The following is a 57,671-nucleotide window of genomic DNA, read 5'->3' as shown; positions in this document are numbered from 1 at the left end:
TTTTATATTTGATTCAATATGTTTTATTATATATGGTTTCCCGAAATAAGGTTCTTTGCTGTTTTTATCTAAAATATTTGCTGATAGATACGGGAAGTTCGCAGTAGAAATAGCATTGTTTAATACGCCCATTCCATAATTAAATTCATGATTCCCAATCACTGCGGCATCATAACGTAAATAGTTCGCTAATAAGGACATTGGATTTTTCTTATCTTTTTCATATGTAGCGTAATGATAAGTGAAGGGTGTTCCTTGTATGAAGTCACCATTATCAATTAAAAGGACGTTTCTATTTTGGGAACGTTCTTTTTTTATAAGAGTAGAAATTTTAGCTAAACCAATTTCAGCTTCGGAGTTATCTTGGTAGTGAATTGGATAAACAGTACCATGTATATCACTTGTTAATAAGATGTTTAAAGTTACAATTTGATTTTGATTCAATATCATTCACCTTTTCTATTGTTATCTACAAGTTAAGCATATCAAATATATGAAGGGAATTTTAATGAGAATGTATAGAATGTGTAAAGATTCTGTAAATAAGCAATTATTAATAAAAATGTGTGATATATTTCTTCATGTTTACGGAAGGAAATTTATAACAATAAAAATGGAGGCATTAATATGTTGAAAAAAGTTTTTGCAATGAGCACGACAGTTGTACTGGCGGCGGGATTATTAAGTGGCTGTGGAACGAAGGAATCAAGTGCAAGTAAAACTGAAGATACGAAAAAAGGTTATGTACCGAAGACTTTAAATGTTCAATTTGTTCCTTCTCAAAATGCAGATACGCTAGAGGCGAAGGCGAAACCATTGGAAAAGCTATTAAGTGATAAATTAAATATTCCGGTCAAAGTTAGTATTTCAACGAATTACAATACAATTGTAGAAGCGATGGCATCTAAGCAAGTAGATGTAGGCTTTTTACCCCCAACAGCGTATGTGTTAGCGCATGAGAAAAAGGCTGCAAACGTAATTTTACAAGCACAACGTTTTGGAGTAGATGATGAAACAGGAGCTCCTACAAAAGATTTAGTAGACTTTTATAAATCTGAGTTTGTAGTTAAGAAAGATTCAAATATTAACAGTGTAAAAGATTTAAAAGGTAAAAAAATTGGTTATCAAGATGTAACGTCATCAGCGGGATATGTATGGCCTGCGGCAGTATTGTTAAAAGAGGGAATTGATCCGCTAAAGGATGTGAAACCTGTTACATTAAAAGGTCACGATCAGTCGCTTATTGCGCTTTTAAATGGTGATGTAGATGCAGCTGTTGTATTCCAAGATGCTCGTAATATTGTGAAAAAAGATTATCCGAATATATTCGCTCAAACGAAAATAGTGAAATTTACGGAGAAAATTCCAAACGATACGATTTCGGTACGTTCTGATTTAGATGCAGAGTGGAGTAAGAAATTACAGGACGCTTTCATTGAAATAGGAAAGAATGAGGAAGGTCACAAAATCATAAAAGAAGTATATTCACATGAAGGCTATATTAAATCTGATGATAGTAAATTTGATATCGTCCGTGAATATGGAAAGAAAGTAAAAACGCAATAATACATATGGAAATGGCAGCTAACTGGAATGATATGTTTTCAGTTAGTTTGCCGTTTTGAATACATAGAAGGTAGGTAAGATATGTGATAGAGTTTCGAAATGTCTCCAAAGTGTATCCGAATGGTACAAAAGGATTAAATAATATAAACTTGAACATTCAAAAAGGTGAATTTGTTGTAATGGTAGGGCTGTCCGGGGCTGGAAAGTCTACACTCCTCAGATCGGTAAATCGACTTCATGAGATTACAGAAGGCGAAATTATGATTGAAGGGGAGTCTATTACTGCTGCGAAAGGAAAAGGCTTACGACGCATGCGTCGAGATATTGGTATGATTTTTCAAAGCTTTAACCTTGTAAAGCGATCAACGGTATTGAAAAATGTATTAGCTGGCCGTGTTGGTTATCATTCGACACTGCGTACAACGTTAGGTCTATTTCCAAAAGAAGATTTGGAGCTTGCCTTTCAATCGTTAAAAAGGGTGAATATTTTAGAAAAAGCATATGCGCGAGCGGATGAATTATCAGGAGGACAACAGCAACGTGTATCGATTGCTAGAGCATTAGCGCAAGAAGCAAAAATCATATTGGCAGATGAACCTGTTGCATCGTTAGATCCACTAACAACAAAGCAAGTATTAGATGATTTGAAAAAAATCAATGAAGATTTTGGAATTACAACAATTGTAAACTTACATTCTATTGATTTAGCTAGGCAATATGCGACACGCATTATTGGGTTACATGCAGGAGAAATTGTTTTTGACGGTTCAGTAGAAGAGGCAACGGATGAAAAATTTGCTGAAATTTATGGAGACGTAGCGCAGAAAAGTGAATTGTTAGAGGTGGCAGTTAAATGAGTGACGTGACGATATATTCGAAAGCGATACCGAAGCCGCCGAGTAAGTTGAAACATATGTTAACGTTTATTCTAGTCATTTTACTGTTGTGGGGAAGTAGTGTACAGGTCGACGCATCATTTTCAAAACTAGTAATTGGTTTTCCTAATATGATGGATTTATTAAAAGAGATGGTGTCGCCAGATTGGAGTTATTTTCAAGTTATTACAACAGCGATGTTAGATACAATACGTATGGCGATTATTGGGACGACTTTAGGAGCGATTTTAGCTATTCCACTGGCACTATTTGCGGCAAGTAATGTGTTTACTAGTACATTCTTGTACGGTCCAGCTCGATTGGTTTTAAATTTTATCCGAACGATACCAGATTTATTATTAGCGGCGATTTTCGTAGCTATTTTTGGAATAGGACCACTTCCAGGTATTTTGGCTCTTACTTTTTTCTCAATTGGGCTCGTGGCAAAATTGTTGTATGAGTCAATTGAATCGATTGATCTAGGTCCATTAGAAGCGATGACAGCAGTAGGAGCAAATAAAGTGCAATGGATTGTGTATGGGGTAATTCCGCAAGTGAAAGCACATTTTGTCTCCTATGTTCTTTATACATTTGAGGTGAACGTACGTGCAGCAGCTGTTTTAGGTTTAGTAGGAGCAGGTGGTATTGGGTTGTATTATGACCGTACACTTGGATTTTTACAATATCAACAAACTGCCTCTATTATTATTTATACCCTTGTTGTTGTATTGTTAATTGATTATGTAAGTACATTGTTGCGGGAGAAATTATAATGAGTAAAACGACGTTAATCGTACCAAAACCGAAGAAACCGAGTATGTATCGCTGGTTTATTTTTATAGCACTTACATTTGTTTATGTATGGGCTTTTTCAGGAGTACCGTTAGAGGGAATTAAGGATACGGCAGGAGAAATTACGAAAGCAATTATGACAGGTGTATTGAATCCAGATTGGTCGTATGTATCTTTGCCAGATGGTGAAGATTTATTACATGGTTTAATTGATACGTTGGCAATTGCGATATTAGGTACATTTATCTCTGCCTTTTTATCTGTTCCATTCGCTTTTTGGGCGGCAACGAATATGAGCAGTGGAAAATTAACTTCAGGAACTGGGAAATTTGTACTTAGTTTTGTTCGTACATTTCCGGAATTAGTTATGGCACTTTTATTTATAAAAGCTGTTGGACCAGGCTCTTTTGCTGGAGTTCTAGCTTTAGGATTACACTCTATTGGGATGTTAGGAAAACTATATTCAGAAGGAATTGAAAATATAGATAAGGGACCGACGGAAGCGTTAATAGCAACAGGCGCGAATCGCTTTCAAATACTTTGGTATGCAGTATTGCCGCAAGTATTACCGGATTTTCTATCGTATACGTTATACAGGTTCGAAATTAATGTGCGATCCGCTGCTATTTTAGGTGTTATTGGAGCAGGTGGGATTGGTACGCCTCTAATTTTTGCACTGAGTTCACGCAATTGGTCTCGTGTGGGTATTATTTTATTGGGCATCATTTTAATGGTCATTATCATTGATTATATTTCAAGTTCGATACGGAAGAAAATTGTATAATTTATTTTAAGCACCTATAAAAGGTGCTTTTTTTATAATAAGAATAATAAATGTGAGCAATAGGGGGGATAATTTGGCTTTACAGCATGAGTTTGTATTTGTTTCAAATGAAAAAAGATTAGATTTTAAAGGTATAGATTGGATTGAACTTTGTTTTCTATATAAAGAAGAGGCAACGATAGATGAGTGTGTTGTATTAAGTGATGAGCTAATTGTATATCTATTAGATTTCATCCATTGGATTCCGACCTATTATCCAGCGAAAAGAGAAGAAGGATTCGGAATTCACTATTATGGTATTACGAAAATAGAACAGCAAGGGGCAGTGATAGCAGAACAGTTATTTTGTTCGCTCGTTAGCATGTTTTCTTTAGCGCCAGAAATAATCGAGTTGACAGGACAATTTCAATGGGAAAATGATAATAATACGGATGGAGAATATGAAAGATACGTATTTAATCGAGATAAAGTATGCCAAGATTTACAGTCGCTTATTCGTTTGCTTCGTAGAGTGAAAAATGGGGAAGGATATATTGTGCATTATGGAATTTAAAATTGATGAATAAATATACAGATAATTCCCTTTCTTTTTAAAATAAAAACAATGAAAAAGTATGTCATATTGAATGCCCATACATTCCCGAAATCATTGATTTTTTTATGAAAAACCAAAAAAATATCAACATATTTGTCGATACATGTTGTATAATCTTGCGTGGGAAGCTATCATATAAATGTATAAAACGTTTACTAATATAAGCGAAGGGAAGAATAGCATGTCACATTCAATCGAACAACTTTCTATCAACACGATTCGCACATTATCCATCGATGCGATTGAAAAAGCAAACTCTGGTCACCCAGGAATGCCAATGGGTGCAGCACCAATGGCTTATACATTATGGACTCAATTTATGAAACACAATCCAAATAACCCAACGTGGTTTAACCGTGATCGTTTCGTATTATCTGCAGGTCATGGTTCAATGTTATTATACAGCCTACTTCACCTATCTGGTTATGATGTAACAATGGATGACTTAAAGAACTTCCGTCAATGGGGAAGCAAAACTCCAGGACATCCTGAGTACGGTCATACAGCAGGTGTAGATGCAACTACTGGTCCACTTGGACAAGGTATTGCAACTGCTGTAGGTATGGCAATGGCTGAAAGACATTTAGCTGCTAAATATAACCGTGATGCGTATAATGTAGTAGATCATCATACATACGCTATTTGTGGTGATGGAGATTTAATGGAAGGCGTTTCTGCTGAAGCATCTTCATTAGCTGCTCATTTACAATTAGGTCGTCTTGTTGTGTTATACGATTCAAACGATATTTCATTAGATGGTGATTTAAATCGTTCATTCTCTGAAAGTGTAGAAGATCGTTACAAAGCATACGGATGGCAAGTAATCCGTGTTGAGGATGGAAACGATATTGAAGCTATCGCGAAAGCAATCGAAGAAGCGAAAGCTGACGAAAAACGCCCAACGCTAATTGAAGTAAGAACGACAATTGGTTTCGGTTCTCCAAACAAATCAGGAAAATCAGCTTCACATGGTTCTCCACTTGGTGTAGACGAAACAAAATTAACGAAAGAAGCATACGCTTGGACTGCTGAGCAAGACTTCCATGTAGCAGAAGAAGTATATGACAACTTCCGTAAAACAGTACAAGATGTTGGTGAAACTGCGCAAGCAGCGTGGAATACGATGCTAGGTGAATATGCACAAGCATACCCAGAATTAGCAAACGAACTGCAAGCAGCAATGAATGGTCTTCTTCCAGAAGGTTGGGAGCAAAACTTACCAACTTATGAATTAGGATCAAAAGCAGCAACTCGTAATTCTTCAGGTGCTGTAATTAATGCAATTGCAGAGTCTGTACCATCATTCTTCGGTGGATCTGCTGACCTTGCTGGTTCTAACAAAACATACATGAATAACGAAAAAGACTTTACAAGAGCTGATTACAGCGGTAAAAACATTTGGTACGGTGTACGTGAATTCGCAATGGGTGCAGCAATGAACGGTATTGCACTACATGGTGGTTTAAAAACTTACGGTGGTACATTCTTCGTATTCTCTGACTACTTACGTCCAGCAATTCGTCTTGCGGCATTAATGCAATTGCCAGTAACGTATGTATTTACACACGACAGTATCGCTGTTGGTGAAGATGGTCCAACACATGAACCAGTTGAGCAATTAGCAGCGCTTCGTGCAATGCCAAATGTATCTGTTATTCGTCCAGCTGACGGTAACGAATCTGTTGCGGCTTGGAGATTAGCTTTAGAATCTACAAAAACACCAACTGCTTTAGTATTAACTCGTCAAGACCTTCCAACATTAGAAGGCGCAAAAGACGATACGTATGAAAAAGTAGCAAAAGGTGCCTATGTAGTTTCTGCAAGCAAGAAAGAAACAGCTGATGTAATCTTACTTGCATCTGGATCTGAAGTAAGTCTAGCTATTGAAGCACAAAAAGCTCTAGCAGTAGACGGCGTTGACGCAGCTGTTGTCAGCATGCCATCTATGGATCGCTTTGAAGCTCAAACAGCTGAGTACAAAGAATCTGTATTACCAAAAGCAGTAACAAAACGTTTCGCAATCGAAATGGGTGCTACATTCGGATGGCACCGTTACGTGGGTCTTGATGGAGATGTGTTAGGTATCGATACATTCGGTGCTTCTGCTCCTGGTGAGAAGATTATGGAAGAGTATGGATTTACTGTAGAGAACGTTGTTCGTAAAGTAAAAGAAATGCTTTAATGATTTTAGAAAAATCTCTCCGGCATGGAGAGGTTTTTCTATGTAAATGAGTTTTTTCGACAGAAAAAGTTTTTTATCTCTCCGCAGTCAGACAATCATTGCAAAATTTCTTCTATATAATGAAGGGAAAAGGTTGTCCAGATTGGGAGGCGAAAGATGAAAACGTATGAATTGTATTTAATTCAAGAGGATATTGCGAGAGCTTACTTTGGTCGTGAATATTTGTTTTTTGATTTATTTGCTCGATTTTCAGAATCTGGGTCCCTTTCAGAGAAAAAAGTGTTATATAAACAAATGATGTATATAACGATGCCATTACAAGTAATGAAAATTCATCATAAATTAGAACAAGCTTTGCGCGTTCTTGGTAAATATGATCGAACACATCATACACATACACTTTATACAGGAGCCGAATACGGCGAAATAATGGTGAAACCGCACTATATTCGCATGAATACCTCTGGAAACGTTTCTATGGAAACGACTTTCTTTGAGGTGTTAAGAAAGTGTGAATTAACATTTTTAGCTATGGATTATGAAAATACAAAGTACGGATGGCTGAATCCTCTAAAACAAGTACGAACATATGTGTAAAAAATGTCGAATTGTATCTTGTCTTATTGAAAAGGTTTTAGTACACTGTAAGGTAGACAACATGAAGGAGGAAAATATATGCCGATTTGGTTAGGTATTCTAGTGGGCGTAGTAGCACTAGTAGCAGGCGTGGCGTTAGGATTTTTCATTGCCCGCAAATACATGATGAACTACTTAGAAAAAAATCCACCAATTAATGAACAAATGTTAAAAATGATGATGATGCAAATGGGACAAAAACCTTCCCAAAAGAAAATCAATCAAATGATGAGCGCGATGAGCAAGCAACAAACAAAATAAGCGCTAAAGGGCACTCGATAAGAGTGCCCTTTCCTATTGGATTTTTTAAGTGTTTAAAACTTTTAAAAATTCAGTATTTTTGGTAAACTGAAAACATCGCTCATTTTAAGGGAGGAGGATAAAAATGAAGGTATTTATTAATTTAGCATGGTTTTTTAAACAAGAAAAACGAGCGTACATAATCGGAATTATTATGTTATTTGGTGTCGCGCTTCTTGAACTCGTAGCCCCGAAAGTACTAGGTATTGTAGTAGATGAAATTAATAATGGAACATTAACATCTGACAAATTGTTGAAGTGGGTTATTCTGTTAGTAGTTGTAGGGGTTACTATGTACATATTACGTTATTTATGGCGTATTATGATCTTTGGGTCTTCATTAAAATTAGCCCGTCAATTACGAAAGAATTTATATGAACATTTTACAAAGATGAGTCCATCTTTTTATCAATCACGTCGTACTGGAGATTTGATGGCGCATGCGACCAATGATATTCAGGCGATTCAACAAACTGCTGGAGCGGGGGTTTTAACGCTTGTTGATTCATTAGCGGTAGGGGGGTGTGTACTCGTAGCGATGGGCTTTACAATTAGTTGGAAGTTAACATTGTTAAGCTTAATTCCAATGCCGATTGTAGCGATTTCGACAAATTATTATGGAACGTTATTACATAAAAGGTTTCATAAAGCGCAGCAAGCGTTTTCGGAAATCAACGATAAAGTACAAGAGAGTATGAGTGGGATGAAGGTAATTCGATCACTTGGACAAGAGAAAGAAGATTTACAAGCATTTCGAAAAAAATCAGAAGATGTCGTACATAAAAATATGTTAGTCGCACGTATTGATTCGTTGTTTGATCCGACAATCTCTCTTATCGTTGGATTTTCTTTTTTAATTGCAGTATGTTACGGGTCAGTATTAGTTGTGAGGGGTGAATTAACTGTAGGTGATCTCGTTACATTTACAACGTATTTAGGTACCCTCGTTTGGCCAATGTTAGCCTTTGGATGGTTGTTCAACATTATGGAGCGTGGGCGTGCTTCGTATGACCGTGTAGAAAAAATTCTCTCGCAAAAATCAGATGTAGTAAATAGAGAAGATGCTGTGCATACAATAGCGAGCGGTGATGTTACATTTGCGGTTGATTCATTTTCATATAAGAAAAATGAATTGTCACAGCTAATAGATGTTCACTTTGATTTGAAGAAGGGTGAAACACTAGGAGTTGTCGGCCGTACAGGTGCGGGGAAAACGACGTTATTAAAATGTTTAATCCGTGAGTATGATCATTTTAATGGTGAATTAAAAGTTGGGGAGCGGGATATTCGTGATGTAACACTTTACGGTGTTCGTTCTGCCATTTCATATGTGCCGCAAGATCATTTTTTATTTTCAGCGAGTATAGGGGAGAATATTGCCTTCGGAAAGGCGGATGCTACATATAATGAAATTACCCGGGCTGCAGAGATTGCTTGTATTCATAATGACATCCTCCAATTTTCAGAAGGGTATGAAACAGTAGTAGGAGAAAGAGGCGTTTCGTTATCTGGAGGTCAAAAACAGAGAATTTCTATTGCGCGTGCTTTATTAACAGATGCTGAAATTTTAATTTTGGATGATTGTTTATCAGCAGTAGATGCAAAAACAGAAGAAACGATTTTAAATGCATTAAAGAGGGAAAGAGCAGGAAAAACAACGATTATTACTGCTCATCGTTTAAGTGCAATTCAACATGCCAATCTTATTCTTGTTGTGGATGAGGGTAGAATTGTGCAACGAGGTACACATGAGCAATTAATGGAAGAAAACGGTTGGTATAAAGACATGTATGAGAGCCAACAGTTAGAAGCATTAGTCGAGAAAGGAGGCGTATGATGACTAAGAAGAAGCGGAGTGATTTAAGTAGATTACTTTCTTATATGAAGCCATATAAAGGATTGCTATCTTTAGCATTTATCTTTTTAGTTGGTGCAACTGTCACTGAAATGATGGGGCCTTTTTTAATTAAACAATTTCTTGATGAACACTTAGTACCACGTAACTTTGATCAATCAGCACTTGTTACACTATTTGTAGTGTATCTTATTGCTCATTTATTAAAGGTATTATTTACGTATTTAGACCTATTGTATTTTCAAAATATCGCTTTTAAAATTGTTCAAGATATGCGTGTTGAAGTATATGATCATGTTCAAAAGTTGTCATTAAGCTTTTTTGATCGTACGCCGATTGGTACGCTCGTATCGCGCATAACGAATGATACGGAAGCAATTAAAGATTTTTATGTAAGTGTATTGTCCACATTTGTCAAAAATGTAGTCTTTTTAATAGGTATTGTAGTAGCAATGTTTTTATTAAATGTAAAATTAGCTCTATTTTCTCTCGTATTAATTCCGATAATGTTTGCAATTATGGTGCTATATCGTCGGAAAAGTGCAGCCTTTTATTTAGAAGTACGTAATCAATTAAGCGTGTTAAATGCAAAGTTAAATGAGTCCATTCAAGGAATGAATATTGTTCAAGTGTTCAGACAAGAAAAGCGTATGAGAAAAGAGTTTGAAGAAGTGAATAATAAACATTATAGTGCAGGGCGGCGGACGTTAAAGTTAGACGCGTTACTGTTACGTCCAGCAACTGATTTAGTTCATATTGTGGCTATTGCGTTAGTACTTGGTTTATTTGGAATTGATGCTTTGAAGAGTCCTGTTGAAGTAGGAGTTCTATATGCGTTTGTTAATTATATACATCGTTTCTTCCAGCCTGTAAATGAGATGATGATGAAATTATCATTTTTCCAACAGGCACTTGTTTCATCATCACGTGTATTTCATTTAATGGATGAGAAAGATTTAGCACCAGTTCAAAAAGGGGATGGGAATCCTCAAGTCGTTAATGGAGAAATTGAATTTAAAAATGTTACTTTTTCGTATGATGGAAAACGTGATGTTTTAAAAAATGTATCTTTTCACGTGAAACAAGGGCAAACGGTTGCTTTCGTTGGGCACACTGGTAGCGGAAAAAGTACCATTATGAATTTGTTAATGCGATTTTATAATATTAAGTCCGGAAATATTGTAATAGATGGTGTAGATTTAGAGAAATTTGAAGAACAAGAAATTAGAAAGAAAATAGGACTCGTATTGCAAGATGCATTTTTATTTGCGGGAAATGTAAAACAAAATATACGTATGTATAATGAAGAAATTACGGATGAAGAAGTAAAAGAAGCGGCACAATTTGTGCAAGCGAATACGTTTATTGAGAAATTACCAGAGCAGTATGAAACGGAAGTAGTAGAAAGAGGAGCCGCTTTTTCTAGTGGTCAACGACAATTAATTGCCTTTGCTAGAACGATAGCAACGAATCCGAAAGTATTAGTATTGGATGAAGCAACAGCTAATATTGATACAGAAACAGAAGATGCGATCCAAACCGCATTACAGCAAATGCGAAAAGGGAGAACGACTATAGCAATTGCGCACAGATTATCTACAATTCAAGATGCAGATCAAATTTTTGTTATGCATGATGGAGAAATAGTAGAAAGAGGTACACATCAAGAATTACTGAGTGAGCAAGGGTTGTATTATAATATGTATTTGCTTCAAAATAAAGGAAGTTTACAAAAGGCCTTGTAGAATTACAAGGTCTTTTGACTGTGCGCGAAATTTTTACAAAAAATATACGAATAACATAGTATAATGTAGTAGAAATGTGTATGGAAAATAGTAGGGAATGAAATAAAGGAGAAAAAATATGGATTATGTGCTAATAGGTGTAATTTTATTATTATTAGCTGCAGTATTCGTGCTGTTTTATAAAAATAAACAGCTAGAATCAGAGAGTCAGCAAGTAGAATTTGAAAAGAAACAAGCAATTGAAACGTACGAAAATGAAATTGCAGCTACGGTTACAGAACATAAAGAACAACAAAATACATTGAAAAATATGGAACAGAAGAAATACAATGATTTACAAATAAGTGCAGCTAGAGAACTTGAAAATATGCGTATGATGAAAAATCAATTAGCTGTGCAACATAGTAAAGAACGCAGTGAAATGCAAGAAAAACATAGTAACGAAATACACATGTTTCAAGAGTTAATTGCAGATTTGCGAGAGTATACGAAAAACGGAGCTGAAGTGAGTACACACGAAACATTACAATATATGAAACGTGGTTTCGTAGAGCAAGGCATAATACTACATAATGAATTTCATATTATGCCGAATGTTTTTATTAGAAATCAGCATGGAGGAAATGATCTTCGAATTCATCATCTCGTCTTAAGTAAAACGGGTATGTATGTACTTGAGACGAAAGAATGGACAGGGAAATTAATTCACGGCTTAACGAAAGAAAATGCTAGTATATATTCATTTATGATTGATGAAATTGGCAAGTATCAACAAGAGATGGAGAAAGAAGAGACGTTTGCATACATTACAGGTGAAGATTCATTAACGATACAAGTGAAAAATGAAGGGAATCCAGTATATAGAGCGAAGAAACTATCGCATATTCTATGCAATTGTTTGAAAGAAGTGCAAGTTGATATTGTAAAGGAAAACGTAAAACCGATTGTATATTTTTATAATGAGAGCGGGAAAGAAGTGCTGGATCTTTCTGAAGAAAAAACGCCGAGATTAAAAGATAGAGAGCAAATTGTAACGTTCTTCAGAAATGAGATCTTAACAGGGAAAGTAATATATACAGAGCAAGAGTTAGAAAAACTTCGAGAAACCATTAAACGAATGAATTATATAATGAATTAAAAAGAGGTGGGCTTTCTGAGTGCTATATTAAGGGGGATTTTGTATGTTTACTTTTGTTTGTATGTACTAATGTATATTGCGTTTATTTTTATTATTGATATGGTACATACGTCATTAAGTGTCACGAGCATTTTGGTAGTAGTCATGCCATTTGTTTTATTAGTTATGATTCAAAAGTCTATCTTATATATTTCTAAAAATCGTAATGAAGAAAAGAAGCAAATGTCGGGAATGGTAATAGTAGCACTCCCGACATTAATAGTGTGTACTGCACAATTGAGTATGAATACATACACTTCAAAGTTTAATCAAGATCGGTGGTTACATGCCGAAGAGAAACGGGTACATATGGTAGATAATCTAATACAAAAATATAAATTAACAGGAAAATCAAATGAAGAAATTACAAAATTATTAGGAACGCCTACTGAAATGAGAAATGGAGAAGACGGGGTTATCACTTCGTACTATCTGGGAACTGAACGTGGCTTTATTCCTATAGATAGTGAACATCTTGTTTTACAATTTGATAGAGATGGTAAAGTTATGGAATATAAGGTGCAAAGAGATTAAAGAACCGTAGAGAAGCTATATATTATAGCTTCTTTTTTATATTCCAATATAGTAAATGTAGGCAAATAGTAGTGATTCCTATCTATACGAATTGGGATGAGTCTGTTATATTGTAAATGGTTATGTTACTTAATAGTTTACTAGATAACCTATATTTTGGTTGAGGAGGGGGAATTTAACACGAATTTAATTACGGCGTGTTAAGTATTATGATGAAAAAAAGATTTTATAATGTTTTAGCTGCATCGATTGTATTTGGTACGGTAACGATTCCAAATTATTCCTATGCTAATGAGCTTGAAAAAACAGTAGCAGTTTCAATTGATGAACAAGCTTTAAAAAGTATTGAAAACCATATGAAGGATGAAGATGGTCGTGGAGAGGATAAGGGAGTAATAAATGAAGTACAAGGTGAGTTTCTGGTACATATAGTGAAAGAAGTACCTTTATACGATTCTAGTAATTTTCAAAAAGAGACAGGGGTTCACATTTCGAACCAAGTTGTAAAAGCTGAGAAGAGAAAAGGAAACGCTTACTATGTTCGAACTTCATCTGGAACTGGGTGGATAGAAAATAGTGAGGGCAATGTAGAAATTAAAGAAATTCACCCTTTATCAAATGAAAAGTTGATTATTAATGAAGAAACCTCTACTTACTCTGAACCATTTACTTCATACAAAGAAGGGTATGTATTGGAGCCGCAAACTATCCAAGTAATTGGACAGGCTGGAGAATGGTTCCAAGTAAAAATAAATAATGAGATGAAATGGATTTATTCACCTTCAGCAAAATTTGAAGGAACAAAGGCTTCGCTTATTCAAGAGGTGGCACCAACACGTACAAAACGTGCAGCAGTTATGTATGCTGCACCAATAGAAGAGAAAACAACGGATATTTATGGTGTAACTTTAAAAGAAATGATTGTGCCGAAAGGAAATGAAAATATTCGTCCAGGTTATGCGATGAAGCCAAAATATATTACGATTCATGAGACAGATAATTACAGTGTTGGGGCAAATGCTAGAAATCATGCATTATATTTATATAACCAAGCAACGGGAACGGAAGATCGTTCAGCGTCTTGGCACTTTACGGTAGACGATAAAGAGATTTATCAACACCTTCCATTAAACGAAAATGCTTGGCATGCCGGAGATGGAGCAGAAGGAACTGGAAATCGAGAATCCATTGCGATTGAAATTGCTGTAAACGAAGATGGTGATTATAATAAAGCTGTTGAAAATGCTCGCAAATTAGCAGCTTATTTAATGGGGGAATTACATATTCCTATACAAAATGTGAAGAAGCATCAATTTTGGAGTGGTAAAAATTGCCCAGCTATTATGATTAAAAACAATGCGTGGGAACCATTTTTACAAGGAACAAAAGCTTATTATGATGCGAACCATAAGGATGATATAACAGGTGGTTGGTACGAAGCAGACATTCGTGAATTAGATAAACGTGGTATTATGGTTGGAGACGGGAAGGGTTCTTATTGGCCAGAGCGTCTTGTAACACGTGGCGAATTTGCGAATTTAATTTCAAGATCATTGCAGTTATCTGAAGGATCATCGAATTTTACTGATTTAAATACAGCACATCCATCGCTAATCGACGGTATTAATCGTGCAGCAAGTGCCGGGATAATAAGTGGTCGAGGAAATGGGACATTTGCTCCAAATGATACGATTAAACGAGATGAAGCTGTTATCATGATTGACCGTGCACTGCAATATAAAAAAATTAAAGGTAACTTAGTTACGTTACCATTCTCGGATCAAGATTTAGCATATGATAAACAAGCTGTGCAACGTGTTTATGGATTAGGTATTGTAAAAGGAAATGAAAATAATGAATTTATGCCGAAAGGTTCTGCAACGCGTGGAGAATCGGCAGCATTTATTAATAGAATGTTAAAAGTAATAGAAAGTAAATAATGAAAAAGCATTCGCGATTGCGAGTGCTTTTTTATTTTTCAATACGTTACGGAAGGGAGAGACGAGTTTTAGGGGGAATAAGGAATGAAAGCGGAGGTGATGCATATATATAGATGCATTGGGTGATTTTTACCGTGCATAAACGGGTAGCTCATTTATAATCAGTGCGGAGTGGACCAAATCGCTACTGATTAAAGTTTCACGGTATCATATTGTATAAAAGAAAAGGAGGTAAGACGGTGAAAACTATACCGACTGAAGTCCTGAGTAAAGAATTGATGGAAAGAGAAGGGGTTATATCTATTACAGTAAAGGAATTTGAAAAGATAGAAGTAGCTGGAGTAGTAGTCGCTGGCCCTGCGATAATTTTGATTAATCAAGACTAAGTACATAGTATCAATTTAGAAAAGTATGAAAAGCATCCGTCCAGGGTGCTTTTTATTTGTATGGCTTTGAAGTGTTCACCAATTATGACACCTATGCTATTGATGGAATAAAAATAATATAGCAAACTAATATGTTTTACGAATGAATTATGTAAGTAATTCATATTTCCCATATAAAAGGATTTGCTTTAATATAATGAGTGTAAAGTTCGAGTATTCGAAGTACTACTTGAATTATATCCCTATCCCTTTTCTAAAAATGCGAACAAGTTTTGCCCTATTCTATTCAATAATTAATTGCATAGAAATATATTGTTCGATGACCATTATGGAACGTACATAATGGGGAAATCCCGATCCTTAAAGAGGATGCCCCTAATCTTCATGTGAAAATATGATCGGATAAGAAAGCTGACCAATTTATGGTCGGCTTTCTTTTTGTTCAAAAGTTATTTCTTCTTTAATTTCTGTTTGCAATAATAAAGCTTTTCCGAAACGACGTTTACATTCCGCACGCACTTTTTCAATGGCTAGTAGCTGAGTAGTGGCGGGAACTGTTACGATAGCTTGGCGAGGTTTTCGATTTTCTTCACAAAAGACACATTCCACAACATATTTAGAAATCATATTTTCATCCTTCCGTTTTTCATTTCTAAGAAGGGATTGCCTTTGAAGTTGATGTAATCTTTCGTCATTGTTTTACTATTTCCCTCTTTTTTTCAAGGGGAAAATAAAAAAGAAGACGAATAGTAGTAGGGGAGGGATGTATATGGAAAGATGGATAGGTTGTGCAGCAGTATGTGTAAACGAAGGAAATGAAGTTCTAATGGTGTTACAAGGACAAAAGGGTGAAGAAAAAAGGTGGTCTGTTCCAAGTGGAGGGCTTGAAAAGGGAGAAACACTAGAAGAATGTTGTATTCGAGAAGTTTGGGAAGAAACAGGTTACGATGTGGAAGTTGTAAGTAAAATATATGAAAAAGAAGGTATTACATACGGGGTTCCTGTATATGTTCATTATTATGTCGTTAAAAAAATAGGCGGTAGTATGAAAATCCAAGATCCTGATGAGTTAATATATGAAATTGCTTGGAAAAAGATAGATGAATTGAAGGGATTAACGCTATCTTTTCCGGAGGATTATGAAATTTTAAATAAATATATACATAAAAAAGCGAGTGTTTAAGCACTCGCTTTTTTAATGTATCCACGATAAGAAAAGCGGAACGATAACTAAACTAGCTCCCGCTGTTAAAAGCATAGATAAACTTGCAATCGTTCCTTCTACAGGGCCGATTTCGAATGCTTTTGATGTACCGGTTCCATTTGCGCTCGTGCCTAACATAATGCCTTTTGCGAGTGCGGTTTTAATACGACATATGCGAATGAGAGAAGGACCGAGCAGTGCTCCTGTTAACGCAGTTAAAACAACAAATACGGCTGTTAATTGTGACATACCACCAATCATTTCTGAAATAGCCATTGCAATTGGTGTCGTTACAATATGAGGTGCTAAACTATGTTCTAACGATGAATCAATTTGAAAATAATTTGCTAGTAGTGCTGAAGTAATAACTGATAAAAATGAACCGACAATGACATTAAGTAAAATAGCTATTCCATGTTTCTTAAGTAAATCAAAGTATTTATAGATTGGCCATGCAAAAGCAACTGTTGCAGGTTTTAATAATTCTGTTAACCATTGACCACCTGTTTCATATGTTTCATAAGGTGTATCTAGTCCGAGTAATAAAGCAATTAAAATAATAGGGCAAACGAGAAGAGGAGAAAGTAAGCTCCAATTCCAGCGTTGATACATTTTCTTCGATATCCAATATGTGAATAGTGTTAATAATAAACAAAGAAAGCCGATCATTGCACGGATCCTTTCCGCTTTAGTAGCAATTCTGTTAAGAGTCCTGTAACGAGAGTGACACAAAGTGTACTAATCATAATAATTAAAATGAGATCGATTCCATATTGTGATAGTGTATCTTTGTAGCGTATGACAGCGACTGCAGAAGGAATGAAAAATAAAATAAGTTCTTTTAATAAAAAGTCTGATCCGTCCTGTATCCACTCTTTTTTCACCAGGTTAAATTTTAATGAAATTAACAATAAAAAAATACCGATTATACTTCCTGGAACTGGGAGGTGTGCCTGTTTTGCAATCCATTCACCTGTCCAAGCGAAACAAAATAATAATAAGATTTGTCCGCTTAATTTACACCATTTCATACAGTAACCACCTCTTTCTTTTTTTACATAAAAATTGTAAAAAAGAATTAACAATTTCTACTATACGTTCATTCAAAAAGTTTGTCTAATATATAAATTATATGTTATTAATATATTAGATATATTAATCGAAAGTGAAAAGGGTGTCCAAAATGGAATTACGGCATTTGCAATATTTTGTTGTAGTGGCAGAGGAGTTACACTTTGGACGAGCCGCTGCTCGTTTACAAATGACACAACCACCGCTTAGTCAACAAATTCAGCAATTAGAAAAAGAAATGGGAGTTTTGTTATTTTCAAGAACGAAGAGAAAGGTTGAATTAACAGAAGCTGGAGAAATGTTTTTAAAAGAAGTAAAAAAAGCGTTCGAACAAATTGAAAAAGCAGTAGAGATTGCACAAAGTGCCCAAAGGGGAGAAGTGGGCTCACTTTCAATTGGTTTTGTAGGTGCAGCGATATATGATATTTTACCATCTATCGTAAGGGAGTATAGAAAGAAATTTCCGAGAGTGTCTGTTGCACTACATGAACTGTCAACACCAGATCAAGTACATGCACTTCACGATAACCGTATTGATATTGGTTTTTTACGTCCGCCAATTCCAACGCAATTACTAGAATTAGAACCAATTCAAAAGCTTTCTTGTACGTTATGCTTACCAAAGGCGCATCCGCTTGCTGAAAAGGATGAAATACATATTGAAGATTTAAGAGATGAACCGTTCGTATTTATTACGAGACCAGTATGGCCAGCGCTGTATGATACAATTTTATCACTTTGTCGCGACGTCGGGTTTAGTCCGCGTATCGTACAAGAAGCAACAGAATATCAAACAGTTATGGGACTTGTAGCGGCAGGGATTGGAATTACGGTAATACCTGTATCGGCAAATAAATTGTATAAAACAGAAGTCGTATATAAAGAGTTATGTGATTCGAATTTTGTTGCAGAAATGTCAGTAGCTTACAAAAAAATGAATACTAACCCAGAACTTTTAGAGTTTTTAAAAATTGCAAGAGAGAAGAAAAGAATCGAAGTTGAGGATGAGATTAATTAATTTGTTAAAAGGTACACTTCATTAAACAATAAAGCGGAAATGCAATAGTACTGCATTCCCGCTTTATTGTTCTTTTTTTAGCTCTATACTAAAGAGATAAACATGTTCGTTTTCTTTCAAAAGTATATCAATACCTGAATCTTCATCAATTGTAGGGACGCTTACAGTTTCTTTATTTGTTTGGATGACCGCTGCTAAAATTGTTTTTTGATTGTATGTTAAGTTTTTAGTAGATTGGATTGTAATAGTTGCAGAACTATTTATGCCTAGGAGAGACTCTTGAGGGACAAGTGTTGAACCACCGTCAATATTTATATACCATTGACCTTTTTCTTGTACATCTTTATCGAAATTGAAATAGGGTGCTATGAAAGAAAGTCTTATTTTCTTTTCTGGAAAATGTGAGGAAGCTATGTTGGCAATCTCTTTCACTTTTTTTCCATTTTGATAATAATCAATCGTAGCATGTATTTCATCTTTTTCATTTTTTAGTGTAACGTTATAAAACATTCTATTTCCTTCTCCTATAGGAGTCATTTGTAGAATATCAGATTGTTCTTTTGTTAACTTATATGGTTTAACAGAGGCTACTTCTTTATCTTTTAGTGGGCTACAACTAGTGAGAAATAATAAAAACAAGATTGCTAGTAATTTTATACGCATGTAATACCCCCTTTTTTTACAATTATATTCTAAATATGATTTTTTTACCATTTTATTTTCTAGGACTAAAGACTTAGAAACAATTCAGATTGTAGTGCGATGTTTAAAATGTCATATTTTTATACACTAGTAGTATAGAATGAGTTTGTTATGAAGTAAGGTAGGGGAAGAACATATGTCTTTATGTCAGTTAGTGAGAAAAAATATAAGAACATTTGCTGCCAAAAGGATGAAGCAATTTATGTGGATTGCCATGAGTACTATGGTTTTGTTTTTTATGATATCGCTCCAATTTAATAAAGGGGCTATTGGGGAATTAGGGGCTACACTTTTATTTCAAATGTGTTTTTACACGCTGTTTCTTATATTCATTTTTATATGTATTTTTACTACATATAAAATAATGTTTTCTCTTCTGCAAGTGAGGAAAGAGGAAATTAAATCTTATGTAGCAGAGAATAGGAACGTACTATGTGTATTATGCCAGGAGCAATTATTCATTTATGGCACAGCGTTTGTTTTTGGATTAGTTAATGGGATGTTATTTTTGAAATTATTTACGATTATCTTTATGAAAATAGTAGGAATACAAGGAATAAATAGTGCACCAATTACAATATATGCAATAGTAGTTGTTAGTATAATTATGGTTGTTATCGTCCTATTATCGATGGTGCAGTGTTTTCGATTTGTTCAAAGTTTACAGGATAAAAATTCGTTTCATTTCAAGGAAAAGGCATGAGAAATCATGCCTTTTTCTATTTTACACAGAAAAATAATCATGTTACAGTGTAAAGACCTGACAAAGAATGGGAAGGAAAGGTTGTATAGAATGACAAATGAAAAATCAATTGTAAAGGTTGAGCGGTTAACGAAGCGAATCGGTTCAAAGACACTTGTAGAAAATATTAGTTTCGAAGTTAAAAAAGGTGAAGTAGTTGGTTTGCTTGGACCAAATGGTGCTGGAAAAACGACTTTAATGAGAATGATGGTCGGCATGATTCGTATGACAGAGGGCGAAGTTTGGATTGATGGTCAATCTGTAAAACAGCAATTTGAAAGTACTGCTTCGAAAATTGGAGCAGTAATTGAGACGCCGGAATTTTATCCTTTCTTGAGTGGCTATGAAAATTTAACATATTTCGGACGAATGAATGGTAACGTGACAGAAGAACGTATCGATGAAGTAGTGAAATTGTTAGGAATGGGACAAGTAATTGACCGCAAAGTAAAAGCATATTCACTCGGCATGAGACAACGTTTAGGTATAGCTCAAGCGCTTATACATGATCCAGATGTATTAATATTAGATGAACCAACGAATGGATTAGACCCTAGTGGAATACATGAAATGAGAATGTACATAAAGAAAATTGCGCATGAACAAGGAAAAGCGGTACTTGTATCTAGTCACTTGCTTTCAGAAGTTGAATTAATGTGTGACAGAGTTATCATTATTCAGCACGGAGAATATGTCGCGACGCAAAATATTCAGCATAATCAAAGTGAAGAGATGGAGACAATCCGTATACGTGTAGATGATGCGAATAAAGCAGCAGAAATGTTAGAACAAGATGTTTTAATAAAAGGTAATGATCTACTTATTACTGTAAAAGATGAAGAAATCCCAAATGTTATTCGTACATTGCTTGAGAAAAACATTCAAGTGTATCGTGTATATGAAGAAAGAAAAACGTTAGAAGAGCAATTTTTAGAATTAACAGGGGGAAAAGATATTGTTTAATTTAGTGTATAACGAACTGTATAAAATATTTAAGCGAAAGCGAACGATTATTCCATTTGCAGTTATTGCAGTATTAATAATCGGATTAGGATGGGTTACGGTAAAGTATTTGGAACCGGAAACAAAAGGATGGAAAGCTGATTATACAGAACGAACTGTAGAAATTGAGAAAAAGCTAGGCATAAAAAAAGAAGCTATTTTAGCAGAACGATCTGGGGACGAGCTTGTAAAGGAATATCAGCTTAAGATGAAGCATTTAGATACAGATACAGCACCGGCAAGTAGTTCTCCACTTTCTTTCATGAGAGATACAGGTTTTATCGTATTTCCAATATTGCTCCCGTTTATCCTCGTGTATGCAAGTACAATTTTTGCGAATGAATATAGCTGGGGAACATATAAATTTTTAACGATACGACCAGCAAATCGCTTTAAAATTTTGACAGCCAAATTTTTAGCAATCGTGATATTTGCAGCGTTATTGTTTATATTTAATATGATTTTCTCCACTTTATGTGGACTCGTTATTTATAAATTCCAACAGCCTGCATGGAGCGAGTTTATTTTCCAAGATGGAAATATTATAAAACAAAATATTTTTGTAGAAGCTAGTAAGTATTATATTTTATCGTGGTTGCCGACGATAGTGTACGCAGCGTTTGCATTTATGATTTCTGTGTTAACAAGATCTAGTGGAGGCGCGATTGGAATCTCGCTGTTCCTTGCTTTATCAGGAAATATTGCGTTATTACCAGCATCTAGATATGATTGGGCGAAATATTTATTACCAGCAAATACAAATTTATACGGTATTTCCAAGAGTGGCAGTTTTATAGATGGAGTAACTTTCCCGTTTGCTTCATGTATGTTATTACTATATTTATTTGTATTTTTAAGCATTTCCTATACAGTATTTTTAAAACGTGATTTAACTTAATAAAAAAGAGCCGTTAAGTATTTCTTAACGGCTCTTTTTTATGCGAATTGTTTAAGTGCTTTTTCAGCTAGCAAAGCGAAGTATTCGGCACTTATAGGTAATGCTCGCTCGTCTACTGTAAAAGCGGGATGATGCCATTCATGTGTACCACTCGTTCCCATAAAGACAAATGAACCAGGTATTTCTTGTTGATAAAAAGAAAAATCTTCTCCGGCCATTGACGGGGTAGGAGAGATGATATTTAAATGCATATTTTCGGCAACTTGAGTCGATAAGTTTGTTAGAGATGTATCGTTATGAACAGCAGGAGGACCTGCATAAAAACGAAATTCTGTTTTTACACCTAATGCATCAGAAACCCCTTGGATAATACGTTTCATTAGTGCTGGAATCTTTTCGCGTGTTTCCGTTTGGAATGTACGTACAGTTCCTTCCAGCGTTGCTTTTTCAGGAATAACGTTCCACGTATTTCCTGAATGGATGTTTGTGACACTGACGACGGCATTATGTGAAGAACTTATATTTCGGCTTACAATTGTTTGTAGTGCCATCACAATTTGAGAAGACGCGACAATAGGGTCTACTCCAGCATCCGGTACAGCTGCATGTGTACCAACCCCGTGAATTTCAATTTCAAATCGATCAACCCCGGCCATGAGTGGCCCATCTTTAATACCGATTGTACCGACTGGTAAATCAGGTTTATTATGCATACCGAAAATAGCTTGAACGCCATGTAAATGTCCGGCTTCAATTACTTTGCAAGCACCATTGCTACTTTCTTCAGCTGGCTGGAATATAAAGCGTACAGTTCCGCTAAGAGAAGATTCTTTTTCTTTTAATAAATAAGCGGCACCTATAATAGCAGCTGTATGAAAATCATGCCCACAAGCATGCATCCTCCCGTGAGTTTTTGAAGCGTACGGCAAATTTGTTTCTTCTTGAATAGGAAGGGCATCAATATCAGCACGAATTGCTATAATCGGTCCGCTATTATTCCCCGAAATTTCAGCAATAACGCCTGTTTCTAAACTAGAATTAATAATCGTAATGCTTTTCTCTTCTAACCAATTCTTTATAGCTTTCGTCGTTTCAAATTCTTCGTATGATAATTCTGGATGCTCATGCAAATTTCGACGAATAGAAATTAGTGCTTCAGTTAATTGCTCTCGATTTGCTGCCACTTATCATGCCCTCTTTCTTAAATAAAGTATTTACATTAAGTATACAATAAGAAAAGAGAGGATTCTCAAATGAAAATCCTCTCCCGTTTTATCATTTCCCAACAGAAAACTCCCACTTTAAGGAATGGGTAGGACATGTTCCAATGAGTAGGTGGGAGCTGAATGACGGTTAGGCAACAGCCTAAAGGTTCTTCTTGGTGAAGAATCAGTATAAGGTACCGGTATCGTAATCAGTCCGTTCCTATAGAAAGAAAATGTTATAGCTCAGAGGAATTTTTACATCTACGAAATTGTTTCATTTGTATTTTTTTGAAAGGGACAGAGGACTTTTGACAAAAAAGAAGAAATGATACGTGATCAGTATTTTTTGGTTATATCATGATATCGTTCCCATGCATATCATGAAAAATATTGTAAACAAATAAAAAAAGGAAGTGAGGTGAAAAGCGGTGCTTATCCATAAAGCGTATCAGTTTCGGATCTATCCTAGTTTAGAACAAAAAATAGCTATTACGAAAACAATTGGTTGTTCACGATTTGTATTTAACTACTTTTTGGAAAAGTGGAATGATAGATATAAAGAAACAGGAAAAGGGTTATCCTATGGCACTTGTTCTTCGCAATTACCTACTCTCAAAAAAGAATTTATATGGCTAAAAGAAGTGGACAGTATCGCTCTTCAATCTTCTCTTCACAACCTTGCTGACTCGTATGCAAGATTCTTCAAAAAACAAAACAAAGCACCCCGGTTTAAATCGAAGAACAATAAAATCCAATCCTATACAACGAAACATACAAATGGAAACATTGCGATTATAGATAATAAATTGAAGTTACCGAAACTTGGTCTTGTCAAATTTGTCAAAAGTCGTGAGGTAGAAGGACGAATTTTGAGTGCTACTGTCAGAAGGAATCCAAGTGGAAAATATTTTGTCTCGATTCTTGCTGAAGCAGAAGTACAACAATTGCCGAAGACCGATTCCGCTGTTGGTATAGATGTTGGTGTGAAAAACTTTGCTATTCTTTCAACGGGTGAGGTATTCGGTAATCCAAAATGGTCTCGGGTATTAGAAAAGAAACTCGCTCATGCCCAGCGTATTCTATCTAGACGTACAAAAGGCGGAGCGAATTGGAATAAACAGCGAATGAAAGTCGCTCGTATTCATGAACGAATCAAAAATGCAAGAACGGATTACTTGCAAAAACTCTCTACAAGGATCATCAAAAACCACGATGTGATTGGGATAGAAGATTTGCAAGTATCGAATATGTTACAGAATCACAAACTAGCGAAAGCGATTCAAGAAGTATCATGGTCACAATTCAAAGCGATGTTGTTGTATAAGGCATGCTGGTATGGGAAACAAGTGATTGTGGTGTCGAAAAAATTCGCTAGTTCCCAAACTTGTTCGCATTGCGACTACAAAAATAAAGATGTGAAAAGCCTGAACCTGCGTGAATGGAAGTGTCCTTCTTGTGGTATGTATCATGATAGAGATGTGAACGCAGCGGAAAATCTGAGAAAAGAGGCCATAAGGCTCCTAACCGTAGGGATTACGGGGATTGCCTACTCATAAAACTGAGGGATACCTTGGTGTTCGTAGGAATCCCCCACTTCAAACAGCTCGTTAGAGTGTTAAGTGGGGGTAGTTCAAGCTGCCAATTTTTTGTGTGTATGATGTTTACGATAACGTCCACGCATTGCATAGGCAATTTGCGGGATTGCAATACCGATTAAAATAAGTGATACACCGAACCATTGTGAAGATAGCACAGCTTCTTTTAAAACGAATACAGACATAATTGTTGTAACTGGTAGTTCTGCTGCACCAAGAATAGTCGCTAAGCCAGAACCGATTTTTGGAATACCGATTGTAAAGGCGATAGAAGGAATAACGATACTAAATGTTCCTAAGCCTAAACCGTATTTCCAAAGTCCTTCAGAAATTGCGCCGCTAAAAATAAATGTTGGCGGGAATACGATCATTACTAAAGTTAAAGCGCCAGTCATTAAGAGAACACCGCGCGGTAATGAAGGTACTTCAACAGCCACTTTTCCGCTCACGAAAATGTATGTTGCGAATGTAACAGCAGATAATAAACCTAATATGATTCCAGTCATATCGAAAGCACCTGCTGATTTTTCTAGTAAACCACTTGATAAAAATGTACCTGCAAGTAAGAAAATAACGGAAATAACCTTTTCTCTTGAAGGGAATGTTTTTGTTGCGACTGCTTCAATAATAATTCCGACCCAAACGAATTGGAATAAAAGTATAATTGCAATAGATGCTGGTACAGTTTTTAATGAAGCATAATAAAAAATTCCAGTGAAACTTGCAGATGTACCTGCAACGAATAAAATTAACGCTTGTTTTAATGGAACACGATGTCTAGAAAATAGAAGTGTAATAGCAAGCAAAATAATCCAACCGAACAAATATTGGCTGCCAATTACCTCTCCAAGTGAAAATCCTTCTGCATAGGCAAGTTTAACGAAAATAGCTAAAATCCCATAACTACACGCTCCTAATAAAACTAAAAGAGAATAACGAAGCATGAAAAATTCCTCCCATCTATATGAAATTGTTCCTAACGGACATATATAACTAGAGGGAAGTATACAAAATTAAAAATGAAGGGTCAAATAAAAGAAAAGTGTGACATTTTATAGAATAATAATAAAAGTATGATATTTATGCATAATCTTGAAATTAGTAATAATAGAAGTATTATAAAATCAGCTTCGTATTGTATAAAGACAGCATTTGAAAAAAATATTTTTTAGGGAGATAGAAGGATAGTCCATTATAGTGTGCTAATCATTTGAGAAACTATGTTACCTTTGTTATGTTAATAACAATTAGAGAAGTTTCGTAGTTCAATTGAGATTGTTCTATATAATAGAAGGAAATGAAAACGTTTTATTAGAAACTGTTTGTAAAGGTAGTTTTTCTTATTATCACGTTGTTAAAGTGAGTTCACGAATTGTTCATAGTATTTTTATGTGTTTTTGCTACAATATGTAAGGAGAGGAGTGGAACAATGCAAGATATTAGTATTTTTTTAGCGTTTGGCGCTGGATTTTTATCATTTATTTCCCCATGTTGCTTACCGCTTTATCCGGCATTTTTATCGTACATAACAGGTATGTCGGTTTCTGAGTTGAAAGAAGAAAATGCAATGCTTCGCAAAAGAAGTATGATACATACAGCGTTTTTCTTACTTGGATTTTCAATTATATTTATTGCAATTGGATTTGGTACAAGCTTTATTGGAGGTATCTTTACAGATTATAAGGATTTAATTAGACAATTAGGTGGTATATTTATCATCTTGTTCGGTCTTGTTATTGTCGGTGTGTTTAAGCCGAAATTCTTAATGCAAGACCGTAAATTTACGTTTAAAAATCGTCCGAGTGGCTATTTTGGATCCGTTTTAATTGGATTGGCATTTGCTGCAGGGTGGACACCTTGTACAGGACCTATTTTAGTATCTGTCATTGGATTAGCAGCAACGAACCCAGAATCAGCAATGATTTATATGATTGCATACATACTTGGATTTGCTATCCCATTTTTCGTGCTATCATTCTTTATTACAAAAATGTCTTGGATTAAAAGAAATAGTATGAAATTCATGAAAATTGGAGGATACGTTATGATTGTCATGGGTATCTTCTTATATTTTAATTGGATGACGAAAATTATCGTATATTTCTCAAGTTTATTTGGTGGTTTTACCGGTTTTTAGTATTATTCTGTGAAAATGTTGGAAATACTAACGGAAAAGCATATAATGAAAGTATATTTTGCATATAGCCACAAAAAAGGATGAGAAAATATGAACATAGTTGTTTTATCCAGTATCGTTGCTGTTTGTATGGCTGTCGGTGCGATGTTTATTCGTTTAAAAGCAGCTAAGAAACCTGCAACATTGAAAAAAATTATACTTCCACCATTTTTTATGAGTACGGGCGCATTGATGTTTGTTTTTCCAGAATTTCGACTAACTCCAGCGGAAATGTTAGAAGCAATTGGCGTCGGTTTGTTTTTCTCTATTTTTCTTATTAAAACATCTAAATTTGAAATTAGAGGACAAGAGATTTATTTGAAGCGTTCAAAAGCATTTGTTTTTATATTAATTGGATTACTTGTCGTGCGGATTGTATTTAAAACATATTTAAGCCAATCTCTTGATTTAGGACAACTTAGTGGCATGTTCTTCTTACTGGCGTTCGCGATGATTGTTTCATGGAGAATCGCCATGTACCGTTCCTTTACGAAATTACAGAAGGAAATGGAAAAAGAAGATGGTTTTTATAATGAAAAAGATATGAAATTAACTTAAAAACTGTATATGTATAAAATAAAAAGACAGCGTCAAAGGCGCTGTCTTTTTATCGAAAATAATGTGAAGTTATTTTGCGAGCAAAGACTTATAGTTTGAATAATCAATCTCTTTTTCTTGTAGTTTTTTTACTAAAAATTTATGATCACGCTTCGGTGTAGCAATAATATACCCTTTAATAATTAAATCTTGTGTAATTTGAGAGGCTTGTTCTCTTAATGCCAGTTCTCCGATTTTGCCAGCGATTTTTGATTTAGCAACATCGCGAAAGAGTTCAGGAACAGGACTTACGAGCTCTTCTAACAATTGTTTTTGTTCGTCATCCCATAAATGCCTAGTTTTATTAATATAGTGTGCTTCCCAATCTAAAATAGACATACCATCTTCTTTTGGTAACCGTTTTAAAAATTTTCTGAACATAAAGTATCCGCCGATAGACATAAGTCCTAATAAAATAATAGTCCATAGCACAATGAACCAACTGAACCATCCTTCGAGCAAGTATATCCCCCCTTAATGATTGCGGTTTTCTATTATTCATATTATAAACAGTGAGATTCATAGAAAGCAAGAACGCTTGGTCATTTTGACCAAGCGTTATCATTTAAACGAAGTATAGTTGTTCAACACATAAATTATTATTATCATCTTCTACATATTCAATGATTAATGTGCCAACTTTACGATCTTTATCTTCAGTTGTGAAAATAGAGTAAGAAGTAAAACGTGCTATTGATAGGCCGCTTATATGTGTAGGTAAAGAAATGTAGTCGTTATCGCGGAAGAATTCCATCAGTTCAATATCTTCAAATTCTTTTCGGTCAACTTGTTTGTTTGTATAGCGGCGTTGAAGTTGTTTTAAAGACTCATTCCAAGAAATTGCTTTTGTGTCGTATACCATTGTCTTATCTCCTTACTGTATGTAATTGTTAAGAACATACGTTCTAATCTAGTATACTCTTTTTATTAGAAAAGGGAAAGCAAAAAATAATGTAAGCTTGGATTTCCAAGCTTACATTATTGATGCGTCCGTCATAATCTCTATTTTTTATTATAAGTTAGATAAGAATAAGAAACAAGATGATATATATATTGTTGATAGTATTGAAAATTCTGTATATTATAGATGTATTAAAGTGCAAGGGAATGAGTGGAATGGCATATGTAATTTCACTCCAAGGACCGATGGCAAGTGGAAAAACAACATTGGCTAAAAGGTTAGAGCGATATGGGCTTTCAGTTATATATGAAAATCCTTATCCAATTGTAGAAAAGCGAAAACAATTAAAATTGGATATGAATTCAAAAGAAGGGTTTATTATAAATCAAAAAATGTTTATGGAAGCAAAAATAAAGGAGTTTCAAATTGTAAAAGATTCAGTCGTTATTTTTGATCGTGGACCTGAAGATATTGAATTTTATACACTTTTTTACCCGAAGATGATAGGGAAAGAGTGGGATATAGAAACAGAATTAAAAGATGAATTGTATAAATTAAGAGAATGTCGTTCAGATGCAATTTTTTATTTAGATGTTTCAAAAAAGAATTTGTATGATAAAAAAATAATGATAGGGCAAGAAAGCGAAGTACATTTGAGGAGCAATTTAAATTAGTAGCAACTGAAAAAGACTGGTATAAACAATTTCCTGTAACTTATGTGGACACGAATAGGTTAACAGTGGCCGATTTAGAGATATATTTTATGAGATGGTTGAAGGAGAGAAAGTTATGAAAAAAATACTTTTATTCGTATACCCAACATTTGCAGAGTTTGAAATAACGGTAGCTACGGCGTTGCTGAAAAATAAATTTGAAATCATTACAGCGAGTGTAACGAAAGAATTGATTGTAAGTGAAACAGGTTTGCAAGTGCAACCACATATAGAATTAAGTGAAGTGCGTGTAGAAGAATATGAGGGGATTATTATTCCAGGCGGAGATGCAATACATATGAAGGATGCCGAAGTACTGTTTACAGTCATTCGTCAATTTTATGAACAAGAAAAATTAATAGCTGCTATTTGTGCTGGACCATATGCGCTAGCAAAAGCAGGCTTATTCAAAGAAATCTCGTATACAGTGACTATAGATTATAAAAAAATGGATTGTTTTCCAGTAGAAAATTTTGTGTATGAAGAAGTTGTGCAACGCTCAAATATTATTACAGCACAGGGGCATGCATTTGTACCATTTGGAATAGCGATTGCCTCTTATTTTGGAGTAGCAAATGAACATAATATAAATTTTTATGGTGGTAAGGGCAATGTGATGATGGAGAAACTTTTACCTGAGAATGTATAAAAGCTAGCGAATGCTAGCTTTTTTCTTTTTGACATCGATAAATGGCTAACGTTTTCGGATCGCGCCATATACCGTTATGAATTGCCAATTCATTTTCTACTTCTTCTTTTAGCCATTCCTTCATTTCGGCGTGAAGATGTGTATTATCAGGTATATTTAGTGACGGAAACATGCTAGAAATATAGTTTACAATTGGAGTAGCATGATGGAAAACGAGAGCGTTATGAATTATAGTTTCTTCAATAGTTGGAAAAATAGACTGTAATATCTCTTTACCATTTTCTAAACAAAATGGAGTGACTGATGATGTTGTGTTCGGCAAATCAAATGCGTCTAACATGCGGTTACACATTTCAACGATACGAGGTAATGTAACGTTAGAATTTGTTGTAGCTAAAAGTGAGCCACCAGGGCGAATTACTTTATGGAATCCTTGAACTGTTTTTTCGACATCTTTCATGTGGTATAACATATGTCTTGCGACGATCCAGTCGTAGCAATTAGCTTTGAAAGGGAGTTTACCAGCATCACCTAGCCTCCATTCAATTATACTATTCTTTATTGCTGCTTCAGAAAGCATCGTTTTCGATTGATCAAAACCGGTTAGTTGACCTTTGTGCCCGTTAGTTTGTAAAAGGGAAAGAAAATTTCCATTAGCACAACCAACCTCTAATATTTTCTCGTCTCCTTGAAGTTGTAAATGTTCCATGACAAGTTCATCTAAATTCACTTGTTTTTCTTCGTAATGTTTATGCGTATCGATACGTGTTTGTAAATGATTACTTACGTTGTATTGGCGTTTTACATCATTCATTTTTTCGCATTCCACCTTCGTGCAAAATTGCTGAATCGCGTGTGTTAATACGTCAGTTTTCCTTAACCCTTCGTAATGGAGTGCAGATTCGAACCTTTCAAGTAATTTTTCTTCAATTCGAAAATGAATATCTTTTCGTTTCGTCATTGAAATATCGCCCCTTTGCATCTATTAGTGAGACTATAGCACGCCTGAAAAATTTGTGTAAATCATTTGTGTACACAAATGGAGGAGATGAAAAAAATGTTTGAATGTGAGTTTAAACTATTGACGATTTAACCGTTTTCATATATTCTTAAATTAAGAAATATTCAAATAATTAAAAGAAATGAGAGAGTCACATGCTTCTTCAAGGAACACATCGAATTGGTCGTATGGCCATGTTGTTGGCACTTGCGGATGAGAATGAAAGCCCTGTATTATCTATTCCAAAAGGTTGGAAGTATTGTACGGGGAAAGTGGGTTCGATGAATTCGCAAAAAGTTGTAGCAGCAATGGAAACAGCGGCTAAGAGCACCCGAGTGATTGAAACAGATGTTTACAGAGAAACACATGCACTTTATCATGCAATAATGGAAGCTTTGTACGGAGTGACGAGAGGTCAAATTCAGTTAGCAGACGTTCTTCGTACAGTAGGACTTCGCTTTGCGATTGTGCGCGGTACACCATACGACGGAAAAAAAGAAGGCGAATGGGTTGCTGTTGCATTATATGGAACGATTGGTGCGCCTGTAAAAGGATCTGAGCATGAGGCGATTGGTTTAGGAATTAATCACATATGATTTGCCCATAGTCTATTAGTTAGAAGGGGGCCTTACTTTTTTAGGACAGAAGTCTGTCTTAAAAAGATAAGGTCCCCTTTTGCCTTTTTAAGGAGGAAAAAAGAATGATTACGTTAACAGGACACACATTGACAATTGAAGAAATGAAGAGGTTGTTACTTGAAGGGGAAGGTGTAACAGCTTGTCCAAATAGTATGCAAAAAGTGGCCGAGTGCCGTGAAGTTGTTGAGAAAATTGTAGAGGACGGAAAAGTCGTTTACGGTATTACAACTGGATTTGGAAAGTTCAGTGACGTGCTTATTCAAAAAGATGATGTAAAGGCACTTCAACACAATTTAATTCAGTCACATGCATGCGGGATAGGCGATCCATTCCCTGAAGAAGTATCACGCGGTATGTTAATTTTACGAGCGAACACGATGCTTAAAGGAGTATCTGGTGTTAGACCGCTTGTTGTAAATATGCTTCTTGAGTTTGTGAATCGCAAAATTCACCCAGTCGTTCCGCAACAAGGTTCACTTGGTGCGAGTGGCGATTTAGCACCTTTATCTCATCTTGCGCTTGTATTATTAGGCGAAGGTGAAGTGTTCTACAAGGGGAAACGCGTTCATGCGATGGTTGCTCTTACAGAAGAAGGTCTTGAACCGATTGAACTTGAAGCGAAAGAAGGGCTTGCATTAATCAATGGTACGCAGGCGATGACAGCGCAAGGAGTTCTTTCTTATATAGAAGCAGAAGCAATGGCGTATCAAGCTGAATTTATTGCTTCGATGACTATTGAAGGGCTACAAGGCATTATTGATGCGTTTGATGAAAATGTTCATAAAGCACGTGGTTATAAAGAGCAAGTGGAAGTAGCGAGCAGAATTCGTGACATCCTTCATGATAGTAATTTAACAACCAAACAAGGAGAACTACGAGTACAGGATGCATATTCACTTCGCTGTATCCCGCAAGTACATGGTGCTTCTTGGCAAGTTTTAAATTATGTGAAAGAAAAATTAGAAATTGAAATGAATGCAGCAACAGATAATCCGCTAATCTTTGATGGCGGAGAAAAAGTAATTTCGGGTGGGAACTTCCATGGTCAACCGATTGCGTTTGCGATGGACTTCTTAAAAGTTGGAATGGCGGAACTTGCAAATATTTCAGAGCGTCGTATTGAACGTTTAGTAAATCCGCAATTAAATGATTTACCTCCATTTTTAAGTCCAGAACCAGGACTTCAGTCTGGTGCGATGATTATGCAATATGCTGCAGCGTCACTGGTTTCTGAAAATAAAACGTTAGCACATCCGGCGAGTGTTGATTCAATCCCGTCATCAGCTAACCAAGAAGATCACGTAAGTATGGGAACAATCGCTTCACGCCATGCACATCAAATTATTCAAAATGTAAGACGTGTTCTTTCAATTGAAATGATTTGTGCAATGCAAGCAGCAGAATATCGCGGTATTGAAAACATGAGCACAGTGACGAAGAGCTTCTACCATCAAGGTCGTCAACAAGTACCTTCTATTACAAATGATCGCATATTCTCAACGGATATTGAAAATATTGCGTATTGGTTAAAAACGAATTATTCGATAAAAGAAAGATTAGATGTAAACGCAGCACTATAAAATGAGAAAAGGGAGAGATTGAAATGGAAAAAGTAAAACAAACAATTCGCGCGCCAAGAGGTACAGAGTTACAAACGAAAGGATGGGTTCAAGAAGCTGCACTTCGTATGTTAATGAACAATTTAGATCCTGAAGTTGCTGAAAAACCAGAAGAATTAGTTGTATATGGCGGAATTGGCCGTGCAGCTCGTAACTGGGAAAGCTATCAGGCGATTGTAGATTCATTAAAAACGTTAGAAAGCGATGAAACATTACTTGTTCAATCAGGAAAACCAGTTGCAATCTTTAAATCACATGAAGATGCACCTCGCGTTCTTTTAGCGAACTCAAACTTAGTGCCGAAGTGGGCGAACTGGGATCACTTCCGTGAACTAGAGAAAAAAGGTCTTATGATGTACGGGCAAATGACAGCAGGTAGCTGGATTTACATTGGAACACAAGGTATTTTACAAGGAACATATGAAACGTTTGGCGAAGCGGCACGTCAACATTTCGATGGTTCATTAAAAGGTACAATAACACTTACTGCTGGTTTAGGTGGTATGGGTGGTGCACAACCTCTTGCTGTAACGATGAACGGCGGTGTTGTCATTGCTATTGATGTTGATAAGCGCAGCATCGATCGTCGTATTGAAAAGAGATATTGTGATATGTATACAGAATCATTAGAAGAAGCATTAGCAGTTGCGAACGAGTATAAAGAAAAGAAAGAACCAATTTCAATTGGTTTATTAGGAAATGCGGCAGAAATTTTACCAGAACTAGTGAAACGTAATATTACGCCAGATTTAGTTACGGATCAAACATCTGCTCATGATCCATTAAACGGTTATATTCCAGTAGGTTACACATTAGAAGAAGCAGCGAAACTTCGTGAAGAAGATCCAGAACGTTACGTACAATTATCAAAAGAAAGTATGACAAAACATGTAGAAGCAATGCTTGCTATGCAAGGAAAAGGCGCAATTACGTTCGATTACGGAAATAACATTCGCCAAGTTGCTTTCGATGAAGGCTTGAAAAATGCATTTGATTTCCCAGGATTCGTTCCAGCATTTATCCGTCCATTATTCTGCGAAGGAAAAGGACCATTCCGCTGGGTAGCACTTTCTGGTGACCCAGAAGATATTTATAAAACAGACGAAGTAATTTTACGTGAGTTCGCTGATAATGAGCATTTATGTAACTGGATTCGTATGGCTCGTCAACAAGTTGAATTCCAAGGTCTTCCATCACGTATTTGTTGGTTAGGTTACGGTGAACGCGCGAAATTTGGCCGCATCATTAATGAAATGGTTGCAAATGGTGAATTATCAGCACCAATCGTTATCGGTCGTGACCATTTAGATTGCGGATCAGTAGCATCTCCAAACCGTGAAACAGAAGCGATGAAAGACGGTAGTGATGCAGTAGCCGACTGGCCAATTTTAAATGCATTAATTAATAGTGTAAACGGTGCGAGCTGGGTATCTGTTCACCACGGTGGTGGCGTTGGTATGGGTTATTCACTTCACGCTGGAATGGTTATCGTTGCAGATGGAACAGAAGCAGCAGCAAAACGTATTGAGCGCGTATTAACTTCTGATCCTGGTATGGGTGTTGTTCGTCACGTTGACGCAGGATATGACTTAGCTGTGGAAACTGCGAAAGAAAAAGGCGTTAACATCCCGATGATGAAATAAGGAGGAGAAAACATGCTGGACACTTTACTAATAAATATCGGTCAATTACTAACAATGGATCAAGAAGATGGCTTGTTAAGACGGGAAGCGATGAACACGCTTCCTGTTATCGAAAACGGTGTGGTTGGAATTGAAAACGGCGTAATTACTTTCGTTGGAACAGCGGAAGAAGCTCAAGGGTTACAAGGGAAAGAAGTTATTGATTGCGGCGGGAAAATGGTTTCTCCTGGTCTTGTTGACCCGCATACTCACCTTGTATTTGGTGGATCTCGTGAAAATGAAATCGCACTAAAATTACAAGGAGTTCCGTATTTAGAAATTTTAGAACAAGGCGGAGGTATTCTTTCAACTGTAAATGCAACGAAACAGTCGTCGAAAGAAGAACTTGTTCAAAAAGCGAAATTCCATTTAGACCGTATGCTATCTTTCGGAGTAACAACTGTAGAAGCGAAGAGTGGTTACGGATTAGATGATGAGACGGAATGGAAACAATTAGAGGCAACCGCACAATTACAAAAAGAGCATCCAATTGATTTAGTTTCCACATTTTTAGGTGCTCATGCAGTTCCGAAAGAGTATAAAGGTAGATCGAAAGAATTTTTACAATGGATGTTAGACTTATTGCCAGAAATGAAAGAGAAGCAATTAGCTGAATTCGTTGATATTTTCTGTGAAACAGGTGTGTTCTCTGTCGAAGAATCAAAAGAGTTTTTATTAAAAGCGAAAGAACTTGGCTTTGATGTAAAAATTCATGCAGATGAAATTGACCCTCTTGGTGGTGCGGAAGCAGCTGCTGAAATTGGTGCAGCATCAGCGGACCATTTAGTTGGCGCTTCTGATAAAGGAATTGAAATGCTTGCAAATTCGAATACAGTAGCCACGTTGTTACCAGGAACAACTTTCTACTTAAATAAAGAAAGCTTTGCGCGCGGTCGTAAAATGATTGATGAAGGTGTTGCAGTGGCGTTAGCTACAGACTTTAACCCAGGTAGCTGTCCAACTGAAAACATTCAACTTATTATGAGCATCGCAATGCTGAAGCTGAAAATGACACCAGAAGAAGTTTGGAACGCGGTAACAGTTAACTCTTCTTATGCTATTAATCGGGGCGATGTAGCCGGGAAAATTAGAGTGGGTCGCAAGGCAGATGTAGTTTTATGGGATGCTTATAATTATGCTTACGTACCGTATCATTACGGCGTAAGTCATGTGAATACAGTATGGAAGAATGGTAATATTGCATATACAAGAGGTGAACAATCGTGGAGCACGGCCACTATTTAAAGAAGAATGCAAAGTTTATCGATCGTGAAGTGACGAAATGGAGTGAGATGATTAAAGATTGGGAGGAAGGTGTAGAAATATTCGGTGCTGCCTTAATTGGAGCACCCCTTTCTAAACCATCTATTAGTCATTCAGGAGCAAGTTTTGCACCAAAAACAATTCGTGCGATGTTAGATGCATATAGCACGTACGCAATTACAGAAGAACATGATATGAAAGAAAGTGTCTTATATGATTGCGGCGATATTACGATGCATGTGACGAATATAAAAGAAAGTCATAACCGAATTGCGAAAACAGTTGGTCATATAACGAAAGTAAATCCGAACATGATACCGATCGTTCTTGGCGGTGACCACTCGATTAGTTTTCCGAGTATAACAGGGTTTGCAAATAGTAAAGGAAAGGTTGGTATTATTCAATTTGATGCCCATCATGATTTACGTAATTTAGATGATGGTGGCCCATCAAATGGTACACCGTTCCGTAGTTTACTAGAAAATGATGTCATTACAGGAAAACAACTCGTTCAAATCGGTATTCGTAATTTTTCAAATGCACGAGCGTACCATGAATATGCAAAAGAACATGGCGTGAAAGTGTATACAATGAAAGATGTACGAGAGCGAGAAATAAAAGATATTATGACGGAAAGTATTGAAGTTTTAAGAAAGCAAGGCGTGACTTCTATTTACATTTCTCTTGATATGGATGTACTAGATCAAGCATTTGCACCAGGTTGTCCAGCAATTGGTCCTGGTGGAATGGATAGTACGACGTTACTGGATGCGATTGAATTTCTTGGTAAAGAACCGCTCGTTCAAGGGATGGATATAGTAGAAATTGATCCAACCCTGGATTTTAGGGATATGACGAGTCGAGTAGCTGCGCAAGTGATTATGAGTTTTCTTTTAGCGAGAGAAACAGTCCGTAAGCAGGTTAGTATATAGGCGTGAAATTAATAGAGAATATTTATCGATGCCGTATAAAAGACACATTACTACTCATATGTAGTAATGTGTTTTTTATGTAAAAAGAGAAGGTGAAATTAGAATGTATATATGTGTGGAAAAGTTAATAAGATTGCGGGTTTTTAGTGATATTTTACGAATTTATTTTCTTAGTTTGAAAGGATTGACATGAAAAATAATTTTATGATAAAATAAAAATTTTGCTAAAAAAATGAATGTGTGTTAAGATTGAGAAGGTTACCATATATGGAGGTGGATTATTTGTTTCAAATTGGCGATAACATTGTTTATCCAATGCACGGAGCAGGTATAATTAAAGCCATAGAAGAGAAGGAAATCGCAGGAGAAAAACAACAGTATTATGTTATAAAAATGTCGGGTAGTAATATGGAAGTAATGATTCCGGCGGGGAGAATATTGAGCTCAAATATACGACCAGTCACAGATATAACGGCAATAGCACACATATTGGATATTTTTCAACATGGAGAATCTGATAGATTACTTACGTGGAAACAAAGGTATAAATTGAACACTGATAAAATAAAGACGGGTAAAATACAAGAAGGTGCTGAAGTTGTACGTGATTTATTACGTATGCAGCAAGAAAAAGCACTGAATGCAAGCGAAAAGAAAATGTTAGATAACGCACACGAATTTTTGATTAGTGAACTGGGATTAATTGAAGGTATCACAGAAAGTCAAATAAAAAGCTTTTGTTAAGATTCATTATAAATAATGTATTACATCCCAAAAAAGATTTTGAATTTTTTGGGAGCATAATTATAGAAAATTAATCATTTCAAAGACATTCAACTCTTTCAAACCACTTTTAGAGCATTAACCTCTTTTGTTATTACTACAATCAAATCCATTTTTATTTTTAAAATTCTTTACGAATGTTCGAAGTTTAATGAAACACTTCGATAGAATAGTTACTTGATTTTTGCAATCCTGATTCACACTGGCACGGACGAGGAGCCGTAAGGATGAAAGAGAGGTAGGGCTTTCATTGTTTTAGGTTTATATAAGTTATTATTTTTAGAAGAATACCGAACCACTTTCACCTCTATTGTTAAAGTTTTTTTATATGTGAAGAGATAAACGAATTGTTAGCCATATATGGTCAACTAAAAAAGGTTTCCTGCCTAGGAAACCTTTTTTTAGTTGTATCATTCTATTTTTTGATATTCGAATGTTTGATAGTGAAGGCGTATAAATTGACGTTACTATCTAAAAGTAAGTATGATGCGTTTATAGTAAGAATTTTTTAGGGGGAAGAAAAATGACAAGTTCAAATAATAAAGCGGCAAGTATTTATGAAGGAACAAATATAAATGATTGGGGATCTTTTGAAAATATTGAAGAAACGGAGTTATTTGATTCGATTCAAATTGGATCTTGGTCTCTTCGTAATCGCATAGCAATGGCACCGATGACGAGGTGTTTCGCGAATCATGAAACGGGAGTCGTTGGTACTGATGTAGTCGAGTACTATAGAAAGCGTGCAGCTGATGGAGTTGGGTTAATTATTACAGAGGGAATCGTCATTAGCCCAAGAGCAAAAGGAAATCCAGGAGTACCAGGGATTTATACACAAGAACAAATCGATTCGTGGAAGCCTGTTACAGAGGCAGTACATAAAGAAGGTGGAACGATTATTGCTCAAATATGGCATGTTGGCCGTATGAGTCATCACGAAATAATTGGTGGACAAATGCCGCAAGCACCGTCTGCTATCGCTGCAGAGGGAAATGTTCCGCGTTTCCGTAAACCATTTGATACGCCAGAAGCAATGACGTTAGAAGAAATACAAGAAGTGATCGGTCAATACGCACGAGCTGCGAAGAATGCAATTGAAGCTGGATTTGATGGAGTAGAAATTCACGGTGCACATGGATATTTAATCGATCAATTTACTTATGAGTTTGCAAATAAGCGTACTGATAAATACGGCGGAGACTTAAAGCGAAAGCTAACGTTTATGAAAGAAGTAACGGAGGCTGTAATAGAAGCTGTTGGGGCGGATAAAACACTTCTTCGCTTCTCTGCTTTCAAAGGTGATAACCCTACCTATATGTGGGAAAACCCTGAGCTTGCAATTGAAACGTTTGTAAATATGTTCAAAGAAGTTGGATTAACGATGATTCACCCTTCTACGATGAATTATACAGCAGTTATTGCTGACGGAAAGAATTTTCATCAATTAGTAAGAAAATATTGGGATGGTACAATCGTTGGCGTAGGGAATTTAAATCCGAAAGAGGCTGAAGAAGCGTTGCAAGAAGGAACAATTGATGTAGCGGCATTTGGAAGACCTTTAATTGCTAATCCAGATTTTGTTCATCGAATTAAAAATGCTGAAAGTTTAGTTGAATATGATGCGAAAGAGCATCTTGCTACATTAATTTGAATAAAGATAAAAGGAGAACACATCAGGTGTTCTCCTTTTATTATGGATTTTCATAGGAGGAAGCGGGATGAGTGAAACGCTACTCGTTATTATTAGTATATTGCTCTTATTAATGCTACTATTAATCATTTTTTTTATTATTACATTTTTTATTAAAAAACGGACGCATCATTCTATATTAAAGCTACATCCATACTTAGGAAGGATGCGTTATTTACTTGAAAAGATAGGGCCGGAATTTAGGCAATATTGGTTTGATCATGATACGGACGGGAAGCCTTTTTCACGTTATGATTTTCAAAGTGTAATGTTTCTAGCAAAGTACCGTTCTGAAATACTCGGTTTTGGATCAAAACGAGATTTTGATACATCTGGTTACTATATTGCTAATACATTATTTCCGATATTAACAGATGAACTAAGTGTGAATGTAGCGCAAGAACGTGAAGGGAAAAAGTATGTGATTCATAAAGAAGGGTTATTTTCACGAAGAGAAAAATTGACAGCGGATACAACGAATCTTTGGTTATACGAAGAAGACGATGCGATTATCATCGGTGAAAATCGTAAATATCCATGGAAACTGTATGGCATGTTTGGAGCATCAGCAACTTCTTACGGTGCGATTGGAGAAAATTACATTTTAGCGAGTGGGTTTGGGGCGAAGATGGCAGGCGGTTCATGGATTAATACGGGAGAAGGTGGTGTAATACCAGAACATTTACATACAGGTGCAAATATCGTTGCGCAAATTGGTCCAGGTTTATTTGGGTACCGTGATGAGGATGGTAATTTTTCAATGGAGAAATTCATGGAGAAAGCGAAAGAAAGTAATATTAAAGCATTTGAATTGAAATTTGGGCAAGGAGCTAAAATACGTGGTGGCCATTTAGAAGGACAAAAAGTAAATGCAAAGATTGCTTCTGTTCGTAATGTACGAGAAGGAAAGACAATTAATTCACCGAATCGGTTTTCATTTTTAAATAATGCAGCGGATACACTTTATTTTATTCAGCGTTTGCAAGAAAATGGCGGTAAACCAGTCGGTATGAAAATTGTAATTGGACAGCAGGAGCCGTTGGAAGATTTATTCAAAAAGATGAAAGAGTTAAACATCTATCCAGATTTCATTACAATTGATGGTTCAGAAGGTGGATCAGGAGCAACGTATAAATCGATGGCAGATAGTATGGGTATGCCGCTTATTCCAGCGTTACTAACTTGTATTGATACAGCGAATCATTATGGTGTTCGGGACAAATTCAAAGTGTTTGCCTCAGGGAAATTAATTACACCAGATAAAGTGGCAATTGCTTTAGCAATTGGGGCAGATGCTGTAAACTCAGCACGTGGCTTTATGATGGCAAGCGGTTGTATTATGGCGCTTCAATGTAATTCCGGACAATGTCCATCTGGAGTTGCCACGACGAATCCGCACTATCAAAAAGCGCTAGATCCGTATGAGAAGAAATGGCGCGTAATGAATTACATTGTTAGTATGAGATATAGTTTGTTCTCACTTGCGGCAGCAGCGGGAGTAAAGAGTCCGTGCCATTTAACGAGAGAGCATATCGTGTTTAAAGATGAGGTGGGGCGAGTAGTTCCTCTTTCAGAATTGTTTCCTACTAGTAAATAGAAGATAAGTTATGTTTAATAGATTAAAAGTCATACATTTGTATGGCTTTTTTATTTGAAAAATAGGCGTTTTTAATTTCTGAATATTTTTACTTTAATTTATTTTGAAAGCCGGGTAATCCACTGGGATAAAGGCGTTTATAAAGGTTTTCACATGCAGGGAAAAGTGCTTGTTCACTTGAAAGAACAAAAAATGTTTGTTAAGGTAGGGAACCATAAGCGAAAACAAGAAAATAGAAAAAGTCATTTTTCGAAATTTTGAATGGCTTATGTAACTAAGGGAGAGATTTGGTGAAGATTGAGATTATGGTTTCACTTGCTATTTATATGGCAGGTATGTTGTATATCGGTTATTGGTCTTATAAGAAGACATCCGATTTATCAGATTATATGTTAGGTGGAAGGGGACTCGGTCCAGCAGTTACAGCTTTATCAGCTGGTGCTTCTGACATGAGTGGTTGGATGCTAATGGGATTACCTGGTGCGATGTATGCGACAGGATTATCAAGTGTATGGATTGCGATAGGTTTATTAATAGGTGCGTATGCAAACTATTTAATTCTTGCACCGCGTTTGCGAACGTATACAGAAGTAGCAAATGATTCAATTACGATTCCAGACTTTTTAGAGAATCGCTTTAAAGATCGGACGAAAATACTTCGTTTTGTCTCCGCTATCGTCATTTTAGTATTTTTCACATTTTATGCGTCGGCTGGTTTAGTTTCAGGTGGACGTTTGTTTGAAAATTCTTTCAACCTAGATTATAAGATTGGTTTATTTGTAACTGTCGGTGTCGTTGTAGCTTATACACTATTCGGTGGCTTTTTAGCAGTCAGTTGGACCGACTTTGTGCAAGGATGTATTATGTTTATTGCTCTCGTATTAGTACCAATTGTTGCTTTTACAGATGTAGGCGGTGTAACAGAAACATTCAATACAATTAAGCAAGTTGATGCATCGCATTTAGATATGTTTAAAGGGACTACAGTTCTTGGGATTATTTCATTTTTAGCATGGGGTCTTGGGTATTTTGGTCAACCGCATATTATTGTCCGCTTTATGGCAATTACCTCTATTAAAGATTTAAAAACTTCTCGTAGAATCGGTATCGGTTGGATGACGATTTCAATTATAGGTGCAATGCTTACTGGTTTAATTGGTATTGCTTATTACGCTAAAAATAATGAGACATTACAAGACCCAGAAATGGTCTTTGTAACATTCTCGAACATTCTATTCCATCCGTACATTACTGGGTTTTTATTATCAGCTATTTTGGCTTCAATTATGAGTAGTATTTCTTCGCAGTTACTCGTTATTTCAAGTGCAGTAACGGAAGATTTCTATAAAACATTTTTCCGTCGAAATGCAAGTGATAAAGAACTTGTATTTATCGGTAGGCTGTCAGTGTTAGTAGTAGCTATGATTGCAGTCGCTTTGGCGTATCATCCAAGTGATACAATTTTAACACTTGTCGGTTATGCTTGGGCAGGATTTGGTTCAGCATTCGGACCCGCTATTTTATTAAGTTTATATTGGAAGAGAACGAACAAATGGGGCGTTCTTGCCGGTATGATTGTAGGTGCAGTAGTTGTTATTACTTGGGTGCAAATTCCAAGTTTAAAAGCGGCTATGTATGAAATGGTACCTGGATTCTTCTGTAGCTTATTAGCTGTTATTGTTGTAAGTTTAGTAACGAAAGAACCAGTTCAAGCAATTCATCGTGAATTTAATGAGATGGAAGCAGTGCTGGAAGAGGAAACGAAATAATTAGAGAAGAGAGTAAACGAAACTGGCGTTTACTCTCTTTTGATTTGACAATGAAAAATAAGTAACTTATACTAAATCTTGAATTCAAGATAATTTGCATTTTACGTTAAGATTTCTCATGATATTAGACGGGGAAAATCTTTTGTGATAATTATCTTGAATTCAAGATAATTTTAATGAGATAGAGAATGGTGTTGTAATTTTATGTATCATATCTCGAATTCAAGATAAAATCATTTGGCGGTGCGGTTCTTTTATCGGCGCAGCCTCAAAAACAGCTGAATTGTTAGAGCATGTTATGGGTCTTGAGAAAATTGGAGAAGAAGGTGAATTTGTTCGATGCCGTTCTTCTGCTGATATTGGAAATATTATAGACTTTAGGTTATCAACCATCGGGCGAGGCCAAATGGGTGTTGGTACAGTCCATCATATTGCCTGGAGAGCGAGTGATGATGCTGATCAACTAGACTGGAAAGAGCATGTGTCTCGCTTTGGATATGGTGTAACTCCTGTACAAAATCGAAATTATTTTAACGCGATTTATTTTAGAGAGCACGGCGAGATTTTATTTAAAATTGCAACAGACCCTCCTGGTTTCACTCATGATGAATCGTTAGAGACGATGGGTGAGGAATTAAAGTTACCAGAGAGATATGAACCACATAGAAAACAAATTGAATAAACATTTCTACCATTTGAAGTGAGAAATTTAGATTAAAGTGATTGAAAGGGGAAAAGGATTATGATGAAACATGTTTTTCAAAAAGGAAAAGATATGTCAAAACCAGTGTTGTTATTACTTCATGGTACAGGAGGTAATGAATTAGATTTATTACCACTTGCAGAAATAATTGATCGGGAAGCATCTGTATTAAGTGTTAGGGGAAATGTATTAGAAAATGGCATGCCACGTTTCTTCCGTAGATTGGCAGAAGGCATTTTTGATGAAGAGGACTTGATTTTCCGTACGAAGGAATTAAATGAGTTTTTAGATGAAGCTGCAAAAACATATGAATTTGATAGAAATAACATTGTAGCTATCGGTTATTCAAATGGAGCAAACATTGCTGCAAGCTTATTATTCCATTATGAAAATGCATTAAATGGTGCTGCGCTTCATCACCCAATGGTGCCTAGAAGAGGAATGCAATTATCTAATTTAGCAGGGAAATCTGTGTTTATTGCTGCTGGGACAAATGATCCGATTTGTTCATCAGCAGAGTCAGAGGAATTGAAGGTACTATTAGAAAATGCAAACGCTAATGTAACAATGCATTGGGAAAATAGAGGTCATCAATTAACAATGGGTGAAGTAGAAAAAGCAAAAGAATGGTATGGCAATACAGTATTATAAAAACAAATAAAAAAGAAGCATCTGCTTATCATTAGCAGGTGCTTCTTTTTTATTTACGACTGAATTGCAAGATGAGATGAAGAAAGCGGTAATTGAATATCAACGATCGTACCTTTATTTAATTCGCTGGAAATGTGTAATTTACCATGATGTTCTTCAATTATTTTGTAACACATCATTAATCCTAGTCCTGTTCCTTTTTCTTTCAAACTATAAAATGGTTCGCCTAAACGAGAGATACGATCTTCTGGGATACCACAACCTTCATCGATAATTCGTATTAAGATGAAGGTATCATCTAATGGTTTTGTTTGGATGAAAATATTTCCGCCATTTGGCATCGCTTCAATTGCATTTTTTAATATATTTATAAAAACTTGTTTTAATTGGTTACCATCACATTGAATGTCGTATACGTAATCAAAATGATCCATAATGATGTGAACACTATGCATAATAGCAGTTGGTAAAATAAATGTAACTACTTCTTCAATTAAAGTTTGTATGTTACAAGTTTGGATAGATAATACTTGTGGTTTAGACATCGCCATAAATTGACTTGTGATAGATTCCATTTGTGAAATTTCACTTAACATAACATCGATATACCATTTCTGCTCCTCATTTATTTCAGGGAGCAGCAACGTTAGAAAACCTTTAAGAGAGGTGAGTGGATTTCGAATTTCATGGGCAATTCCAGCTGTCAGTTGTCCGACTACGGCAAGTTTTTCTGATTTTCGTAATAACTTTTCTGTTTCTTTAAGTTCGGTAACGTCTCTTCCCATTACGATAAGGCCTTTACGCGAGCCGTCAGGATGATAAAGTGGAACTTTCGATATACTTAAGATTAGGTCGAAATCATCTCTATGTATAATAAATTCCTCACCATGCAGAATTTGTCTTTGTTGCCATGCTAGTTCATCGACTTCTTCACAATGTAAAAAAGCTTCTCGGTACGCTTCGTTATATTGAATGAGTTCACTATCTTTTTTCCCGTGGTAAGGTACATGATGGAAATTGAAGCAAGAAAGTGCATAGTCATTTGCTTCAAGCCAGCGCCCTTCATGATCCTTAAATATAACAAACGCAGGCATGGAGTTCACTAATGTACGTAATCTCTTCTCACTTTCTTTTAGCATACTCTCAATTCTTTCTGATTTTTCAAGAGGTTTCATAATGGCATATACGCCAGTTAAACGATTTTGGACAAAAATAGGAACTAATTTTGTCACGACGTCTAATAAGAACCCAGTTTTATGATAAATAGATAACATATATTCTTGTTGATTATCCGCTTCCGTATTCTTTATATTTTGTATTACTTGCTCAGAAATATGGGCTTCTAAAATAGAGATAATATTTTTCTGTTCTAATTCTAAAGAAGTGTAACCTAATATTCTTTCGGCAGAAGGGTTTATATGGAGAATAACTCCCTCTAAATTTAATGAAATAATACTATCAGGATTGTGTTCGAACAGAGATGCATACATTTCTGTTAAAGAACAATCTTGTATATGTTTTCGCAAACGTCTAGAAATGTTCGGATGACGTTTTTTTTGAGTTGATGAATATTTTTTACGACTCATAATAGTTCCTCCGTACAAATAGCATCTAAAAAGATTTATCTATTCATAACTATAATATAGATGCAATGTATATTTCTATAAAAAATGGAAGTTATATAATAAATTTTGTTTTCTTTATTTTGGAAAAGTGAGTGTAAGGTGGTAATAAGGGGAGCTTATATTGTTTTATAAATCTTTTGTAAGTTACAGGAGTAGGGTTTCCTTATAACATTAGGGTAGAAGAGGGGGAGAGAAAATGAAAAATTATATTCAAGGGATTGATCATGTGCAAGTAGCTGCACCTTTAGGGTGTGAAGAAGCAGCACGAGAATTTTATGGTGAAAAAATTGGTATGGAGGAAATACCGAAGCCAGAGGAATTAAAGAAGCGTGGTGGATGTTGGTTTAAGTGTGGAAATCAAGAGATTCATATCGGAGTTGAGCAAAACTTCAATCCAGCTAAAAAAGCGCATCCGGCTTTTTATGTTTTAAAAATAGATGAATTTAAACGAGAGTTAATAAAGCAAGGTATTGAAGTAATAGATGATCATGCACGTCCAGATGTAATTAGATTTTATGTGTCAGATCCATTCGGAAATCGAATTGAATTTATGGAAAATAAAAACTAGGTGGATTTCCACCTAGTTTTTTTAACCTTTTCTAAACAATCCTAATACTTCAACCGTTTCTGTAATGTTAACGAATGCATGAGGATCAATTTCAGAAATTGTTAATTTCATACTTGCTAATTCTTCACGAGAAACGACTGTCATAAGTACACGTTTCTTTTCGCTGGAATAAGCACCTTCGCCATCAAGTAATGTAATTCCACGTACAACAGTTGAAAGAAGTTGTTTTTTCATTTTTTCTGCTTCATTTGTTACAATCATAAGTGTAACCTTTCGATGCTTCGTATGAATAGCATCGATAACTTTACCAGTTACATAAATAGAAAGTAAGCTTGTAAGAGCAACATCCCAAGTGAAGAAGAATCCTGCAATGATTACAACGACTGCATTTAAAATAATAAGGAATCCGCCAAGTTTAATGTCTCGTTTGCGAGATAACAGCATACCGATAATATCAAATCCACCAGTTGATCCATTGCAGTTAAAGACAAGACCGATACCAGCTCCGGCAATGACACCACCAAAGATAGATGATAAAAGTGGATCTGTTGCTACGACTTTCACTGGAACATAGTATAATGCAACAGATAATACAATAACAGAGATAACAGTGTTAAAAATTACTTTTTTTCCAAGACCTATGTATCCTAAAATAAGGATAGGTAAGTTTAATACAAAGTTAATAATACCTGTGTTTACAGGAGTTACAATCCCTAAAATAATAGCAATTCCGCCAATTCCACTACTTAAAATTTTGTGGGGGATAAGGAAAAGATTAAAGGCAATCGCAATAATAATAGAACCAATAATAACACCAAGAAATCTGACCATCTCTTTCCCGTCCTTCACTAAAAAATTCATATTATTTCAAGATTATATATGATATTGAAAGTTTTGGGTAAAAACAGTTTATTTCGGAAAATTAGATTAATCAAAAGAATTTGAGTATTTTATTATTTGAAAGGGGATACAGTTGTGAAGATAAAAACATATCAACAGAAAAGCCCATTGAAGCAAGAATGTGAGGATTCTTATTTTTGTAATGAAGAAAATAAGATATATGGTGTATGTGATGGTGCAACACCACTTGTCCCGTTTCGTGATGAAAAGGGACATAATGGAGCATACATCGCTTCGCATTTATTTGCAAGTTATTTTGCTTCATTACGTGAAAATCATAGTTTACAAGTTGCCGTTGCAAAAGCAAATGAAGCATTGCAAAGAAAAATGTTAGAATATGAAGTAGACACGAGCAAAAAAGAGCATTTGTGGTGCACATGTATCGCGGCAGTTCAAATAGTTGGTGAGAAAATTGAATATGCACAATTAGGGGACTGTATGATTGTTGCAATACTTCAAAATGGAGCGATGCAAGTATTAACGAAAGACACGGTTGAGGGAATTAGTAAACGAGCAAAAAAGAAAAGAGAAGAAGATCGTAAAAAGGGGCTATCTGTACCGGAAGAACATGTTTTTCAAGATGTGCGGGAACAGTTAAAATATAATCGTTATTTTGCAAATATGCAGGGTGGGTATTCCATTGCAAATGGAATGAAAGAAGCGATACATTATTTACAGCATGGGGAATTACATATAGATGAAGTAAGCGGGATTTTTATTTGTTCAGACGGATTATTTCACCCAGATTGGACACTGGAACAAACTTTTGCATATATAAGAAAGAATAGTATAAATGAATATGTAGCAATTATTGAAGAGCTAGAAGGGGAAAAGAGAATACGACCAGATGATAAAACAATGATGATGATTGATTTGTAAGGGAGGATGTTCAAATGGAAATTAAATGTGTTAATTTAACATTTCAAGATGAATTAGTTCCTTTAGAAAAAGTGAATAAACTGATTATCCACCACACATCCGAAGATGGATGGGATGTGTATAAAACACATGAATTTCATCAAAAAGTAAGAGGATGGAGCGGGATCGGTTACAACTATTTTATTGAAGAAGATGGAACTGTAGTTGAAGGACGAGGTTTACATATTGGAGCACATGCGAAAGATAATAATAGAGATACAATTGGAATATGCATGACGGGTAATTTTGATAAATATGATCCAACTACCGCACAAATGAATGCATTATATTTTTTATGTAAAATGTTTATGAAGCAGTTTGCTATAAAGAAAGAAAATATACTCGGTCATAGGGAGCTAGAAGGAGTTACAAAAAGTTGTCCTGGCAATCGCTTTTCTATGGTAGAGTTAAGAAACGTACTATCCTAAATATAGAGGAGTAAGAAATGATGATGAATATAAAAATACCAAATGATAAAAAAGAAGAGCTTGTAGCACAAATTCAGCAATTTTTCGTTGAAGAAGATTTAGATGAAATTGGGCGTTTTCAAGCAGAACGTTTAATAGAAGAAATGATTAAATTAGTAGGACCTTTTGCATACAATCAAGCAATTGGAGATGCTAGAAAACTTGTAAGTGAGAAATTAACGAATATTGAAGAAGACTTGTATGTGTTAGAGAAGAATGAAGGGAAGTAAACTTTCTCCAATTATAAAATAAGTATTTGCCACGGTTTTTTCCAATGTTCTGTTTGGAAAAGGCCGTGAAGTTGTTTTTGAACATATAAAATAAAACCTCTTTTTCCCCAGGACCTTAGAATTTAAAAAACGTTATTCTTTCTTAACAAGCTAGATGAGAAAGAATAACGTTTTTATTTTTACAGATTGAGATTAAAAATATATTATCTTAATTTTATCTTTTTTTAATAATTTATTTATGGGCAATTTATAGTTGCTATTTATAATTTCTATATATAACAGCTATGGATACTACGAGAGAAAGAACTTTGGCGATGTAACACTTTGTATCCATTCAGCTGTAATCAAAATTTACAACATGAATTGCTCACTTAGAATCTTATTTTGGAAGATAAGTGGTGTAATTCTTTGTTAAATGAAGGAAGGGATTGGGAAGTTATGAATAAAACAATTTTAAAAACATGTATCATATCAGCAGTTTTAGGTGGAAGTTTATTAAGTGAAACGAATGGAGAGGTGAAAGCAGAAGCGGCTACACCACAAACGAATCATACGGGTGTATTCAAAGATGTTCCAAAGGGGCACTGGGCATCTGAGGCGATTCAGCAATTAACAGGTGAGAAAATCATTTTTGGCTATGATGATGGGAGATTTGGTTTTGGAGATAATGTAACACGCGAACAAGTTGCCGCTTTAATGTATCGTTATTTTAATATGGTAGAAAACAAAAATTATGCGAACCCATATGGGGATATAAGTGAAGATTCGACAAGCTATATAAAGGAAATCTTGTCTTTAACAGAAAAGGGTGTTTTTACGGGTGACGAGAATGGGAACTTTAGACCGAAGGCATCCTTAACACGCGCAGAAATGGCACAGATTCTTACAAATGCTTTTCATTTAAAAGCAAAGAGTGATCACACTTTTACTGACGTTTCAACGAACTCATGGGCAAGAAATGCAATTAGTGCTGTTCAAACAAATAATATTGCAAAAGGAGTAGGAGGAGGGAAATTTGCTCCAAGTATGGATGTGACGCGTGAACAGTATGCACAATTTTTATATAAAGCAATACAAGAAACTGAGCAAACTCAACAAACGAAAGGACAACTACTAGCTAGCATACTTGGTGAAACAAATTGGCAAGGGACAAAAGTATATGACAAAGATCATAATGATGTAACGAAAGAAAATCAAAATTTCATTGGGCTTGCAAAATATGATGCTAAAACTGCAAGGTATGAATTCTTTCATGCAAATACAGGAGAGAGTCGTAATGATAGCGGTACTTTTTTTATAACGAATGATGGAAAGAAAAGAGTGTTAATTTCTGAAACGCAAAATTATCAAGCAGTTGTTGAATTAACGCAATTAGATAAAGAGAAATTTACATATAAAAGAATGGGGAAAGATGCAAAAGGAAACGATGTAGAAGTGTTTGTTGAACATATTCCTTATCATGAAAAAGAACTTTCTTTCACGCGACCTGATAAAAGTTTAGAAAGCTCGACGGGGAAAATAGTTACGGACGTTGATGGAGATAAAATATTATCTAGTACACTATGGAACGGAACGGTGGTATTAGACGAACAAGGTAATAATGTAACAAAATACAACTCAAACTTTATTAGTCTAGCAAAATACGATAAAAATACAAATAAATACGAGTTTTTCAATGTGAATACAGGAGAAAGTCGTGGGGACTATGGTTTCTTTGATGTTGTACATGGTAATAAAATAAGAGCCCATGTTTCATTAGGAAATAATAAATATGGTGCGGTTCTTGAACTTACAGAATTAAATAAAGAGAAATTTACGTATACAAGACTAGGGAAAGATGCGAATGGAAAAGATATAAAAATCTTTGTTGAGCACGAACCGTATACAGGTGACCTAAAACCAAATTTCACAAAGTAAGCCTGTACTGTAGCAAAGGCATTATGTTAGAAAATGTTAGTAAGGAAAAGCTTAAGGGTTGGGTAATTAAAATAGTTATTTATAGACAAATAGATGCCTTGAGGCATCTATTTGTCGTTTTAAAATGATTTTTTTATGGGTGCAATTTCTCTTTTCTCAAATCTAGTAACTTACTACTTGCACAACCATACATTTTCGTTTTTTTATTTATTTTCTTTATTCTCTTTATATTCATTAACTTTCTCTTTTACATTACCGACAGTATCTTTAGCAGTGCCTTTTACCTTATCCCATTTTCCTTCAGCTTGTAATTTCTTATTGTCAGTTACTTTCCCGACAACTTCTTTTACTTCGCCTTTTACTTTATCAATAGCACCTTCTACTTTTTCTTTTAAACCATGATCATGTTTAGTCATACATTTCTCCTCCTTGTAGTTTGATTAGAATGCTCTTTTCATATTGCAAGTTGAATGATGTATCTAGTAATGGAAGAAGAAAGAATGTTAATTATATTTCTTTTGCAGTCCATATGGATTTCGTATAAGCAATTTTCATATGGGCACGTTCCATATTATTTTGACTGCAGCTACCGAATCTTGCTTGTCCGACTATTAAATGACAATTGGATTCAATAGCTGTCTCAATTCGCTTTTGAATTAAGGAAGTATGACAGCCTTTACGCTGAAATTCTGGCAAAGTAGTAGAAGCAGCTAATGAAGCGACACCTTTATTTATATAGAGAACTCCTATACTAGCAGGAGTGTTTTGAATTTCAGCTATGAAAAAATGCCATCCTGGTTTATTGTAAAGAATTTCGTTATTTTGGCGCACGCCATCTTTTGTAAAGGATGGCATATTAAATCCGCGTACATATATGTCTGCAAAAATATGAAATTCATTTTCTTTCAATTGGCGTACTGAAATGTTAGAAGGAAGCAGGGATGGATCTTCTCTCGGTATACTATATAAAGCGGTACGGAAGCCCGATTGGTAAAAACCTTTTTGAGATAAGTATTGAAATAATTCAGCTGTACCTTGAGCGGGCGTAATTTCAAAACGACAAGGGATTTGTAGCGATTGATAATAAGAGATGATTTCATCTATCTCATCTGTATTTGTAAAGGTAACGCCTTTTACGGTGTTAAAAGTCGGACCAGCAATTACTTTTGATGAAAAGGCAGTGGCGCTCCCGAATTTTTTCATTTGTATTTGCATTGGATTACCGTTTATTGCTTGCATTAGCGTTAATCTAGAAGAGAGCATATGTATTTCTGCGTTTTCAATTTCTTGAGCTGTATGGACTGTCATAATTGTATTCATGAGATTCCCCCGTCAGTAAATATATTTCATAGTACATATACGATATTTGTTCTGAGATTCCTGTTGAAATGTAAGAGAATAAGAGGTTTTTTGGAAGGGAAATGGAAGTGAACTGTCGAAGGGAGTAGAAACAGATTAAAGGTGGTGCTCTCATGAAACAGAAAAACGTGCAGACATGCTCTAATTGTGGTTCTCAAAACATAGGAGAAGGTGAGTTTGTCGGATATGCACAAGTACGGAAAAAGGAGACGATGTTCACATCTTCACCAGTAGATGCTTATATTTGTACAGATTGCGGGAATATCCTTTTATTAAAAGTACGACATTATGAAAAGTTTAAGCAGAAGCCGTTATGATTATTGAAAAGTGGGTTTATTAGAGAAGTTAATAGGAGTAATATTTTACATATATATATGAATACGCCTTATATAAAGAGATGACAACATATACTGTGTGGGATGCTTATTAATCGTTGCACAACATACAAAAATGTATAGAAGAAATTGTGAACTAATATGAGAAAGAAAATTAGCTCTTCATGGAATATTTCATATCGAAAACTCCTTTAAATGAATAAGGGGGTTTTTATTTTTTATAACAATAATTACCTTTAATTGTTATAATTGGTTATTGAGGTAGAGTGTTTTAATTCACACCATAATCATAAAAGAAAACTAGCTAAATTGTATAGAAAACCGCTATTTAACACAATCGCAACCGTAAGTTGACAAAGTGCAACCGCAGGAAGATAGAGATAAGGGGAATGTTTACATACAATTTAGGTAAGAAAACAAAGGGGGACACACATATGGGATTTGGCGAAAAGCTTTTTAAATTAAGAAAGGAAAAGGGCCTTTCTCAAGAAGGATTAGCTGAAAAATTAAACACAACAAGGCAAGCGGTTAGTAAATGGGAAAACGGTCAAGGTTTTCCTGAAACTGAAAAGTTAATAATGATTGGAAATGTTTTTGAAGTATCACTCGACTATTTATTAAAAGAAACTGCAGAGCAAAGTAATGAAAATGTGGATGGCTATTATGTAAGTCAGGAAATGGCAGAAGGGTATATAGTGTACGGGCAAAAGATTTCAAAATATATAGCGTTAGGGTTTAGTTTGCTTATTTTGTCTACAATACCGTATTTATTATTTAAAGAAAATGCAACAATGTCGACATTCCTTGTCATTATCATTGCTGTCCTTGGAATTGGAGCAATGATGGTACCTGCAACAATAGAAGAGAGTCGATACAATGTATTGAAAAAAGAAGAACTACTATTTGATCAAAACTTTCTAAAAGAATTGACAAAAAGATATGCGATTCTTAAGAAGAAGTATGCTGCAGTGATGATTGTTGGATTTTGTTTTATAGCCGCAGGTGCAATACCGTTTTTGTTTGAGGAAAAAAATATCACTTCAGGAGAATTGGTGCAGTATTATCCGTACTGTGTTGTACTTATTGCAATTGGAGTCTATCTTTTTGTTCGTGTTGTAGGAGTGTGGGAGATGTATCGAATTTTAGTAGAGAATAAAGAATATAGTAATCGTCTTATTTTTAAACTGAAAAAGAAAGTGAGAGAAAAAGTGGATAATTTTTAATAGGAGAAAACATACTTTTATGAAAAGTTAAGATAGGAGTGAAATGATGTCAAACATTCTAGAAATTAAAAATTTAAGTAAATCATTTGGAAACAAAATTGTTTTAAAAGATGTTACATTCAATGTGCCATCAGGGGCAATAGTGGGATTCATTGGTGACAATGGGGCAGGTAAATCAACAACATTTAAAACAGTACTAGAATTAATTTCTAAAGATAGCGGTACAGTGAAAATATTTGGTAAAGAAAATATAAATAAAGATGCCAAGATTAAGGAAAAGATAGGAGTCGTATTTGATGCTATGAATCTACCGGCTCATCTTACAATAAAGCAATTAAATAAGGTTTTTGAAAAGATGTTTGAATCTTGGGAACAAGATAATTTTTATAGATTAGTAAATACTTTCTCTTTACCTACTAATGAGAAAGTAGGTAAATTCTCGCGTGGGATGTCAATGAAACTAACTATAGCTGTTGCACTGTCGCATAATGCCAGATTATTAATCCTAGATGAGGCGACGGGAGGTCTGGATCCTTCATCTAGGGAGGAGGTATTAGAGGAATTAAAAAGTTTTGTGAATAAAAGTAATGGTGGTATTTTACTTTCTTCGCATATTATGAGTGATGTAGAAAAAATAGCTAGTCATCTTATTGTGATAAAAGATGGAGAAATTTTATTAAATGAAGAAAAGGATAAGGTTTTAGACAGTTATGCCATTGTAGATGTTGATGAGGAACAACTAAATTTAATCAACAAAGATATAGTTGTGGTGAAAAGGAATAATGGTTCTTATTTCAATGTACTTGTATCAGACGTGCATAAACTACCAAATGGGATTGCTCATAGAACCATTTCGATAGAGGAAATGAGTGTCTTATTAACGAGGAGTGAAAAATAAATGAAAGGTTTATTATTGACAAACTATTATCTAGTGTATCGAACTTTCTTTATGTTCATGGGGATAGCAATATTAGGAGCAGGATTCGTTTTTTATTTTGGTGATGCTTCAATGTACCGTTTAATTGCTACGTTTATTATCTTTTTTGCTGCGATTCCTGCACTTGAAGTTATTAAGTATGAGAGTAAGTCAGGTTATGAAAAGTATGTACTTACTTTACCGGTTACTAGAAATAACATTGTACAAAGTCACTACCTTTTCTATTTTTCAGTTGTAATTATTGGTACTTTATTATCGTATGGCATATTTTATGTACATGGTTTCATTTCAGATACACCAATTGGTGATGATATATTTAAGAGTGTTTCTTTAGGGACGTTCATCATTCTTAATGCCGGAGCAATAGCCTATCCACTCCTCTATGTTTTTGGAGCAGAAAAATCTGATGCTATTACAATTGGAGGCGCATGCGGGGGACTTGTTACTTATTTTGGATTACAAAGTGTAATTGGTTATCTAATAGAACAATTTCCAATATCAAATTTAAATTCATCTGTATACGTTTCGATGCTATATACGATATTTGGTGTTATTATATACATCTTTTCTTTTGTTATTTCGGTATTTATATATCGTAAGAAGGAATTTTAGTATATTTTCTCTTAGTATTTTCTGAATTATTTCCAAAGAAATAATTCAGAAAATACAGAAAAATGTCGTGATTATTTGTAGAAGTCTGTTATAATAAACAAAAAATGAAAACGCTTTAAAGGGGGATATAACCAATATGATGATGAATGTACCGCTAACAATTAGTTCTATGATGGAAAGAGCAGAAAAACTGTTTTCAAAGAAAGAAATTGTTTCACGGACACATGATACAATTACGACGTTAACGTATAAACAGTTAGGTGAAAGGACGAGAAGGCTTTCCAGTTCGTTAAAAAAATTAGGAATTAAAGAAGGCGAGCGTATAGGAACGTTAGCGTGGAATCATCATCGACATGTGGAAGCGTATTTTGCTATTCCTGGTATTGCTTCTGTTTTACACACAATTAATATTCGTTTATCTCCTCAACATATTTCATACATTATTCAGCACGCAGAAGATCGCATTCTACTTATAGATGAAGATCTCGTACCACTCGTTGAAAATATTCAATCGCAATTATCAACTGTACAAGCCTACATTATTATGACTGATAAAGATGAACTTCCCAATACTACGCTAGAACCTGTATATCATTATGAAAAGCTATTAGAAGAAGGCGATCCAACTTTCCAATTTGTAAAAGATATTGATGAAAATACACCTGCTGGTATGTGTTATACGTCAGCGACTACAGGAAACCCAAAAGGTGTTGTATATACGCATCGTAGTACTGTACTACATTGTATGGCACTCGGTTTAGCGGATACAGCTGCTTTATCGGAAAGTGATGCGGCGATGGCAATTGTACCGATGTTCCATGTGAACGCTTGGGGGCTTCCTTTTGCAGCTACTTGGTTTGGAACTAAACAAGTTCTGCCAGGACCAATGTTTACTCCAAAAATTTTATTAGAGATGATTCAAGCTGAAAAAGTAACGATAGCAGCAGGTGTGCCGACAATTTGGCTCGGTGTATTACAAGAATTAGAAAATAATAGTTACGATTTATCTAGTATAACGAGAATATTATGCGGTGGTGCTGCTGCACCGAAGAGTGTTATTAAAGCATTTGAGCAAAAATATAATGTTCCTTTCGTACATGCATATGGTATGACTGAAACAAGCCCACTAGTAACACTTGCACGTTTAAAAAGTTATGAAACAGAATTATCATATGAAGAGCAATTAGAAATCCGCTCAAAACAAGGGTATCTTGTCCCTGGTGTAGAGATGAAAGTAGTCGGTACAAACGGTGAAGTGAAGTGGGATGGTACTGAGATGGGAGAGTTATGTTTACGAGCACCTTGGATCGCTGAAAGCTATTATAACGATGATCGTACTGTCGAAGGATTCCGAGACGGTTGGTTATATACTGGTGATGTTGTTACAGTTGATGAGGAAGGCTGCGTGAAAATTGTTGATCGTACGAAAGATGTTATTAAAAGCGGGGGCGAGTGGATTTCCTCAGTTGACCTTGAAAATGCTTTAATGGCACATGATGCTATATTTGAAGCAGCTGTCGTTGCTATTCCTCATCCGCAATGGCAAGAGCGACCAGTTGCCTGCGTTGTTCAAAAGAAAAATAGTGCAGTAACGAAAGAAGAAATATATGAGTTTTTAAAACCACAGTTTGCGAAGTGGTGGTTACCAGACGATATTGTATTTATGGAAGAAATACCGAAAACATCTGTTGGGAAGTTTTTAAAACAGGCGCTTCGAAAAGAACTTGAGCATTTGCATAAAGAGAAATAATGAAATTTATATTTGTAAATCTATTGAGAAAATAAGTTGACAAAGGGTAGAGAGAAAGATAATATAACTCCTATAATATGTTATCTAAAAAACATTTTAAGTTTACAAATAGGAGAAGCAAATATGAATACAAAAAACTTAGTTTTCGTCGCTTTATTTAGTTCTATTATGGGAGTGTTAGGGTTAATACCTCCAATTGCTCTTGCTATTACACCAGTTCCAATTACATTACAATCACTTGGTGTTATGCTTGCTGGTGGACTGTTAGGATCTCGTCTTGGTGCGTTAAGTCAGCTTATTTTCTTACTTATTGTAGGAGTTGGAGCACCATTACTTGCTGGTGGGCGCGGTGGCCTTAGTGTATTTGTTGGGCCAAGTGCAGGATATTTACTTGGTTATATCGTTGGAGCGTTTGTCATTGGTTATTTAATTGAGCGCTTACGTGAAATTTCTATAATAAAGGTATTATGTATTAATATAATTGGTGGTATTTTCGTAGTTTATGTATTTGGCATTATTGTACAGGCTTTCGTAATGGATATTTCTATATGGCAGACGATGAAAGTAAGTGTCGTATTTTTACCAGGTGATTGCATAAAAGCGATTATAGCAGCGATTCTCGTAACGAAATTACATCGTTCATTGAAACATATTATTACGCCT

General features: G+C 35.4%; 59 protein-coding genes and 2 pseudogenes (2 of these 61 running past the window's edge). 47 read left to right on the top strand and 14 right to left on the bottom strand.

Annotated elements, in window-relative coordinates; translation table 11 throughout:
• Positions 1-444, bottom strand: partial view of a bifunctional metallophosphatase/5'-nucleotidase gene (locus ACTFOB_RS10180; protein WP_440025495.1) — the start only. The gene continues 1,140 nt to the left of window position 1, outside the view; 444 of the gene's 1,584 nt are visible here — the first part of the coding sequence; the start codon lies at positions 442-444; the stop codon falls past the left edge of the window.
• A gap of 183 nt (positions 445-627) precedes the next feature.
• Between ACTFOB_RS10180 and ACTFOB_RS10175 the strand changes: the two genes are divergently transcribed.
• The 14 genes from ACTFOB_RS10175 to ACTFOB_RS10110 all read left to right on the top strand — a co-directional run bounded on the left by ACTFOB_RS10175 (position 628) and on the right by ACTFOB_RS10110 (position 15,367).
• Complete coding sequence (locus tag ACTFOB_RS10175; protein ID WP_440025497.1) at positions 628-1,566, top strand: phosphate/phosphite/phosphonate ABC transporter substrate-binding protein; 939 nt, start codon at positions 628-630, stop codon at positions 1,564-1,566.
• Between the two features lie 83 nt (positions 1,567-1,649).
• A complete protein-coding gene (gene phnC, locus ACTFOB_RS10170; protein WP_097819650.1) occupies positions 1,650-2,423 on the top strand; it encodes a phosphonate ABC transporter ATP-binding protein in 774 nt (257 codons plus the stop codon).
• Positions 2,420-3,214, top strand: coding sequence for a phosphonate ABC transporter, permease protein PhnE (gene phnE, locus ACTFOB_RS10165; protein WP_440025499.1), 795 nt, complete (start codon positions 2,420-2,422; stop codon positions 3,212-3,214). The genes phnC and phnE (ACTFOB_RS10165) overlap by 4 nt, the downstream gene beginning before the upstream one ends.
• Entirely contained in the window at positions 3,214-4,017 is an 804-nt protein-coding gene (gene phnE, locus ACTFOB_RS10160) for a phosphonate ABC transporter, permease protein PhnE (protein ID WP_440025501.1), read from the top strand. Before phnE (ACTFOB_RS10165) ends, phnE (ACTFOB_RS10160) begins: the two co-directional genes overlap by 1 nt.
• A 73-nt stretch (positions 4,018-4,090) precedes the next feature.
• On the top strand, positions 4,091-4,570 hold the full coding sequence (locus tag ACTFOB_RS10155; protein ID WP_440025503.1) for a coproporphyrinogen III oxidase: 480 nt from the start codon (positions 4,091-4,093) through the stop codon (positions 4,568-4,570).
• 223 nt (positions 4,571-4,793) lie between these two features.
• Positions 4,794-6,794, top strand: a complete 2,001-nt coding sequence (gene tkt / locus ACTFOB_RS10150) for a transketolase (RefSeq protein ID WP_088093365.1) — start codon at positions 4,794-4,796, stop codon at positions 6,792-6,794.
• A 156-nt stretch (positions 6,795-6,950) separates the two neighbouring features.
• On the top strand, positions 6,951-7,391 hold the full coding sequence (gene sirA, locus ACTFOB_RS10145; protein WP_088093366.1) for a sporulation inhibitor of replication protein SirA: 441 nt from the start codon (positions 6,951-6,953) through the stop codon (positions 7,389-7,391).
• A gap of 78 nt (positions 7,392-7,469) precedes the next feature.
• Complete coding sequence (locus tag ACTFOB_RS10140) at positions 7,470-7,691, top strand: YneF family protein (RefSeq protein WP_001123316.1); 222 nt, start codon at positions 7,470-7,472, stop codon at positions 7,689-7,691.
• 124 nt (positions 7,692-7,815) lie between these two features.
• Entirely contained in the window at positions 7,816-9,567 is a 1,752-nt protein-coding gene (locus ACTFOB_RS10135) for an ABC transporter transmembrane domain-containing protein (protein ID WP_440025506.1), read from the top strand.
• Complete coding sequence (locus ACTFOB_RS10130; protein ID WP_151634075.1) at positions 9,567-11,330, top strand: ABC transporter ATP-binding protein; 1,764 nt, start codon at positions 9,567-9,569, stop codon at positions 11,328-11,330. The genes ACTFOB_RS10135 and ACTFOB_RS10130 overlap by 1 nt, the downstream gene beginning before the upstream one ends.
• A 118-nt stretch (positions 11,331-11,448) precedes the next feature.
• Positions 11,449-12,468 (top strand): nuclease-related domain-containing protein, encoded by a 1,020-nt coding sequence (locus ACTFOB_RS10125; protein ID WP_440025509.1) that lies wholly within the window; start codon positions 11,449-11,451, stop codon positions 12,466-12,468.
• 6 nt (positions 12,469-12,474) lie between these two features.
• Positions 12,475-13,041: a hypothetical protein gene (locus tag ACTFOB_RS10120; protein WP_440025511.1), complete on the top strand. Its 567-nt coding sequence runs from the start codon at positions 12,475-12,477 to the stop codon at positions 13,039-13,041.
• A gap of 212 nt (positions 13,042-13,253) precedes the next feature.
• Entirely contained in the window at positions 13,254-14,981 is a 1,728-nt protein-coding gene (locus ACTFOB_RS10115) for an S-layer homology domain-containing protein (protein ID WP_440025848.1), read from the top strand.
• 239 nt (positions 14,982-15,220) lie between these two features.
• Positions 15,221-15,367 carry a BC1881 family protein gene (locus ACTFOB_RS10110; RefSeq protein ID WP_440025513.1) on the top strand — a complete coding sequence of 49 codons (147 nt, stop codon included), beginning with the start codon at positions 15,221-15,223 and terminating at the stop codon, positions 15,365-15,367.
• 420 nt (positions 15,368-15,787) lie between these two features.
• Here ACTFOB_RS10110 and ACTFOB_RS10105 read toward each other — a convergent pair whose 3' ends face one another.
• A complete protein-coding gene (locus ACTFOB_RS10105) occupies positions 15,788-15,994 on the bottom strand; it encodes a DUF3903 domain-containing protein (protein WP_000624203.1) in 207 nt (68 codons plus the stop codon).
• Positions 15,995-16,136: 142 nt separating this feature from the next.
• Here ACTFOB_RS10105 and ACTFOB_RS10100 point away from each other — a divergent pair, with 142 nt between their 5' ends.
• Positions 16,137-16,550 (top strand): NUDIX hydrolase, encoded by a 414-nt coding sequence (locus tag ACTFOB_RS10100; protein ID WP_440025516.1) that lies wholly within the window; start codon positions 16,137-16,139, stop codon positions 16,548-16,550.
• Between the two features lie 12 nt (positions 16,551-16,562).
• On the opposite strand, the gene ACTFOB_RS10095 is transcribed toward ACTFOB_RS10100, so the two are convergent.
• The gene (locus tag ACTFOB_RS10095) at positions 16,563-17,240 is read right to left on the bottom strand and encodes an LrgB family protein (protein WP_000578956.1); all 678 of its coding nucleotides are present in this window, start codon (positions 17,238-17,240) and stop codon (positions 16,563-16,565) included.
• Positions 17,237-17,602, bottom strand: a complete 366-nt coding sequence (locus ACTFOB_RS10090; RefSeq protein WP_440025518.1) for a CidA/LrgA family holin-like protein — start codon at positions 17,600-17,602, stop codon at positions 17,237-17,239. The genes ACTFOB_RS10095 and ACTFOB_RS10090 overlap by 4 nt, the downstream gene beginning before the upstream one ends.
• Positions 17,603-17,754: 152 nt before the next feature.
• On the opposite strand from ACTFOB_RS10090, the gene alsR reads away from it, so the two are divergent.
• Positions 17,755-18,660, top strand: a complete 906-nt coding sequence (gene alsR, locus ACTFOB_RS10085; protein WP_440025520.1) for an acetoin biosynthesis transcriptional regulator AlsR — start codon at positions 17,755-17,757, stop codon at positions 18,658-18,660.
• Positions 18,661-18,723: 63 nt separating this feature from the next.
• Here the strand turns inward: alsR and ACTFOB_RS10080 are convergent, their stop codons facing one another.
• Positions 18,724-19,323 (bottom strand): histidine kinase, encoded by a 600-nt coding sequence (locus tag ACTFOB_RS10080; protein WP_440025523.1) that lies wholly within the window; start codon positions 19,321-19,323, stop codon positions 18,724-18,726.
• Positions 19,324-19,498: 175 nt separating this feature from the next.
• Here ACTFOB_RS10080 and ACTFOB_RS10075 point away from each other — a divergent pair, with 175 nt between their 5' ends.
• The 3 genes from ACTFOB_RS10075 (at position 19,499) to ACTFOB_RS10065 (ending at position 22,004) form a co-directional block, all read left to right on the top strand.
• Positions 19,499-20,065 (top strand): ABC transporter permease, encoded by a 567-nt coding sequence (locus tag ACTFOB_RS10075; protein ID WP_440025525.1) that lies wholly within the window; start codon positions 19,499-19,501, stop codon positions 20,063-20,065.
• A gap of 90 nt (positions 20,066-20,155) precedes the next feature.
• Positions 20,156-21,067, top strand: a complete 912-nt coding sequence (locus ACTFOB_RS10070) for an ATP-binding cassette domain-containing protein (protein ID WP_440025527.1) — start codon at positions 20,156-20,158, stop codon at positions 21,065-21,067.
• A complete protein-coding gene (locus ACTFOB_RS10065; RefSeq protein ID WP_440025529.1) occupies positions 21,060-22,004 on the top strand; it encodes an ABC transporter permease in 945 nt (314 codons plus the stop codon). The genes ACTFOB_RS10070 and ACTFOB_RS10065 overlap by 8 nt, the downstream gene beginning before the upstream one ends.
• Before the next feature lie 38 nt (positions 22,005-22,042).
• On the opposite strand, the gene ACTFOB_RS10060 is transcribed toward ACTFOB_RS10065, so the two are convergent.
• Positions 22,043-23,188 (bottom strand): M20 peptidase aminoacylase family protein, encoded by a 1,146-nt coding sequence (locus tag ACTFOB_RS10060; protein WP_440025531.1) that lies wholly within the window; start codon positions 23,186-23,188, stop codon positions 22,043-22,045.
• 449 nt (positions 23,189-23,637) lie between these two features.
• Here ACTFOB_RS10060 and tnpB point away from each other — a divergent pair, with 449 nt between their 5' ends.
• Positions 23,638-24,765, top strand: coding sequence for an IS200/IS605 family element RNA-guided endonuclease TnpB (gene tnpB, locus ACTFOB_RS10055; protein WP_440025534.1), 1,128 nt, complete (start codon positions 23,638-23,640; stop codon positions 24,763-24,765).
• Positions 24,766-24,839: 74 nt separating this feature from the next.
• On the opposite strand, the gene ACTFOB_RS10050 is transcribed toward tnpB, so the two are convergent.
• Complete coding sequence (locus tag ACTFOB_RS10050; protein WP_440025535.1) at positions 24,840-25,748, bottom strand: EamA family transporter; 909 nt, start codon at positions 25,746-25,748, stop codon at positions 24,840-24,842.
• Between the two features lie 325 nt (positions 25,749-26,073).
• On the opposite strand from ACTFOB_RS10050, the gene ACTFOB_RS10045 reads away from it, so the two are divergent.
• The 3 genes from ACTFOB_RS10045 to ACTFOB_RS10035 all read left to right on the top strand — a co-directional run bounded on the left by ACTFOB_RS10045 (position 26,074) and on the right by ACTFOB_RS10035 (position 27,538).
• Complete coding sequence (locus tag ACTFOB_RS10045; RefSeq protein WP_087944407.1) at positions 26,074-26,217, top strand: peptidase T; 144 nt, start codon at positions 26,074-26,076, stop codon at positions 26,215-26,217.
• Between the two features lie 16 nt (positions 26,218-26,233).
• Positions 26,234-26,941 carry a cytochrome c-type biogenesis protein CcdA gene (ccdA, locus tag ACTFOB_RS10040; RefSeq protein ID WP_440025538.1) on the top strand — a complete coding sequence of 236 codons (708 nt, stop codon included), beginning with the start codon at positions 26,234-26,236 and terminating at the stop codon, positions 26,939-26,941.
• Positions 26,942-27,031: 90 nt separating this feature from the next.
• Complete coding sequence (locus ACTFOB_RS10035; RefSeq protein ID WP_001028637.1) at positions 27,032-27,538, top strand: CcdC family protein; 507 nt, start codon at positions 27,032-27,034, stop codon at positions 27,536-27,538.
• A gap of 69 nt (positions 27,539-27,607) precedes the next feature.
• Here ACTFOB_RS10035 and ACTFOB_RS10030 read toward each other — a convergent pair whose 3' ends face one another.
• Both ACTFOB_RS10030 and ACTFOB_RS10025 read right to left on the bottom strand, forming a co-directional pair.
• Positions 27,608-28,039: a DUF2621 domain-containing protein gene (locus ACTFOB_RS10030; protein ID WP_440025541.1), complete on the bottom strand. Its 432-nt coding sequence runs from the start codon at positions 28,037-28,039 to the stop codon at positions 27,608-27,610.
• Positions 28,040-28,142: 103 nt separating this feature from the next.
• Positions 28,143-28,439, bottom strand: a complete 297-nt coding sequence (locus tag ACTFOB_RS10025) for a hypothetical protein (protein WP_440025543.1) — start codon at positions 28,437-28,439, stop codon at positions 28,143-28,145.
• A gap of 245 nt (positions 28,440-28,684) precedes the next feature.
• On the opposite strand from ACTFOB_RS10025, the pseudogene ACTFOB_RS10020 reads away from it, so the two are divergent.
• Both ACTFOB_RS10020 and ACTFOB_RS10015 read left to right on the top strand, forming a co-directional pair.
• A pseudogene (locus ACTFOB_RS10020) lies at positions 28,685-29,271 on the top strand (AAA family ATPase).
• Complete coding sequence (locus ACTFOB_RS10015; protein ID WP_440025545.1) at positions 29,268-29,840, top strand: DJ-1/PfpI family protein; 573 nt, start codon at positions 29,268-29,270, stop codon at positions 29,838-29,840. Before ACTFOB_RS10020 ends, ACTFOB_RS10015 begins: the two are co-directional and overlap by 4 nt.
• Before the next feature lie 13 nt (positions 29,841-29,853).
• Here ACTFOB_RS10015 and ACTFOB_RS10010 read toward each other — a convergent pair whose 3' ends face one another.
• A complete protein-coding gene (locus ACTFOB_RS10010) occupies positions 29,854-30,801 on the bottom strand; it encodes a class I SAM-dependent methyltransferase (RefSeq protein ID WP_440025547.1) in 948 nt (315 codons plus the stop codon).
• 194 nt (positions 30,802-30,995) lie between these two features.
• Between ACTFOB_RS10010 and hutP the strand changes: the two genes are divergently transcribed.
• The 11 genes and pseudogenes from hutP to ACTFOB_RS09955 all read left to right on the top strand — a co-directional run bounded on the left by hutP (position 30,996) and on the right by ACTFOB_RS09955 (position 44,167).
• Entirely contained in the window at positions 30,996-31,436 is a 441-nt protein-coding gene (hutP, locus tag ACTFOB_RS10005; protein WP_440025549.1) for a hut operon transcriptional regulator HutP, read from the top strand.
• Between the two features lie 104 nt (positions 31,437-31,540).
• On the top strand, positions 31,541-33,058 hold the full coding sequence (gene hutH / locus ACTFOB_RS10000) for a histidine ammonia-lyase (RefSeq protein WP_440025551.1): 1,518 nt from the start codon (positions 31,541-31,543) through the stop codon (positions 33,056-33,058).
• Between the two features lie 23 nt (positions 33,059-33,081).
• Positions 33,082-34,740, top strand: coding sequence for a urocanate hydratase (hutU, locus tag ACTFOB_RS09995; protein WP_151634112.1), 1,659 nt, complete (start codon positions 33,082-33,084; stop codon positions 34,738-34,740).
• Positions 34,741-34,752: 12 nt separating this feature from the next.
• A complete protein-coding gene (hutI, locus tag ACTFOB_RS09990) occupies positions 34,753-36,024 on the top strand; it encodes an imidazolonepropionase (RefSeq protein ID WP_440025554.1) in 1,272 nt (423 codons plus the stop codon).
• Complete coding sequence (gene hutG / locus ACTFOB_RS09985) at positions 36,003-36,974, top strand: formimidoylglutamase (protein WP_440025556.1); 972 nt, start codon at positions 36,003-36,005, stop codon at positions 36,972-36,974. The genes hutI and hutG overlap by 22 nt, the downstream gene beginning before the upstream one ends.
• A 282-nt stretch (positions 36,975-37,256) precedes the next feature.
• A complete protein-coding gene (locus tag ACTFOB_RS09980) occupies positions 37,257-37,718 on the top strand; it encodes a CarD family transcriptional regulator (RefSeq protein WP_192797608.1) in 462 nt (153 codons plus the stop codon).
• 562 nt (positions 37,719-38,280) lie between these two features.
• Positions 38,281-39,408: an alkene reductase gene (locus ACTFOB_RS09975; protein WP_440025558.1), complete on the top strand. Its 1,128-nt coding sequence runs from the start codon at positions 38,281-38,283 to the stop codon at positions 39,406-39,408.
• A 67-nt stretch (positions 39,409-39,475) separates the two neighbouring features.
• Positions 39,476-41,044, top strand: coding sequence for a glutamate synthase-related protein (locus ACTFOB_RS09970; protein ID WP_440025560.1), 1,569 nt, complete (start codon positions 39,476-39,478; stop codon positions 41,042-41,044).
• Between the two features lie 290 nt (positions 41,045-41,334).
• On the top strand, positions 41,335-42,813 hold the full coding sequence (putP, locus tag ACTFOB_RS09965) for a sodium/proline symporter PutP (RefSeq protein WP_440025562.1): 1,479 nt from the start codon (positions 41,335-41,337) through the stop codon (positions 42,811-42,813).
• Positions 42,814-43,031: 218 nt separating this feature from the next.
• A pseudogene (locus tag ACTFOB_RS09960) lies at positions 43,032-43,495 on the top strand (VOC family protein); the annotation flags it as partial.
• 60 nt (positions 43,496-43,555) lie between these two features.
• On the top strand, positions 43,556-44,167 hold the full coding sequence (locus ACTFOB_RS09955; RefSeq protein ID WP_440025564.1) for an alpha/beta hydrolase: 612 nt from the start codon (positions 43,556-43,558) through the stop codon (positions 44,165-44,167).
• Between the two features lie 53 nt (positions 44,168-44,220).
• Here ACTFOB_RS09955 and ACTFOB_RS09950 read toward each other — a convergent pair whose 3' ends face one another.
• Positions 44,221-45,753 carry a BA3702 family sensor histidine kinase gene (locus tag ACTFOB_RS09950; protein WP_151634130.1) on the bottom strand — a complete coding sequence of 511 codons (1,533 nt, stop codon included), beginning with the start codon at positions 45,751-45,753 and terminating at the stop codon, positions 44,221-44,223.
• 235 nt (positions 45,754-45,988) lie between these two features.
• Here ACTFOB_RS09950 and ACTFOB_RS09945 point away from each other — a divergent pair, with 235 nt between their 5' ends.
• The gene (locus ACTFOB_RS09945; protein ID WP_440025567.1) at positions 45,989-46,360 is read left to right on the top strand and encodes a VOC family protein; all 372 of its coding nucleotides are present in this window, start codon (positions 45,989-45,991) and stop codon (positions 46,358-46,360) included.
• Positions 46,361-46,381: 21 nt separating this feature from the next.
• On the opposite strand, the gene ACTFOB_RS09940 is transcribed toward ACTFOB_RS09945, so the two are convergent.
• Positions 46,382-47,191 carry a YitT family protein gene (locus tag ACTFOB_RS09940; RefSeq protein ID WP_000251342.1) on the bottom strand — a complete coding sequence of 270 codons (810 nt, stop codon included), beginning with the start codon at positions 47,189-47,191 and terminating at the stop codon, positions 46,382-46,384.
• A gap of 126 nt (positions 47,192-47,317) precedes the next feature.
• On the opposite strand from ACTFOB_RS09940, the gene ACTFOB_RS09935 reads away from it, so the two are divergent.
• The 4 genes from ACTFOB_RS09935 to ACTFOB_RS09920 all read left to right on the top strand — a co-directional run bounded on the left by ACTFOB_RS09935 (position 47,318) and on the right by ACTFOB_RS09920 (position 50,792).
• On the top strand, positions 47,318-48,139 hold the full coding sequence (locus ACTFOB_RS09935; RefSeq protein ID WP_440025570.1) for a protein phosphatase 2C domain-containing protein: 822 nt from the start codon (positions 47,318-47,320) through the stop codon (positions 48,137-48,139).
• Positions 48,140-48,153: 14 nt separating this feature from the next.
• Complete coding sequence (locus ACTFOB_RS09930) at positions 48,154-48,606, top strand: peptidoglycan recognition protein family protein (protein ID WP_440025571.1); 453 nt, start codon at positions 48,154-48,156, stop codon at positions 48,604-48,606.
• 17 nt (positions 48,607-48,623) lie between these two features.
• Entirely contained in the window at positions 48,624-48,875 is a 252-nt protein-coding gene (locus tag ACTFOB_RS09925) for a DUF2164 domain-containing protein (protein ID WP_002066602.1), read from the top strand.
• Between the two features lie 438 nt (positions 48,876-49,313).
• On the top strand, positions 49,314-50,792 hold the full coding sequence (locus ACTFOB_RS09920; RefSeq protein ID WP_440025574.1) for a DUF4822 domain-containing protein: 1,479 nt from the start codon (positions 49,314-49,316) through the stop codon (positions 50,790-50,792).
• Between the two features lie 203 nt (positions 50,793-50,995).
• Here the strand turns inward: ACTFOB_RS09920 and ACTFOB_RS09915 are convergent, their stop codons facing one another.
• Together ACTFOB_RS09915 and ACTFOB_RS09910 are read right to left on the bottom strand one after the other, a co-directional pair.
• Positions 50,996-51,208 (bottom strand): CsbD family protein, encoded by a 213-nt coding sequence (locus ACTFOB_RS09915; protein ID WP_440025576.1) that lies wholly within the window; start codon positions 51,206-51,208, stop codon positions 50,996-50,998.
• 91 nt (positions 51,209-51,299) lie between these two features.
• Positions 51,300-52,112: a GNAT family N-acetyltransferase gene (locus ACTFOB_RS09910; RefSeq protein WP_440025578.1), complete on the bottom strand. Its 813-nt coding sequence runs from the start codon at positions 52,110-52,112 to the stop codon at positions 51,300-51,302.
• Between the two features lie 152 nt (positions 52,113-52,264).
• Between ACTFOB_RS09910 and ACTFOB_RS09905 the strand changes: the two genes are divergently transcribed.
• The 6 genes from ACTFOB_RS09905 to ACTFOB_RS09880 all read left to right on the top strand — a co-directional run.
• Positions 52,265-52,468, top strand: coding sequence for a hypothetical protein (locus ACTFOB_RS09905; protein WP_440025579.1), 204 nt, complete (start codon positions 52,265-52,267; stop codon positions 52,466-52,468).
• A 452-nt stretch (positions 52,469-52,920) separates the two neighbouring features.
• Positions 52,921-53,709, top strand: coding sequence for a helix-turn-helix domain-containing protein (locus tag ACTFOB_RS09900; RefSeq protein WP_440025581.1), 789 nt, complete (start codon positions 52,921-52,923; stop codon positions 53,707-53,709).
• Positions 53,710-53,755: 46 nt separating this feature from the next.
• On the top strand, positions 53,756-54,607 hold the full coding sequence (locus tag ACTFOB_RS09895) for an ABC transporter ATP-binding protein (RefSeq protein WP_440025583.1): 852 nt from the start codon (positions 53,756-53,758) through the stop codon (positions 54,605-54,607).
• Positions 54,608-55,258: an ABC-2 transporter permease gene (locus ACTFOB_RS09890; RefSeq protein ID WP_440025585.1), complete on the top strand. Its 651-nt coding sequence runs from the start codon at positions 54,608-54,610 to the stop codon at positions 55,256-55,258.
• A gap of 136 nt (positions 55,259-55,394) precedes the next feature.
• Positions 55,395-57,008, top strand: coding sequence for a long-chain fatty acid--CoA ligase (locus ACTFOB_RS09885; protein WP_440025587.1), 1,614 nt, complete (start codon positions 55,395-55,397; stop codon positions 57,006-57,008).
• 123 nt (positions 57,009-57,131) lie between these two features.
• On the top strand, positions 57,132-57,671 hold the 5' portion of the coding sequence (locus ACTFOB_RS09880; RefSeq protein WP_440025589.1) for a biotin transporter BioY. The gene runs 36 nt beyond the window's last position; the window shows 540 of its 576 coding nt (coding positions 1-540); it begins with the start codon at positions 57,132-57,134; the stop codon falls past the right edge of the window.

The organism is Bacillus cereus group sp. MYBK79-1 (assembly GCF_051915365.1).
Taxonomy (GTDB): domain Bacteria; phylum Bacillota; class Bacilli; order Bacillales; family Bacillaceae_G; genus Bacillus_A.
The sequence above is the reverse complement of the archived record's forward strand: the minus strand, read 5'-3'. Positions and strand labels throughout refer to the sequence as shown.

Coding starts and splice junctions, on each gene's coding strand:
- ACTFOB_RS09915 (WP_440025576.1), bottom strand. CDS start 51,208: ATGACTAAACATGATCATGGTTTAAAAGAAAAAGTAGAAGGTGCTATT.
- ccdA (WP_440025538.1), top strand. CDS start 26,234: ATGCAAGATATTAGTATTTTTTTAGCGTTTGGCGCTGGATTTTTATCA.
- ACTFOB_RS09945 (WP_440025567.1), top strand. CDS start 45,989: ATGAAAAATTATATTCAAGGGATTGATCATGTGCAAGTAGCTGCACCT.
- ACTFOB_RS10090 (WP_440025518.1), bottom strand. CDS start 17,602: ATGAAATGGTGTAAATTAAGCGGACAAATCTTATTATTATTTTGTTTC.
- ACTFOB_RS09885 (WP_440025587.1), top strand. CDS start 55,395: ATGATGATGAATGTACCGCTAACAATTAGTTCTATGATGGAAAGAGCA.
- sirA (WP_088093366.1), top strand. CDS start 6,951: ATGAAAACGTATGAATTGTATTTAATTCAAGAGGATATTGCGAGAGCT.
- ACTFOB_RS10105 (WP_000624203.1), bottom strand. CDS start 15,994: ATGATTTCTAAATATGTTGTGGAATGTGTCTTTTGTGAAGAAAATCGA.
- tkt (WP_088093365.1), top strand. CDS start 4,794: ATGTCACATTCAATCGAACAACTTTCTATCAACACGATTCGCACATTA.
- ACTFOB_RS09925 (WP_002066602.1), top strand. CDS start 48,624: ATGATGATGAATATAAAAATACCAAATGATAAAAAAGAAGAGCTTGTA.
- ACTFOB_RS09905 (WP_440025579.1), top strand. CDS start 52,265: ATGAAACAGAAAAACGTGCAGACATGCTCTAATTGTGGTTCTCAAAAC.
- ACTFOB_RS10125 (WP_440025509.1), top strand. CDS start 11,449: ATGGATTATGTGCTAATAGGTGTAATTTTATTATTATTAGCTGCAGTA.
- ACTFOB_RS10095 (WP_000578956.1), bottom strand. CDS start 17,240: ATGATCGGCTTTCTTTGTTTATTATTAACACTATTCACATATTGGATA.
- phnE (WP_440025501.1), top strand. CDS start 3,214: ATGAGTAAAACGACGTTAATCGTACCAAAACCGAAGAAACCGAGTATG.
- hutP (WP_440025549.1), top strand. CDS start 30,996: ATGCTTCTTCAAGGAACACATCGAATTGGTCGTATGGCCATGTTGTTG.
- ACTFOB_RS10130 (WP_151634075.1), top strand. CDS start 9,567: ATGACTAAGAAGAAGCGGAGTGATTTAAGTAGATTACTTTCTTATATG.
- ACTFOB_RS10080 (WP_440025523.1), bottom strand. CDS start 19,323: ATGCGTATAAAATTACTAGCAATCTTGTTTTTATTATTTCTCACTAGT.
- hutU (WP_151634112.1), top strand. CDS start 33,082: ATGGAAAAAGTAAAACAAACAATTCGCGCGCCAAGAGGTACAGAGTTA.
- hutH (WP_440025551.1), top strand. CDS start 31,541: ATGATTACGTTAACAGGACACACATTGACAATTGAAGAAATGAAGAGG.
- phnE (WP_440025499.1), top strand. CDS start 2,420: ATGAGTGACGTGACGATATATTCGAAAGCGATACCGAAGCCGCCGAGT.
- ACTFOB_RS10075 (WP_440025525.1), top strand. CDS start 19,499: ATGTCTTTATGTCAGTTAGTGAGAAAAAATATAAGAACATTTGCTGCC.
- ACTFOB_RS10015 (WP_440025545.1), top strand. CDS start 29,268: ATGAAAAAAATACTTTTATTCGTATACCCAACATTTGCAGAGTTTGAA.
- ACTFOB_RS10050 (WP_440025535.1), bottom strand. CDS start 25,748: ATGCTTCGTTATTCTCTTTTAGTTTTATTAGGAGCGTGTAGTTATGGG.
- ACTFOB_RS10140 (WP_001123316.1), top strand. CDS start 7,470: ATGCCGATTTGGTTAGGTATTCTAGTGGGCGTAGTAGCACTAGTAGCA.
- alsR (WP_440025520.1), top strand. CDS start 17,755: ATGGAATTACGGCATTTGCAATATTTTGTTGTAGTGGCAGAGGAGTTA.
- ACTFOB_RS09950 (WP_151634130.1), bottom strand. CDS start 45,753: ATGAGTCGTAAAAAATATTCATCAACTCAAAAAAAACGTCATCCGAAC.
- ACTFOB_RS10100 (WP_440025516.1), top strand. CDS start 16,137: ATGGAAAGATGGATAGGTTGTGCAGCAGTATGTGTAAACGAAGGAAAT.
- ACTFOB_RS10070 (WP_440025527.1), top strand. CDS start 20,156: ATGACAAATGAAAAATCAATTGTAAAGGTTGAGCGGTTAACGAAGCGA.
- ACTFOB_RS09920 (WP_440025574.1), top strand. CDS start 49,314: ATGAATAAAACAATTTTAAAAACATGTATCATATCAGCAGTTTTAGGT.
- ACTFOB_RS09895 (WP_440025583.1), top strand. CDS start 53,756: ATGTCAAACATTCTAGAAATTAAAAATTTAAGTAAATCATTTGGAAAC.
- ACTFOB_RS09955 (WP_440025564.1), top strand. CDS start 43,556: ATGATGAAACATGTTTTTCAAAAAGGAAAAGATATGTCAAAACCAGTG.
- ACTFOB_RS09890 (WP_440025585.1), top strand. CDS start 54,608: ATGAAAGGTTTATTATTGACAAACTATTATCTAGTGTATCGAACTTTC.
- ACTFOB_RS09910 (WP_440025578.1), bottom strand. CDS start 52,112: ATGAATACAATTATGACAGTCCATACAGCTCAAGAAATTGAAAACGCA.
- ACTFOB_RS09900 (WP_440025581.1), top strand. CDS start 52,921: ATGGGATTTGGCGAAAAGCTTTTTAAATTAAGAAAGGAAAAGGGCCTT.
- ACTFOB_RS10025 (WP_440025543.1), bottom strand. CDS start 28,439: ATGGTATACGACACAAAAGCAATTTCTTGGAATGAGTCTTTAAAACAA.
- ACTFOB_RS09970 (WP_440025560.1), top strand. CDS start 39,476: ATGAGTGAAACGCTACTCGTTATTATTAGTATATTGCTCTTATTAATG.
- ACTFOB_RS09975 (WP_440025558.1), top strand. CDS start 38,281: ATGACAAGTTCAAATAATAAAGCGGCAAGTATTTATGAAGGAACAAAT.
- ACTFOB_RS10175 (WP_440025497.1), top strand. CDS start 628: ATGTTGAAAAAAGTTTTTGCAATGAGCACGACAGTTGTACTGGCGGCG.
- ACTFOB_RS10115 (WP_440025848.1), top strand. CDS start 13,254: ATGAAAAAAAGATTTTATAATGTTTTAGCTGCATCGATTGTATTTGGT.
- ACTFOB_RS09940 (WP_000251342.1), bottom strand. CDS start 47,191: ATGGTCAGATTTCTTGGTGTTATTATTGGTTCTATTATTATTGCGATT.
- ACTFOB_RS09930 (WP_440025571.1), top strand. CDS start 48,154: ATGGAAATTAAATGTGTTAATTTAACATTTCAAGATGAATTAGTTCCT.
- ACTFOB_RS10035 (WP_001028637.1), top strand. CDS start 27,032: ATGAACATAGTTGTTTTATCCAGTATCGTTGCTGTTTGTATGGCTGTC.
- ACTFOB_RS10010 (WP_440025547.1), bottom strand. CDS start 30,801: ATGACGAAACGAAAAGATATTCATTTTCGAATTGAAGAAAAATTACTT.
- hutI (WP_440025554.1), top strand. CDS start 34,753: ATGCTGGACACTTTACTAATAAATATCGGTCAATTACTAACAATGGAT.
- ACTFOB_RS10135 (WP_440025506.1), top strand. CDS start 7,816: ATGAAGGTATTTATTAATTTAGCATGGTTTTTTAAACAAGAAAAACGA.